The following is a 57,671-nucleotide window of genomic DNA, read 5'->3' on the forward strand; positions in this document are numbered from 1 at the left end:
CCCGTCTCCGGTCTCCGTGTCTCCCGTCTCCCTTTATGTTCTCCTCCGGCCTGCGTTGCTTCTCGCATCCTCAAAGGGCAGATATGGAATCTGCCCCTACGGTGGGGGCGTTTTCCGTCTCACCGTCTTTCCCCGTCTCCGGTCTCCGTGTCTCCCGTCTCCCGGTCTTTCCCTCTTATCTCTCGAAATACGTATACCCCCGCAACCCGTCCGCATAGGTTTTGACGATCCTGCCCCGCTCCTGGGGGGTGATCCGTTTGTCCCGCACGGCCTGTTCAGCGATTTTGCGGAAATCCTCGAGCATGTTCTTGGGCTCGTATTCCACGTAGGAGAGGACATCGGCCACGGAATCGCCTTCCACCTCACGGACAAAGGTGAAGTCCCCGTCCTCGGAAATGCGGATACTGACCACGTTGGTGTCGCCCAGCAAGTTGTGCAAATCGCCCAGGGTCTCCTGGTAGGCACCCACCAGAAAGGCGCCCAGATAGTATTCCTCGTCATCCTTGAGTTCGTGCAGGGGCAGGGTCCGTTTGACCCCGTGGATATCGATGAACCGGTCGATCTTGCCGTCGCAGTCGCAGGTGATATCCGCCAGGGTGGCCTGTTTCACAGGCATCTCGTTCAACCGATGGATGGGCATGATGGGGAAGAGATGATCGATGGCCCAGGCATCGGGCAGGGACTGGAACACGCTGAAATTGCAGTAGTAGATATCTGCCAGGGCATCTGGCAAATGTTTGAGATCCTTGGGGATGAACTTGAGATTCTTGAGCTCTTTGGCCACACGCAGAATGATGTGCCAGAAAATCTTTTCCGCCAGGGAACGCTGCCTGAGCGTGAGATGCCCGTGCTTGAAAAGCTGCCGGGCCTCGTCGCGGTAGTACATGGCGTCGTTGTAGCATTCCTGGAGATTCTTGAGGGAGAGGACGTCCCGGACCTCGAAAAGGCTGGCGATGATCTCGGGATCGTTTTCTACAGGCCCATCCGGAAGTTCCGGGACTTCGAAACGGCCCACGTCGAGGACATTGAACAAGAGAATGGAATAATAGGCCACCGTGGCCCGGCCCGATTCGGTGATGACCACGGGGTGGGGTATGGCATCATCGTCCAGGGTGGTCATGATCGTGTCGATGATGTCCGCGCAGTACTCGTCCAGAGAATAATTCCGGCTGTTGGTATAATTGGTGTGCGACCCATCATAATCCACGGCCAATCCGCCCCCGAGATCAAGATATCCCATGGGCGCGCCCTCGGCCACCAGACCGGCATAGACCCGGCACCCTTCGAGCACGGCGAACCTGAGATCCCGGATATTGGGGATCTGGGAGCCGAGATGGTAGTGCAAGAGCTGGAGGCAATCGAGCATACCCTGCTCCTTGAGGGTATCGACCACTTCGACCACCTGGGTTGACGAAAGCCCGAAGATGGACCGGTCCCCCCCGGAATCCGTCCAGTGCCCACCCGCCTGGGTGGAAAGTTTGATGCGCACGCCGATGAGGGGCTTGATCCCCAATACCCTGGATCGCTCGAGCACCAGGGACAATTCACTGGGCATCTCCAGGACGAAGAAACACTTGACCCCCATCTTGGTGGCGTACAGCCCGAGATCCACAAATTCCTCGTCCTTGTACCCGTTGCAGATGAGGCAGGCCTCACGGTCCTTCAAAAGGGACAGGGCAGCGATGAGCTCGGCCTTGCTCCCGGCCTCGAGCCCATGGTGGTATTGCTCGCCGAACCGAGCGATTTCCTCAACCACCTGCTGCTGTTGGTTGACCTTGATGGGAAAGACCCCCCTGAAACTCCCCTGGTACTCGAACTCCTCCATTTTAGCCCTGAATATTTCGTGCATGGAGCTGATCTGGGAATCGAGGATGTTCTCGATGCGCAGGAGCACGGGCATTTCATACCCCCTATCCCGTATGCCCGCGATGACCTCGGTCAGGTCGACGGATATTTCCTTGTTGCTCGGGAAAGGAGTGACGACGATATTTCCCTTGGGAGAAACATCAAAATACCCGATCCCCCAATTATGGATATTGTACAGATCCGCTGCATCCTGGACGGACCACCGTTCCAAGGCCTGTTTCTTGATCATTGAACTATCCTTGTCTTTTTAGTCTCATAACGGCATGCGAACGATAAAATGGAGCCAATACGTTCCGCTCTGGTCCAAACGGTCCCCGTCCCGATCCTGGGGATCAGCCAATAGAGGGGCCCGGATCGAGCGGATTGTCACTCTGTTTCTATGTTTTTAGGCCCATCGTGTAAACGTCAAAAAGGATCTTTTCTGTTATATACAAACCAGTGCGTTACGTTTTCTCAGCCGGGTTTGTATTTGTTCTCCAAACATCATTATGGTACCAATGGCTCCGGAACATAGACCAACCGATCAAATGCTCCCAGCCCCAGTCATCAACATGGACAAACAAAACATGACCGATCCGCTGAAAAAAATCTACGACGAATTCGCCTCGGCCTATGACCAGAACCGTGGATTGTTTGACATGACCAAGATCATTGATGTTTTTTCATCATTTTTGCCGGAAGGCCCGGATCGTTCGCTATGACATGCAGAGAGATCATCGAGGCCAGGGACATGCTCGGTCTTCCGGAAAAGGCGTCCTGGGAGGAGGTCAAAACCTGCTACAAGGGATTGATCAAAACATGGCACCCGGACCAATGCATCAACGCTGAGGAGCAGGCAAGGTGCAACCAGATGACCGCCAAAATCAACGCTGCCTACGCGGTCATCCGAACATACTGCAACAACTATCAGTTCTCATTTAGCGACCAGGAAATTCGCAAATACATGTCCACGGAAGAATGGTGGTTCGAGAGATTCGGCAACGATCCCCTATGGGGGCCCGCCAGAAAAGGGTAAGCCCCACCATTGCCAAGCCCACAGACAATGCGTATTGGGCGTGCTCCTTCATGGCGCGTTGCCCCAACAACACGCCGATCGACCAATGCCTTTCTTTGGGAGCACCTCCATTATGACCAATGAAATCCTCTGGACCGGATTCGCCCTACTGGACCTCATCGCCGTCCTTACGGTCTTCCGGTTCTTCGGCAAACCAGGCCTTCTGGCCATGATCGTCTTCAGCCTGCTGACCTGCAACATCCAGGTCATCAAGACGGTCCAGCTCTTCGGCATCACCACCACCCTGGGCAATGTCCTCTATGCCAGCGTCTTTCTGACCACGGACATCCTGAGCGAATTCTATGGCAAGAAGGCGGCCCGGCAGGGAGTCCTTCTGGGATTCACGGCCCTGGTTCTGGTGACCCTGTACATGCAGATCGCCCTGCTTTTCACCCCGGCGGCCGACGACTTTTCCCAACCCCATCTGCAGGCTATCTTCGGATTCATGCCCCGCATCGCCCTGGGGAGCATGGTCGCCTATCTCGTCTCCCAGTGGCACGATGTCTGGGCCTTCCACCTGCTCAAATCCTGGACCCGGGGCAAATACCTGTGGCTCAGGAACAACGGTTCCACCCTGATCAGCCAGGCACTCGACACCCTGGTCTTCTGCACCATCGCCTTCTGGGGGGTCTTTGAGACGTCAATATGGATCCAGATCGTCATGTCCACCTATCTCATGAAGACCATCATGGGGGTCATGGACACCCCGTTCATTTATTTGGCCCGGCGTATCCACAAAGGACACTCGGAACCCGGAACGCAGGCCACGGCCTGATCTTCTCTCTTCCGTACCATCCCAAAAATCCCGGCAGGATGATCATCCTGCCGGGATTTTTGGCGTTTGTAGACATACCTGCGCTCTATGGACGAATTGATCGGATTTTGGTCATATACGATGGCATCGTATACTTCTACCCACGCGTATCCGTTTCTCTGCGTCATGGATATGGTTCCCGCACGGTTACCCATCCCCTAGCGACAAGGCATGCCTTGTCGCTACTTCCCCACCTGCGCATGGATTCCCCGGCATCTCTACACGGTTCTCTATCGTGTGTTCTTTCTCCTCCCGTTGCCGCGCATGGCGAACCGCTGCCAGGGGGCGAACTGGTAGACTGCGAGCATGGCCAGGGACTGGATGGCCATAGAGATGAACATGGCTATCCAGATACCCTCGGCATCCTTGAAGAAAATATGGCCGAGGAACCAGGCCAGGGGGAGACGGATGAGCCAGGACGAGGTGCCGGTAACGCCCATCTGGTACATGGTCGCTCCTGCCCCGGACAGGGCGCCGCCCAGGACCATGGACACGACCACGAAAGGTAGGGCCGCCAGGTTGTAGTGGAGATAGCTGACCGCCACCGCGTTCACGGCCGGGTCCGGCGCCACGAACCGGGCGATATCCTCGATCCAGGTCCAGGCAAGGACCGTGATCACGGTAACCACGATCATGGCCAATCCCAGGATACGGTAGCCAAAGACCTTGGCCTCCCTGGGGTCACCGGCACCAAGATAGTGCCCCACCAGAATGGCTGCGGTGAAGTTGAAGGCAAACCCGGGGAGGAAAAACAGGGATTCCACCCTGAGCCCGGCGCTCATTCCGGCCAGGGCAACCACCTCCCCTGTCGGCAGGGACGCGGTGATGGAAAAAAGCAGCAGGTAGGCGGAGTGCCAGATGAGCTGCATCAGCCCTGCCGGCCAGGCCACCCTGAACAAATACGGTAGGGCGCGCCGGACCCATTTCCAGGGGGCAAAGCTCTTGCAGGCCAGGGCTCCCGTTCTTGCCAGGACCAGCAGGTTGAACAGGGTTCCCATGAGTACGGAAAAAAACGTGGCCCAGGCCAATCCCTTGTACCCCAGATCGGGGAGCCCGAAATATCCCAGCCCGAACCCGAGGTCGCCCAGGGTGTTCACCGTGGTCACCAGAACCATGGCGTACAGCGGACACATGACCTGTTTCCTGGCCCGGAAAACGGCGTTGCTGATGATGAATAGATAATAGGCGGGCAGGATAAACAGATAGACATTGAACAGATACCGGGCCACATCCTCAACACCTTCCGGTATCTGGAGAACCTGAAAGAGGAGGGGCCTGGCAGCCAGCCCTCCCAGAAAGAGAACCAGACCGAGAACCACTCCTCCCTCGAGTCCCAAGCCCACGTACCTCTGGACACGACGGAACAATCCGGCCCCGGCTGACTGGCTGATGGCGGCGACGCTTCCATTGGCAAATGCCATGGCAACGACCAGGAAGAAAAAAAGGGCCTGATTGATGATCCCCATGCAGGCCTGGACATTGCGTCCCAACCGTCCGGCAACCCAGACATCGACGAAGCCGATGGTGAAATGAAAAAACATCATGACAACTTGCGGCCATGAAAGTTTCCAGATGTTTTTATATGGCGATTCGAGCATAGCCCTATGCGGGGGTGGTATGTTCACAAAAGCTCCGTAAAAATCAGGTAAATGCACTACCGTCCGCAACTATCCAGATAATTTTCCAAGAATCAGCATTGCGAATTTTAAAAATTATAAATTTCAATGAGTTAAAAAATTTTAGAGATTTCTGGGATTTTAAAAACTTTATGGATTTTAGACAGTTATTATATATTTTAGATGGTTAAGACAAATGATATACCGGTCTCTCTTTTCTCCAATTTCTACAACCCTCCAATTTTTCGGATTTGTCGGTCACCACTCAGATTGAGCGTTCAATTGTACCATGTGTAGCACCAAAATTTCGACCTGCGTAGTTACAAGTATCCTACGGATGCGAAACCATTTTGACGAAAACGCAAAAAAAGTCTACTGATCATCAAACGATAGAAGTTTTTCATCCCACATACATACACATCGGATCCAACCAGGAACCCGCACTTACCAAGGAGGCAACCATGCTGATACGAGAATGGATGAGCCAGGACGTGATCACAGTGACCCCGGACACATCGATGATGAAGGCGTCCAAGATACTCAAGGAAAAGAATATCCGCAGACTCCCAGTGGTCGACGAGTCCGGCAAAATGGTCGGTATCGTCACGGACAGGGATATCAAGGAGGCATCGCCTTCCAAGGCGACCACGCTGGACGTCCATGAACTCTACTATCTATTGTCGGAGATCAAGATCAGGGACATCATGACCAAGAACCCCTTTTGCGTGGATGCAAACGGGACCGTTGAAAAAGCCGCCGTTGTCATGCGCGAGAAAAAGGTCGAAGGGCTTCCGGTGGTCGATGACGGGGATAAGGTCGTGGGGATCATCACGGAGACGGACATCTTCAATGTCATGATCGACATCACCGGTGTCTACCAGGGCGGCGTGCAGCTGGGATTCAAACTCCGCAACACTCCCGGATCGCTCAAGGACGTATTGAGTGATCTGCGTGCTTCCAAGGCCCGGATCATCAGTATCCTGACCTCCTACGACCAGGGCGGACCGGAAACAAGGCACGTGTACATCCGCATCGCCGACATGGACAAGTCAGAGGAAAACCAGCTCAAGAAATCCCTGGAAGAAAAATACAACCTCATGTTTTGGGTGAGGGATACGGTGCATCCCACGGCGTTGTAGAGACGCGCGGCGCCGGGCGCCGGGGACATAGGATATAAGGATATAGGATACAGGACAAAACCGGGGCGGGTTCTCTACTTGCCCCGGTTTTTGTACGTCTGGTCCTCTCTACTCTACAATCTCTCCTCTGTGTTGTAGGGGCGAACGGTGGCAAATAATACTTCCAGTATTGACCTCGAAAGAGCCACCTACCTTTGCGCGTTGGCTATAATTGGGAATGATTTTTTATCACCGTCCGCCTTAGAGGACAACGAACTTTTATCTTATATCCTATATCTTCATCCCCGAGAATGCCGGAAAAATGGTGCCGATGGGCAGATGCGGAATGACCACCCGTTCGAGATCCTCGCATCCCGGTCGCCAGATGGTGGCTGTGGGCTTGCGCCTCATCGTGTGCGTGGTCAGGGTCAGCCGGGTGATATTACCGGGATTGACCCAGCGGGTCATGCCCCTGGTCTCTGAGGGCTGGGGACGGTGGATGTGGCCGTTGACCATCCAGTGGACACCGGGGATCTCCTGAATAGGCACGGGCTTATCCCGGAAATCAGCAAACGCTACATTGTGGTGACCGATCCAGATGACGGTTTCTTGCTTGGGACCGGAAAACGACGACGGCAGGGGATAGCCGTCGGGCGAAGCGCCCAGGAGGACCGTTCCTCCCGGTGCCTGCAGCCGGAACACCGGACCTGGCCGCTGGATGATGCGGATCGCCTTGCGTTTCTCCAACCGCACCAGGGAGACATCGGGGGTGATGGCCCGTGAATCCAGATGCTTGTCATGGTTCCCCACCAGAACCCAGGGGTGATGGGGCTTGAACATTCTGTGGAGCTCTTCGAGCACCGGTTCGGAGTTATCCACGGGCCAATGGAACATATCTCCCAGAAAAACCGCTATCAGATCCAATTCAACGGCCGTCTGGAGACAGAACCGCAATTTGGCCAGCACCTGGTCACAATAGTCCCCCTGCCGCTCGAAAGGCGGTTCATCCGCCACATGGGGATCAGCCACGAACAAGATCCCTTTGCCGTGGACCATTGGCACGGAACCGTTTTGTCCATCCATCGGGTACATATGTTTTGTTTCCTTGCAGACGTTGGTGAATAGGGCATTCAACCCCAACAATTTGGGATACGAAATGTTGGAAACGGAAGCGATTTGCTCCCACGTATCGCCCCGGAACCCGACAACATAACGAACAAATGTAGGGGACGCACGCGCTCCAGGACTCTGGATCATGCTGCGGCCAATATTCTGTTTAGAAATTCCACACGTACAATTGGTCGTGGTCGGACAGATTGACGTCCGTACACGTCCGGGGTTGACAAATGGGTAAAGTTAGTTTTGGCTAACCACATTCCCTCCCCCTCCAACGACCTCTTCCGGTCCATCAAACCTAAAACCATGAGGAATCATATGCCATACAACAATTTCCAACGCTATCCTTCCACGGTCTGGCGATCGGCACAGAATTTTCTAAACCGCATGGGCATCCATCCGATTGCCGCACTCATCGGTATAATTCTGTTGATCATCTTCCCACGCTTCGTTATCTTTGGGGCAATCATTTATGTCGTTTACTGGTTGTACCGCAACGGGGTCTTCTCAAGCCGGGGCCGTAATTCCGGTCCGGGTTCCGGTCCTGGAGGACGGGGAAGACGAGGTGGCGGTGGAGGACGGGGACGACGGTAACCATTCCAACGGGGAACCATGAACCACGAACAAAAACATGCCCTGCTCACCGGCATTCTGGTCCTCGCCCTCCTGATCGGGGGCGGGCTCCTGCTCACCGTGTTCGAAGACCTGAAAAACCTGGTCTTGATCGGCCTACTCATCCTGGCAGGGATCGGCTGTCTGGTCCAGGGACGCTCAAAATCAAAGACGAGCAAACCGTCTAACCTACCTGACAAGTAACACAGACCCAAGGAGTCCTGATGGCATCCACTTCTCCGGAAGAAAAAAATAGCGCCAACGTTTTCGTGGCCCGCCAACCCATCTTCACGACACGGCGGGACATATGGGCCTATGAACTCCTGTTCAGGAACAGTAAAACATGCTCATCGGCCGAATTCCCGGATGCCAACCAGGCCACCTGGCAGGTCATCGCCGACGGTTATACACTGGCCCGAGCGGGTATCCGTCCGGAAACCAGGACGTTCATAAATTTTCCCGAGCAGTTACTCCGTGAGGAATCTGCCTTTGCCCTCCCCGCTGCAACCTCGGTCATCGAGGTCCTGGAGGATGTCGAGCCGGATCCGGAAATCCGGGACCGGCTGGCAACCCTGAAAAAACATGGGTACACCATCGCCCTTGATGATTATGTGGGAAGGGCCGGGTATGAATCGTTCATCGAACTGGCCGACATCGTCAAGGTAGACATCCTGGGGATGGAGACCCGCAAGATCAAGGAAATTGCCAACAGGCTCAAACCTTACGGATGCCGGCTCCTCGCTGAAAAAGTCGAAGACCGGGACATTTTCGAGGCCTGCCGGAGTATGGGATTCGAACTATTCCAAGGCTTCTTTTTCAGTCGACCGGAGATCATACCGGGACACAAACTCTCCTCCAGCCAGCTCAGCCGGCTCAAACTGCTCAAGGAACTGAGCAGTGAGGACTTCGAGCTGCCCCGTCTCTCGAAGATCGTCCAGTCGGATGTCTCCCTGTCCTACCGACTCCTGCAGTACATCAACTCCACCCACTTCAGCACCCGGATCAAGGTGGAATCCATCTCCCGAGCCCTGGGTCTTCTGGGACGCAGGAACATCCAACAATGGCTCCGGGTGACCATCATGGCCGATATGAACAACACGGACAGCGGCAAAGAACTCTTATGGCTCTCGGTCACCCGCGGACGGTTCCTGCAACTGCTCGCCGAATATCAGACCATGCCCTTTCCGCCCAAGTCCATGTTCGTGCTCGGGCTGTTTTCCCTGCTCGACGCATTGCTCGGCCAACCCATGCAAAAAATCCTCAAGGATATCCCGCTGGATACAAAGCTCAAGGCATGCATCATCGATCCCGAAAACAGGTCATGCCCCTGGTTGACCTTCCTGGCCTTGCAGGAAAGGGGGGAATGGATGGAAAGCAACGCCCTTCTCGACAAGGAAGGAATCTCCCCTGTCCTCGCGGCCGAACTCGGCCTCCAGGCCCAACAATGGGCCGTGGAAATGCTCAAGGGACAGGGGTGAAAATATCAATCCTCCCAAATACATCCCGTAGGGGCACCCCTTGCGGATGCCCGTTTGGCTCTAAAACCCACCCCAGACGTTGCCGAGATTGGTCACCCGCAAGGGGTGCCCCTACAGAAGATCTCGATCAGGCATAAATGATTACTTGAGAGTAAACCAAAATCCGTTTGGAATCAGAACCGCCCGGCAATCCATGTCGGGCGGTTCTTTCATTGTGTGATGCCGCGACGGACGAATCATTCCATATCCAAGACCAATGTCCCCCGGGCGTTTTCCACCAGAATGTCCTCTGCCCTGCGCAATTTTTGGTAATCAGCCGGAGAAACCACCATGGGCCTTGAAAGAGCGTGTACCTCGATTTCCAGGGCCTGGGGCGGCACATGTGCCAGGCTACCGGAACGGGAAGGCATTACCCTGCCGTGCACCCGCATGCTGCCGACCTCTCCAATGGGGATGGAGAAATCACCTACCGGATGGACAAGAATTTTTTCCGTGCCCCTGGGCAGGTCGATCCGGATACGGATGGTGGTTTCCTTGTCCAGATCCCGGAACAGGGGATTTATTCTGGTCCGGCTGTCAACTCCGGCCAGATCCTCGATCATTCCGGGAAGATCCAGATACAGATATTCCCCCTGGCGGGTTCCCAGCCTTTGGACACGGACCGCAATGGTCTCCTGACCGGGGTAAGCTTTGAAATCCTGGTCGTACGCGGTCAGCTCACCGTTCAGGCTTATCTGTCCGGTCTGCTCCTGACGATACCTGGCCGCCATCTCCGGAGACATCTCGGCCAGCATTCTGTGGTAGTCGTTGTACATGGTCCCCCGGAACGTCTGGGTCCTGGTGACCAGGGCGTCACCGTTATCCTGAAGACCAATGACATAGTCCGCGTCCACGCCGTCATGCTTCCCCTTCCCGGCCTCGATGATCGTCAGTCGGCCCCCGGGCAATTCCAACCCGGCCCGACCGTGCAGGGTCGTACTCCCGAGGACCGCGTATTCATCGGTATCGTTTAGATAGATGTCGCGCTCGTCGACCCGCACCCTGACCAGGACCTGATCCAGCCAGTCGCGGGACACGAACACGCGCATGAACTCCTGCAAGGCGGGCACCGAAGGCGCATTGCAGGCGACCACGAAAACCGGGTCCAGCCCAACGGCTTGGAGCATGGCATACAGAACAATGGCCCGATCCGCGGAACATCCGTACCCTGCCTGCAGAACCACATCAGCACCAAAAGCATGTTCCAGGGGATAGGTGTCGGTTCCCGGCCCTTTCAAGGCGATATTTCTGGCCACGTAATCCCGGATCAGCCGGACCTTCTCCAGGTCGCTGCCGGCTTCTTCCACCAACGTTCTGGCCGTGGCGGCCGTTTTCTCACTCTGCCCGGCAGCCCCGTCGAAGCGTTCGGCCAGCCCCCCGGCCAGCTCGGACCATGTTCCGGATGTCAGCGCCACAACGGGCTGGAAGGCATAGGCTGGGGGCAGATCATTCTCCTGGACGACCGGAGCAACCCTGCGGGCCGCAAAAAAGTAGGTCACGAACCCGTCCTGCTCCCGCCTGGTCCGCTCGATGACGTGCCCTGGTTCCCTGACCCACTTCCCGGCCAGCCCCCATCCCTGATCGGCGGCAACGACACGGACCATCAGGCTTTTGGGGATGCGGACACGTACGGTCTTCCGGACAACCGGATACTCGCCGGACAGGATCTCCCGCACGGCAAACAGCTCCCGCTTCTCCACGACCCGTTCCAGGGTGTAGTCAATGACCGATCCCTGCTCCACGCCGGGCAGCCCCGCCACCAGGGTCTTGGCGGCAGGATACATGGGGGCTTCTCCCACCCAGGGGGCATCCATGCGGTTGATCTCCTGGGGTTCGATGGACTTTACGGTCCCGTCTTTGCCCGTGACCGTGGCCTCCACGATACGCACCCGTTCATAGGCCGGGGTGTAGTCGACCCGGATCTCGCTGTTCTTCTTCTTGCCCGCATAGGTAAGGATCTGCTGGCGGATGTGATCCCGGCGCACCCAGGTATGTTCGTCCTGCACCCGAACATCCACCCCGTGGCTCAGGACAACGGCATCGGGGTTGAACGATCCATACCAGGCGGGGATACTCACGGACTTCCTGGTGGCCGCGAACAGACACCCGGACCGGTCCTCGACCTGTTGCCCGGCCAGGTTCTTTTTCAGTCCGAGGTACTCGGCCGGAGAGTATTCCGGAAGGTTCAGGGAAAACAGGTGCCGGGCAACAAGGGTTCCGTCTTTGATGCTGAAGGAACGGGTGAAATCCGTTTCCTTGGAATGTGTGGTCATGGACTCCGGGGCACTGAGTAACGCGCCCATACCCTCCCCGAGCTCGATACGCAGGGTTTCATCCACCCCGCAGGCATACTTGGTGAACAGGGGATAACGCCGCTTTTCAAGCCCCATCTTGTCGATGAGCATCCTGGCCACCCCCACATGACGGCCCAGGGGCGGCAGAGGAAGCATGCGGACGCCCTCCTTGCCCACGGTGAGCTCTGGGACCCGAAAACCGAGCCGGACGGTCAAGGTCCCGGTGGTATCCATGATATTCTCGGGCGCTACGTCCATGGAGAGGAGTTCGGCACCGGGATATCCCTTCTTGAGCACGGTTTCGAAATAGGTACGCTGCTTTTCCCGGGGAGCACGGGCAAAAAAGCCCCGGTAGGCACTGTCGTTGATCCCGTTGAATGTCAGCATGGTTTCGGCATCAAGGGATCCGGACGTGTCAAGCGTTCCCCTGGTCCCGATGGTCAGCATATTGTCCGCGGCCGGAATGACCGGACTGGTCCGCAAATGATCACCCTCGGGCATGGCAACGAGATAGCTGCAGTTGTTCAGATAGGGCGGGAAAAGATCCCTGGTGTGTTCGTCCGTGGAATCCATGAGCACGATGGTTCCCTCCCCATCATCCAACCGCACACAGCTGATAGCGTGGTTGAAAAACGGCTGGGGGACCTCGGGATCCTTTTTGGGCCCGGACATGATGAGCACCGGATAGGCATCGAACCCGGCCAGCCGGAGCATGGCCACAAGCAGAGCGGCCTTGTCCCGGCACACCCCGGCACGGCGGTCAAAGGTCATGTCCACGGGATGGGGTTCGTAGCCTGGGGCGTTCTTTTCCAGGGTCAGCCCGAGATAGCGGACCTTCTGGGATACCCAGGTAAAGATCGACCTGATCCGCGCCATGGGATCATCCTTGCCGTCAAGCAGTTCCCGCACCTTGGTCCGCATGGGCTCGTTGACCCTGTCCAGATGGGGCTTGGACAGGTCCCAATACCACCGGGAAATCCATTCCCAGTCCGGAATGGTGCTCACCAGGACCCGCTGCGCCACCGTATGGAACGAGGGCATGTCCGGCTCTGGGAAGGCCTGGGGAATGTCCCGCCCCTCCCAGACATGGACGATCTGGTCGCCGACTCGGTGTTCGGTATGGGTCAGGGTATCGCCCACCCTGTCCCGAATGGCCACGCCGGCCAGGGGCAGGGACGCGGGACCTATGAGGGTGTGGGTCTTGTGGACAATGGGTGAGGTATTTTCAAAGGGGATCAGCTCGCTGAAACTGCCGGGAGTGCGCACCTTGGAAAAGGTATCCTCGATGGTGTAGTGTATGAGATCCCCGACCTTGAGCTCGGGCAGGTTGAGCATGAGGATCTTGTCGTTGGGATTGTAGATGTTCGAATCCATCTGGCTGCGGTCGATCATCACCCGGGAATTGGCCGCTATGTCCACGGAAACGACCGTCCCGTCGGGACGGATGACCTCCACCCCGTGGAACCGGGTGGTGTTGTAGGGGATGGTGAACCAGGAAGACAGGGATCGGAGGGACTCCACCCCTTCCTGCGTCAAAACCTTGTGATAGGTCTCGTCCCGCTGCACGTAAGTCCCGTCTTTCTGGTACATGACCCAGGTGTGGCTATCCACAACAACGGTATCCGCGTCGGGATAGGCCCCGGGTGTGACGACCGCGGCCACGGCCAGAGCGTTTGCCCGGTCGATGAGAATGGTGGGTTTGTCCACCGCGCCCTGGGCAAGGCCAGATGTACAGAAGAATGTCCAGACCAACGTCAGGGAAAAAAGAATATGCAAAGGCAACGGTCTTGTTTGCATCACGAATACACCTCCTGATCCACGATGAGAGTACCAAACGGTTTGTCGTTTATCATCCCGAAAAAAAATCATTTTCCTGCATTGCAGGCCAAGAACGGACAGAACGCCAATGCCTCCGGCGTGATACGATTCCTGTCCTTCCCTGTGGCGTACAAGAACAGCGGGGGTTCCATGACCATCCCCTGCCCCCCATTTTTGCGGCCTTCCACCAGAACGAGCCTTGCCGGATCACCGATCCGCCCATGAACCGGCAGAACGCGTTTGGGCACGACACCATTTGCAAGCATGGCAGTGAACAACAGGTCCAGACCCTCGGCCAGAAATACGAAATAGATCCGTCCACGGTTCTTGAGCACGTGCGCCCCCCCGGCCACAAAATCCTCCAGACCGGCGGCAACCAGAAAACGGGCCCGATTGCGTGATTCTTCGGGACACGTCCTGCCCCGGCCGGTCTTACGATATGGTGGATTGCACACCACCACGTCGGCCCGTTGGGGACGGAGCATCCGGGCAGCATCACATACATCGCCCTGGACGATCCCCATGTGTTCCCCAAATCCCATGGCAGTCACATTGGTACGTGCCGACCGGACCATGTTCGGGTCTCTGTCCAGACCGACACTACGAATATTCAGGGATCCATGGCGCAGCAACAGTCCCAGGCCGATCACCCCACACCCGGTTCCCAGATCCAGGACGTGTTCGTTCTTTTTGAGTGTTACGAAGCAGGACAGGAGCAAGGCATCCACGGAAAAGCGGAACCCATGCCCGGGCTGCATGAGGCCACGGGGAAAAAGATCTCTTGCCCCTTCGATGGAAATGGTCATGACTCAACCGGTATACGTGGCAGATGGTTTATCCAGGGAAGACGGCCGCAGCGGACACAGATGGCCTGGAAAATACTTGAAACACAGAAGACAATGGGAGAACATGTAAACTTACAGCGCTATCTCTTTTTTCTGCGCAGGGCACCGAGCAGCAAGGAAGCCTCGGGTATGCCCCACATGGTGGCCAGCCCCATGAAGACGAATACCCAGACAGGGATGAGCGCAAAGGCCAGAATCGCATGGCTGGCCGTGGCCATGGTTCCTGCCAGGACGCAGCCGCTCAAAAACGACACTTTGCCAAGGGCCGGGGAACAACGCAGACGGCCCAGGTCCTGTTTCCGAGCGACACACCAGGCCAGCAAACCGACATTGGCCCAGGAGGAAAGGGACGTGGCGGCGGCCAGTCCCACATGATCGTAGAACTGCATCAGCACCAGGCCCAGGGAAATATTGAGCACCAAGCAGACCACAGCGATCCACACCGGTGTCTTGGTGTCCTCTAGGGCGTAGAACGCTGAAACCAATGGCCTGACACAGGAAAATGCTGGCAAACCCAGGGAATAGGCCTGTAGGGCCATGGCCGTCTGGACCACGGCGTTACCCGTAAAGGCACCCCGTTCGAAAAGCAGGCCCACAATGGGTTCGGCCAGACCGACCAGACCGGCAGCGGCCGGAAGACTGATGAACAACGTTAGATCAAGGGCAGAGGACAGACCGCTCCCAAACCCCTTCCAGTCCTTGTCCCCGGCCAGGCCGGACAGGGACGGGAGCGCCGCTGTGCCGATGGCCACGCCAAAAATCCCCAAGGGGAACTGGACCAGCCGGTCCGCATAATAAAGATAGGAGATGCTCCCCAGTGGGAGAAAGGACGCGAGCATGGTCCCCAAAAGGATGTTGATCTGATAGACGGCCGAACCAAAGACCGATGGGCCCATGAGGGTGCCGATCCGTTTGACGCCCGGATCACGCAGGCGGACCTGCCCCAACCAGGAAAACCCCTTTTTCTGCAGAACCGGCTGCTGGACCAGCCACTGGGCCGCTCCGGCCGCGAGCACACCCCAGGACAGGGCGTAGGGTACGCAGATCCCCATACCCACTGCCGTCAGGGCAGCGGTGATGAGCACGATGTTCAGCATGCACGGGGCCAGGGCCGGTGCCAGAAAATGGTCCATGGCATTGAGCACGCCCATGCATAAAGCCACGGCCGAGATAAACAGAATATAGGGGAAACAGATCCTGACCAGGGTGGCGGTGGTGGACAGGAGTTCGGGAGACCGGGAAAACCCCGGGGCGACCAGCAGGGTGAGGGGTTCGGCAAAGAGCATGGCCGTGCAAACAATGCCCCCGAGAATGATCAGCAGCCACACCTGGACCGAGCGTGCCAGGACAAAGGCGGCCCGGTCCCCCTCTGCCTGTCGGGTCCGGGTGAACACGGGCACGAAGGCCATGGTCAGGGACCCTTCGGCAAAGAGACGCCGGAGAAGATTGGGCAGTCTGAAGGCCACGAAAAAGGCATCGGCCAGGGGCCCGGCACCCAGGGCAAAGGCCACGATAAGATCCCGGGCAAATCCCAGAATACGGCTGAGCAGGGTCGCCCCCGCCACCACCGTGGCGTTGCGGGTTATTCGCCGGGCATGTTCGGACATGGAAACACAGTCTCCTCAATCGAGCGTGTTATGACAGGTGGACTTTCCAACCAAAATATTGGTTGTAGCATACGACAACGATCCCGGGGAAAAATGCCCTTGGGTTGCGAAAACTTGCTGTCTCAAACCAGGCGTAATGGTTTACCCCCGGCCACGCAGAACCCGTCATAAAAAAAGCCGACAAGTATGTCGGCAAGGGAGAACCGGGCGGCTCGTTTTACGCCGCCCGGCCAATCGTTGTTTACAAAGCGGACAGGACGCGGCCCATCACTGGGGCTGGACCCGGGCATCGTCCTGGAACAGGGTCGAGGCGAGAGGAACAATGTGTCCCTTACCGCAAAAAAGTGTCTCTGCGGATGTGTCCACCAATGCCCGACAGAGTACGTCATCCAGGTGCTCCACACAGGTGATCTCGATATCCTTCAATATGGCCTCGGGGACCTCCTTGAGATCGGCCTCGTTGTCCGCGGGGATGATCACGTTCTTCATGCCCCCCCGGTGTGCGGCCAAAAGCTTTTCTCTGAGTCCACCGATGGGCAAAACCCGCCCGCGGAGGGTGATCTCTCCGGTCATAGCCACATCGTTACGCACGGGAATGTGGAGCAATGCGGATACCAGACTGGTAGCCAGCGTGATCCCGGCCGAGGGACCATCCTTTGGTGTCGCTCCTTCAGGAACATGCACATGGATATCGATTTCCTTGTAGAAATCCGAGCGTAACCCGAACATTTCCCCCCGGGAACGGATATAACTCAGCGCGGCACGGGTGCTCTCCTGCATGACATCCCCGAGCTTTCCGGTGATCTCGATCTTTCCCGAACCGGGCATCAATGCCACCTCGACCAAAAGGAGCTCGCCCCCGACCCGGGTCCAGGCCAGGCCAGTACATATCCCGACCAGGGGACGGTCTTCGCCTTCTCCGTGCCGGACCTTTGGTACCCCTAAATAGGAGTGGACATTCGTCTTGGTCACGGAAAGGGTCTTTTCCCTACGTGAGGGGTCCTCGACAATCTTGCGGGCGATTTTACGGCAGACCGAAGCGATCTCCCGCTCCAGGTTTCTGACCCCGGCTTCACGGGTGTACCGTTGAATGATCTCCTGAACCGCCCCCTTGGACATGTTCACGGCAATATCGGCAAGGCCGTTTGCCCCGAGCTGTTTGGCCAGCAGAAAATCCATGGCGATACAGGTCTTTTCCGTCTCAAGATAGCCGGGGATCTCGATGATCTCCATGCGATCCTGGAGCGGCTCCGGAATGGCGGACAGGCTGTTGGCCGTGGTGATGAAGAATATTTTAGAAAGGTCGTAGTCCAAATCAAGATAATGGTCGTTGAAGGCGCTGTTCTGTTCCGGATCGAGGACTTCGAGCAGAGCGGCCGAAGGATCTCCCCTAAAATCGGTACTCATCTTGTCCACCTCATCGAGACAGAACACCGGATTGTTGCTGTCCACACGTTTCAAGGACTGGATGATCTTTCCGGGCAGTGCCCCAACATAGGTTCTGCGGTGCCCACGGATCTCTGCCTCGTCCCGGACTCCTCCGAGCGACAACCGTACAAACTCCCGGCCCATGGCCCGGGCAATGGACTTGGACAGGGACGTCTTGCCAACCCCAGGAGGGCCAACCAGACAAAGTATCGGCCCCTTTAACCGGTCCATCAGGGACTGCACAGCCAGATACTCAAGGATCCTTTCCTTGGCCTTCTTGAGCCCGTAGTGGTCCTCATCGAGAATCTTTTGGGCCTCGTGGATATCGATGTTCTCTTCCTTGATATGGTTCCATGGAAGGCCCAGAATCCAGTCCACATAATTGCGGATGACGCCGTGTTCGGCCGAGGAAGGAGGAATGCGCCGTAGCTTCTTGATCTCGTCCCTTCCCCGTTCCCGGGCATCATCGGGCATATCCAGGGCTTCGAGCTTTTCCTCCAGTTCCTTGAGTTCGGATTGGGGATCGCTGTCCTGTCCCATCTCCTTGTGGATAGCCTTGAGCTGCTCCCCCAGATAATACTCTTTCTGGTTGCGCTCCATCTGCTTCTTGACCCGGGTCTTGATTTTCTTTTCCAGGCCGTAGACCTCTATTTCCTCCTGGAGGTGGGCATAGACTTTCTCCAGCCGCTCCAACGGATGCAGCTCCTCGAGGACACTCTGCTTCTTCTGGAAGTCCAAACGGAGATGGGGCATCACGGAATCGGCCAGCCGCCCTGGGTAGTTGAGCGTGGATATGGCCAGCACGCTCTCCTTGGCCAATTTCTGGTTGATCCGGGCATACTCTTTGATAGCGTCCTGGGTCGCACGCACAAGAGCCTCTGACTCGGGTGTCCGCGAATCCACCTCGGGCAGAGCGGACACCTCGGCCAACGGGACGGCGAGTTCCATGTCTTGGACACCATCGAGCTGAGCCCTGTACAACCCCTCAAAAAGGACCTTGATCGTCCCGTCGGGGAGCTTGAGCATTTGCAATATTTTGCTCACCGTGCCGACATTATACAGATCGTCCCGGCTGGGATCCTCGATATTGGCATCCCTCTGCGTAACCAAAAAAATCTCTTTGTCGTGTTCCGCCAAGGCTGTTTCTATTGCTTGGATGGAAGCCTTGCGACCGACAAAAAGGGGTATGATGGCCCGGGGAAACATGACGACTTCCCGCAGGGACATGAGGGGAAAATCCAGGATGGAGTCACCATCGTCCGGCCGTGAGGGGGGGGGTATAGTTGACATAGGCCTCTTGGGGTGGGGAGTGTTCAAATTGTAGGTTTTATGTTTTAGGTGGTAGGTAATTAGGTGGCAGAGCAATCATTTGCGAGATAACCTGCCGACAAAACAACACTTTTCCCAAACATACGGCCTCAAACCTGCAAACGAAAACCGTAGTTATGCAGACTGGGCCTGTTTTTCATACAGGATAATCGGTTCGACTCCATTTTCGACAACGGATTTGTTGATCACGCATTCCTTGGCGCCATCCAATGAGGGGATGGAGTACATAACACCGAGCATGATCGACTCGAGAACATTGCGCAGTCCTCGCGCCCCTGTCTTGCGCACGATGGATTTTGCGGCAATCGCCCGCAGTGCGTTGCTCGTGAATGTCAACTTGACGCCGTCGAGTTCGAGCATCTTCTGGTACTGCTTGACCAGGGCGTTTTTTGGTTCCTGCAGGATTCTGACAAGATCCTTTTCGTCAAGCTCCTCGAGCGAGGATATAATGGGAATACGGCCGACAAATTCGGGAATGATCCCAAACTTGATCAGATCATCGGGATGGACATCCTTGAGCAATTCGGCCGCTTTCTTCTTCATGCCGACCCCTTCGGCCCCAAACCCCATGACGCTGCCCTGCTGACGTTGCTGGACAATATTTTCCAGACTCACGAATGCCCCGCCCAGAACGAACAGGATATTGCTCGTGTCCAAACGTATGAATTCCTGCTGCGGATGCTTGCGTCCCCCTTTGGGGGGAATGTTGGCCACCGTCCCCTCGATAATCTTGAGAAGTGCCTGCTGGACGCCTTCACCGGAAACATCTCGAGTGATGGATGTGCTCTCGGATTTCCTGGCGATCTTGTCGATCTCATCCACATAGATAATTCCACGGGAGGCCGCCTCGAGATCGTAATCCGCATTCTGGACCAGCTGGACCAAGATGTTTTCCACATCCTCACCCACATACCCGGCCTCGGTCAACGTGGTCGCATCGGCTATGGCAAAGGGGACATTGAGAATCCTGGCCAATGTCTGGGCCATCAACGTCTTGCCGCTCCCCGTGGGTCCGATAAGCAGAATGTTACTCTTGTCCAATTCCACGTCATCGGCGTTTGCCCCAAGATAGTTGACCCGCTTGTAATGGTTGTACACGGCGACGGAAAGAATCCTCTTGGCCTCTTCCTGCCCGATGACATAGTCATTCAGGTCCTCATGGATCTGATCGGGACGGGGGATCTCTCCTGTAGCGAATTCGTCGTCCTTCCCGTTGTCCTGCATGATGATTTCTTGACACAGGGCCACGCACTCGTTGCAGATATACACATCAGGACCTGCAATGAGACGGGCGACATCCGCTTGGATCTTGCCGCAGAAGGAGCAGCAAAGGTCACTAGTATTATTGGTCTTTTTCGCCATAAATCGTTTTACTCCTCGACATTCATTTCACTTCTGCTCGCAAGGACTTCATCGATGACGCCATAGTCGGCCGCCTCTTTGGAGCTCATGAAATAATCTCTGTCAGTATCGTTTTCTATCTTGCTCAGCTCCGCACCCGAATGCTTGGCAAGTATTTGATTCAGGGTGGCCTTCAAACGAATAATTTCTTTGGCCTGGATGTCAATGTCCGTAGCCTGTCCCTGGAACCCCCCCATGGGCTGGTGGATAAGTATCCTGCTATGGGGTAAAGCATAACGCATGCCAGCCTGTCCCGCCGCCAGAAGGACCGCTCCCATGCTCGCCGCTTGCCCCATACACAAGGTGGCCACCGGGGCGGAAATGTACTGCATGGTGTCATAGATGGCCAAACCCGCGGTAACCGAACCACCGGGCGAATTGATGTACATGTTGATCTGTTTTTCCGAATTTTCCGATTCCAGAAACAGAAGCTGGGCACAGATAAGATTGGCAATATTGTCATCTATGGCAGTACCGACAAGAATAATCCTGTCCTTGAGCAGACGGGAATAAATATCATAGGCCCTTTCTCCACGGCCCGAGGTCTCGATAACGACCGGAATATTGTTGGTGACCATGCGTTCCTCCCTTGGTTTGGATGTGGTCGATAGTTTCGGTAGGACTTTTGGTTTCCCCGTCGGTGGCCGAAGAATGACCAGGGGATAGGGGATGGCTCCCTGTCCAAAAACATTTGTTGGATGCCCTCGCCCGTCATATCAGGGGGATCTGCGTACATCCACAGAAATTCGGCGTGGGTGGAAAGAAAACTTTATAGGAAAGAGCCCAGGAGGACAAGAACCGGACAGGCCATGAAAAAAGCAAAGACCGGAGGGATGTTTCTCTCCCCCCGGTCTACACACTGCATGACAATATGGGATCTAGGAGTCGCTTCCAGCAGGGGCCCCGTTTTCATCGGTTTCGGCAGCCGGAACAAGGGTCACTTGGGCATTTTCATAGATCAGATCCATGGCCTTGTCCTGGAGCACTCGGTCGCGCAACGGGACCATGAGATTGTTCTGCTCGTAGTAATCCTTGAGGGCATTGAAATCCTGACCGCTCTGCATGGCCATTTTCTGGAGCATGAGATCGACTTCCTGGGGCTGTACATCGAGCTCCTCCTCTTCGGCCACGGCCATGAGGAAAATTTCGGATTTGACGATATCCTCGCTCTCTTGACGGAATTGCTCACGCATTTCCTCGGGAGATTTCCCCAGGGACTCCAGGCTCTTTCCCTGCTGTTCGGTTTTTTGACGCATGTTCTCGATCTTCTGGTCGATGTGCGACTCCACAAGAACAGGGGGGAGATCAAATTCCACCTGCGCCTTGAGTTCGTCCAAAAGTTTCTTCTGGGCCGCGCTCTTGTGCAAATCCTTGCGGGAAGATTCATAGGACTTGGAGATCATCTCCCTCAACTCTTCCAGGGTTGAGAATCCACCAAGTGTGCTCGCAAAGGCATCGTCGAGCTCGGGGAGTTCTTTTTTCTTGATGGCGTGCAGGGTGACCCGCATCTCGACTTCCTGTCCAGCCAACTCCTCGTTCAGGAAGTCCTCGGGAAAGACGACACTGCCCGATCCTGCTCCGCCCGCCTTGAGTCCCTTGACGATCGACTCGAAGCTTTCAAGGGCACTCCCTTCACCGAGCCGGAGTTCGAAACTTTCCGCCTTGACCGTATCAATAGGCTCCCCGTCCTTGTATCCCTGGAAATCGATCATAGCGACATCGCCATCCTGGGCGTTACGGGGCTCCTCCACACGGACCAGCGTGGCGGAATTCTCACGCATCCGTTCCAGAACCTGGTCGATCTCTGCGGGCTTGATGGCCACCTCTTCCTCGTCAACGGCCAACCCTTTGTAATCGGGAAGATCGAGCTCGGGAAGAACCTCAAAGGAGAAGGAGTACTCATACGACGTCCCCTTCTCGAGAAGTTCCGACCCCTTGGGGTTCATATCCAGACGCCCCAGGGGAGTGACTTCCATCTCGCCCAGGATAGTGTTGATATGGTAGTTGATCAGATCCTGCGTGGCTTCACTATAGATTTTCTGGCCATAGCGGCCTTCTATAAGACTCGAGGGAACCTTGCCCTTCCTGAAACCTTTGACCTCTACATCCCGGCGGTACAGTGCAATGGTGGCCTGTATGGAGGCATTGACCTCATCCTCGGGCACTACCACATTGACAGTTCTCTTGACCGGGCTGATCTCTTCGACAGTGTATTCCATGTAAAATTATTCCTCCTTTATATGCAACGACCAGGACCGTGCCATGGCCTACGGGGTGTTCGTATGGTGCGAGAGGAGAGACTCGAACTCTCACGGTCGCCCGCTGGCTCCTAAGGCCAGTGCGTCTACCAATTCCGCCACTCTCGCAAATTACAAAGACGGCTTTGTAAGCATGGACCCGGAAGGTGTCAATATGTGAAATGTGACGCGAACGGGGCCAGATGGTTGGTGGGGCCATCCCCCTTGCCCAGGTCGAATCCCGCTTCCAGGGCCGAAACCAGATATTTCTGCGCCAGTCTGACCGCCCGGGGAAGACCGTACCCCCGTCCGAGATACGCGGCAATGGCTGCGGAAAGAGTGCATCCGGTTCCATGGGCGTTGTGGGTGTCGGTCTTCCTGTGCTCGAGAGGCACCAACGGAGCGCCGGGCATGCCCAACCAGTCCACCATGACATCTCCCTGAAAATGCCCCCCCTTGAGCAGGACCGCGCCCGCGCCCATATCCAGAAGTCTTTTGGTGGCCTCGGCAATATCTTCGGGAGAGGAGATAGACATACCGGTCAGGGTCTCGGCCTCGGGACGATTGGGGGTGAGCAGGCCGGACAGGGGGAGGATGTGCTTCTTCAGGGCGCCGATGGCGTCTTCTTCGAGCAGGGTATGCCCACTCTGGCTCACGCAGACGGGATCAACCACCAGGGGGAAATCCACGGCCGCAAGCACCGGGGCAAGAGCCTCGATGATCGGGGCCGAAAAAAGCATCCCCGTCTTGGCCGCCTTGATGGGAAAATCATCGAGCACCACAGCGAGCTGTTGGGCCACGAATCCCGGAGAAGCGGGCTCGATCCCGTACACCCCGGTGGTGTTTTGGGCGGTCAGGGCGGTGACCACTGAAAGCCCATAGGTCCCAAGTACGGTCATGGTTTTCAGATCCGCCTGGATACCTGCCCCGCCACCGGAATCAGACCCGGCGATGGTCAGGACGCAGGGGGGGGTATAGATCGGGGGTGGGTGGGGCATGGGAATCTCCTGGGACAACGATATAGGATATAAGATAATACCACCAAAGCAATGGCACAGCATCATTGCCTACGTCGGGGCGATCCGTGGATCGCCCCGACACACTGTGTGTGGTACGGGCCAAAAATTGAGCAACACCACAATCTCTAGAATTTCAACATCATATCGCCGCATCAAGCAACATATTATCCCTATGTATCGTCTCGGGATACGACGCATGCCCGAGAATGGCCTCGATCTCCGAGGAGTTCCGTCCCTTGATGCGTGTGAGCTCTTCGGCCGTGTAGTTGGTCACTCCGACCCCGATGGAATGCCCGGAAGGATCCTCTATCCGGACCATGTCACCCATTCCAAAATCACCGTGGACCCCGCTTATGCCTGCGGGAAGCAGGCTTTTACCATGGTCCGTCAGGGCACGCACGGCTCCGGGATCGATAATGATGGTTCCTGCAGGATCAAGGTTGTAGGCCATCCAAAATTTCTTGCGGGAGATACACCGGTCCTCGGGCACCACCCAGGTCCCCAGTTCCTCGCCGGCAAAGACCTTTTCCAGCCCGAAACGGGTTTTGCCCGAAAGGATCAAGGTCGGCACTCCGAGCTGGGCCGCGCGCCGGGCCGAAAGGAGTTTGCTGTACATCCCGCCGGTTCCGCTCCCGGTCTTGCCCCGGCAGATCTCTTCCAAGGGCATGGAGGCGATATCCTCTATATAGGGGAGAAACGAAGCCTCGGGATTCTCCAGCGGGTTGTCCGTGAACACCCCGTCGGCCGAGGTCAGGTTGATGAGCAGGTCCGCCTCCACCGCATTGAGGATGAGGGCGGCCAGGGCGTCGTTGTCCCCGAACTTGAGTTCCTGAACAGCCACGGTATCGTTCTCATTGATAATGGGAACGACCCGCCACCCCAGGAGCATGGACAGGGTATTGCGGGCATTGAGGAACCGCTCCCTGTCCCGGAGATCGGCCCGGGTGAGCAGAACCTGGGCGGTCACGGCATCGTACCGGGCAAAGGCCTCGTCATAGAAGTGCATGAGCCGACTCTGGCCGATGGCCGAGGTGGCCTGCTTGTAGGCCAAATCCCGGCGCACATGACAGGACCCCATGACCCGGCACCCTGCGGCCACTGCTCCCGAGGAGACCAGAACGAGATCGATGCCCCGGTCGTGCAAAGCGGCCATCTGATCGGCCAACCTGTTGACCACCCGAAGATCGAGGCCGTTCTTGCCGGTCAAAACCGCACTGCCCACCTTGACCACCACCCGCCGAGCATGGGCCAGGACATCCCGGCGCGCCTTCCGGCAGTCACTCATTCCCCCGGATCGTTCTGACAGCCCCATATCCGCTACCCTTCCATGGTTTCCAATTCCCGCCACATGGCGGCCAACAGGGCATCCACCCCCTTCTCATACAGGGCGGCAATGAAAAAAACATCCCTGCCCGCATCCCTTGCGGCCTCTTTGAGGGCCAGGAGATGCTCTTCGCTCAGCAGATCGATCTTATTGATCACGAGCAGCTGCTTTTTGGTCCGCAATGACGTCTTGTACTGGGCGAGCTCTTCGTCGATCAGATCGAACCCGGCCCAGGGATCTTCCATAGAAATATCTTCGGCGCTCAAAATATGGACCAGAAACCGGGACCGTTCCACATGCTTTAAAAAAGTATGCCCAAGTCCCTGTCCGGCATGGGCCCCCTGGATCAGGCCGGGAATATCGGCCACGACCAAGCGCCGCCCGTCGTCACCCACCACGACCCCGAGATTGGGGTTCAAGGTGGTGAAGGGATAGGGAGCCACTTTGGGACGGGCCGCAGAAATGGTTGAGATAAAAGTCGATTTTCCGGCATTGGGCAGTCCGAGCAATCCCACGTCGGCCAAAAACTTGAGCTCGAGTCGAATGCGTATCTCTTGGGCCGGCTCGCCGGGCTGGGCAAAGCGGGGGGCCCGCATGGTCGAGGACTTGAAATGGGTATTTCCCTTGCCGCCGCGGCCCCCTTCCACCAGGACCACTTCCTGGCCCTCGTCCACCAGATCGGCGATCAGGGTTTCCCCGCCGTCCTCCTCCAGTCGATAGATCAGGGTTCCCGCGGGCACGTCCACGACCATATCCTGACCGGCCCGTCCGTAACACATCCGCCCCTGACCGGGACGACCGTTCTCCGCCCCGTAAACCCGCTTATGCCGAAAATCGTACAGGCTGAGCAGTTTTTCCCGACCCCGGAAGATCACGTCACCGCCCTTGCCCCCGTCGCCACCGTCCGGACCGCCCTTGGGAATATACTTTTCCCGACGGAAGGACACACATCCTGCACCGCCTTTTCCCGAGCGAACGAGAATTTCGGCTTCATCCACAAATCTCATGGTATTTCAATCCTATAATATCCCATTACCATTACAGTCACTGCAATAGTCCCAACCCTCGAAGAAACAATGCTCGCAACAGCCCAACGCCGTAGGGACCATTCGAGCTACCCGTTTTCCCACGCCCCGGAAGGTGATGGAAAACAAGCAATCCCTGGACAACACGGGGCAGCAATACATCGCTGACACCCCCGTAGGGGCTGTCCACCGCAGCGAGAACAAGGTTCTCCGTCTGGATGATATGCATCTGGGCAGACACACAGGTCTGCCCCTACACGAACATCCATGAACCAAAAAAGACCGCTCAAAGGGAAAGCCCTCGGAGCGGTCTCGGAACAATCGACGAAAATTGAATGCTAGGCCGATGCGGGCACGATATGCACCCTGTTCTTGACCTTTTTCTTGCGACGGTACTTTTCGTACTCAACCTCACCGTCACACAGAGCGAACAAGGTGTAATCCTTGCCCATGCCGACGTTCTTGCCTGGGTGAACCTTGGTTCCCAGCTGACGGACCAGAATATTGCCTGCCAGAACCTGCTGTCCGCCAAACTTTTTGACGCCCCGTCTCTGACCGGCACTATCGCGACCGTTACGGGAGCTACCGCCTGCTTTCTTATGTGCCATGGTGCCGCCCTCCTAGGCCTGGATCGCCGTCACTTTGAGAGTTGTAAAATCCTGACGATGGCCCTGTTTTTTTCTGTAATCCTTACGCCGTTTCTTCTTGAAAACGATGATCTTCTTGTCCCTGCCGTGGTCAACCACTTCACAGGTCACCTTGGCACCATCGACATACGGAGTGCCAACCTTGAGATCTTCGCCTTCACCGGCCATCAATACCTTATCCAAAGAGAGCTCGGAACCGGCCTCGGCATCCAGCTTGGCTACCTTGACGGTGAGTCCCTCTTGTACTCGAAACTGTTTTCCACCTGTCTCAACTATAGCGAACATTTTTTCGTTACCTCCAAAGAATGAAACGTGGGTACTAGTCCTTTTTTCCGCTCCCCGTCAAGGACTTTTTCGTGCCAATTGCAAACCCAATCGCGCCCCTGCTTTCCACGGTTCGGGCCTATGCCCGAGCGACCACCAGGACATCCACCCTCTCGGCCCCGCCCGCTCGCAGGGTCCGGGCACAGGCCGTGATCGTCGATCCCGTGGTCATAACATCGTCCACAAGCAGAACGCGTTTTCCTTTGAATCTCTGGCCCCTGACGACAAAGGCGTCCTGGAGATTGCTGCGCCGGGCCTTCTTGTCCAGTCCCCGCTGGGCCCTGGTGTTGCGGACCCGGACAAGGGACCGTGCATCCACTACCGGCGCGAGGTCCGGGACGAGCCTTCGGGCCATCTCCAGGCTTTGATTGAATCCGCGGGCTTGCAGCCGATGGGGGTGCAGGGGAACAGGAACGACCACGTCAGCGGGTTCCATACCATGTATAAGGAATCCCTGCTCGAGCATCTTTCCAAGGAGGGTGACCAACGGCAATCGTCCATTGAACTTGAAATCCGTAACCACCGTCCTGGCCAACCCTGCATATAAACTAAAAAATCCTAAAGAAGACCAAGGTCTTGGGGAACGTCTGCACTCCGCGCACAGATAGACGTCGTCCCTGTCCGATACATAACAGACCCCGCATGACGGGCAATATCCCCCGGTTCTGGGCCGGATCTCCGCCAGGCAGGCCGGACACAGCTCCGGAAAGACGGGATCGCGCTCCATGACCCGCCGTCCACAGATCAGGCACCTGCGGCCCGCTGCCAGAGCGATGCGTCGGCAAACGTCCTGCAAACGCTCCCAAAATCCCCCCATCTTCTTTTCAGCGATCTCCATGCGTCTGTTTCCAAGCGGCCCGGCCAAGGGAGCGCACCCGGCTCACGGCGTCCCTGTCCCCACCAAAATCCTCGGGGCCGTCCATGGAACGTAGCAGAACAGGATCGTGCGCGGAAAACCGGAACACATCCAAAAAATATTTCAGGGTCAACAAACTCCCCTCGAACAGCCTTTCCCCCCGGGGACGTCCGGCGCACAGGGCAATATAGGCACGGCGCGCTGGGAGTGTCGTCATGGATGGTTCCCCGTTTTTGGAACGGACATAATAACTCTGGGACCGGTCGATAAATCCCTTGAACAGGGCCGGGAGATGATAAAAATAAATGGGTGCCGCAAACATGACAAAGGGCGCAGTGAGCAAATCGGCGAACAAGCTCTCAGCATCATCCCGCTCTGCAAAAATGCATCTCCCTGAGGGGTCACAGGCCGAACATCCCTCACAGGGCAGAATGGTCCGGTCCCGCAGGTACACGGTCCTGCCGGCCCCTCCAGCCTCCTCGATACCGGCGGCAAAAACACGAGCGAGCGTATCCGAATTCCCCCCGGGCCGGGGGCTGCAGGCAAAAATGACCGGCGGTCCCGTTATGGCCGCATCGGATCGTTTTTTAGACGCATCCATCCGTACAGTCCTCTTCCTTAAAAAACCGGGCCCGAATATACCCCCCCTCATCAAGGGTGTGCATCCCCCAATCCCCAAGACGGGACAGTACGTTACGCAGCTGTGAAACAGCCTTTTCCTGTACCAGGACCTCCACGGCCTGGCCCTGATTGAACTGGAGGTACAGACCCACCTCCTGACCGATCCCTCAGCACTTATCGCGAAAATCCAGGACAATCTTTCTGGACATGGTACCCCCGTATTTCTCTATGTCATTTGAAAATCTGTAAAAAATGGATTGTTCTTTTGGGCGTCGCGCACATCGGTTTCCGGCCCGTGGCCCGGATAGATAACCGTCTCCTGGGGAAGAACGAGTATTTTGGAATAGGCCGAGTCCTTGAGCACACGTTCATCCCCCCCGGGGAAATCCGTCCTGCCCACGGACCTATAAAAAATGAGGTCGCCGCAAAAGACCGCACCCAGGGAGGGAAAATAGAAAGAGAGGCTGCCCGGGCTGTGCCCCGGCGTGGCCAAGACATGACAGGTTCCACCCAGAAAGGTGTGTTTTCCCGGGACCAGCGGGGTGAACGAAAAAGACGGTGTTCTGGGAAACCCCATAAATCCTCCGCCGCCGAGCTCGCTTTCCAGCAGATGCCCGTCCGGCTCTCCGGCAAATATCTCGGCACCTGTGGCATCCGCAAGCGCGGCATTGCCCCCGATATGGTCGAAATGGAGATGCGTATTCAGAATGCGTGTCAGTTCGAGACCCTGCACGTCCATAAAAGCGAGCACTCCGGCGGGATCCCCCCCGGGATCAATAACCAGGGCCCGCTTGGCATCGTTGTACACAAGATAGCAATTGGTCTCCAAAGGACCCAGCTGAAAAACTTTTACGTAGAGCACATGACCTCACAGAAATTGGAACATGGGTACAAAGATCTGTCACCCATCATCGGGCTCCAGACGACAATCAGTATCCCTACCCGATATCCGGCCGGGAGAAAAGGGGGGAAGGACCGCCCCCACAACCGCCCGAAAAACCGCCAGGACTGGACAAACCCCCTCCCCTGGGGCAGAAACGGCAGTCTGGTTGCCGCATGGCTCCGGGAGTTCTCTGTCTGACCCGATTCCCGGTTTTCCGTCGAGGCCTGAAAAACACTTGCCACTTTTCGAACCGAAATTTTCCGCGATTCCCCTCATCCCGGCGCAGGCCGGGATCTTGATGTCCATACAACGCGCAAGGCCGCAAAGAGAGCTCAAGAGCTGGGAAATCCCGGGTCAAGTCCGTGGATGACGTATGTGGTCTTGTCGGGTCCTGACACCGACCGCGGACCCCCGAGTTCAGTCCCGGTGTCGAGTCCTCTGTCATCTATAATCCGCCCTTCTCTATCATGCATCTTCCCTCCATTTCCTTCCCACGGGATCGATCTTCCCTGACCGGAAAAGATCTCATCGTATACGAACCCCAGCTTGCAGCATGCTTCAAGCAATGTTTCGCCTTCAGGACCCATGCGCTCCGTTTTCCCACGTCCATTCCGGGCTCCATGCTCCCCCAGGACGAGGGCACGGATCTACGGGCATTCATGGAGGACGACCGGGTGCACATCCCCCTACAGTCGGGGGACAAGCTCCTGGGCATTTTCGTGGCCGGCGGTATTGACGAACAAACGTTGGGCCCGATTTTAACGACCCTCCCGAATATCGCCTCCATGGCTCTGGAAACAGTTTCTCTCTACCAGGCGGCCATTACCGATCCGTTGACCGGCCTACACAACCATTTTTTCCTCCAGACCCTTCTGGAAACCGAGATCGCCGATGTTCTCTCGTCCATTCTGCCGGGTCCCGATTCCACAGCCGACACGGAATACCGGAGCTGCTTCGGCCTCATCCACCTGGACATGGACCGGTTCACCCGGATCAACTCCCGGTTCGGGCATTGCTTCGGGGATTCCCTCATGGTCGACGCCGGCACAACCATCAAGGCCCATTGCCCCAGCCAGGCACATGTCTGCCGGACCGCGGGCGCGGCCTTTATCGTGTTCTGGCCACAGGGAACACCGACCAGATGTTCTGATCTGGCCCGCAAACTGACCGAATCCATCGCCGCTCTTCCCGTGGAAACCCCCATCGCCAGGGAGCCGATCACCCTGACCGCCAGTGCGGGCTACGCCAACTACCCGGCAGACATGCTCGGGAACCAATTCAGGCGTTCCCCCGAGGAACAGGCCAGGATCATCCTCGAAAAAACCCACAAGGCGGCCCTCTCGGCCAAAACCACGGGCGGGGATGCGGTCTTTTCGTACAAGGATATCCTCAAACAGGGAGCGACAATTCTCGAGACCCTTCCTCTGCATCGGGTCCTGATCAGCGCGGGGAGAAATCTCGACCTCACCGAAGGAACACAGTTTCTCATCTGGCCGGGAAGGGGGGGGGACCAATCACCCACAATCGATCAGGGCATACCCTATCCGGATATGTACAAGGGAGAGATCCTCGTCCAGGAAGTCAGGGACCAGACCAGCGTGGGAGAGATCCTGTTCTTGAACGATCCGTCATGGTCTCCCTGTCCCGGGGACAGGCTTTCACTGGCCGAACACCAGGAGCCCTCGGCCCTTTCCAGCGAACCCTCCGGAGAAGAACAGGAAGAACACGACAAAGGATCCGTCCTCGGTCTCAGGGAATTCATTCTGGCCTGGACCCGGATGCGCACGTCCTCTCCACGTTTTGCACTCGCCCTTTGCCGCATGGCCCCCACGGACACTCCATCGGGCAGAAGGGATTGCGGATCTGTCCAACACTTCGAAAACCTGCACACAACCATCCGCGAAACATTCCCCGACCAAAGTTTGGTCGGCCGCTACAGTGCCAACACCCTGATCTGCTTTTTTTCGGATCCCGACCCGAAAACCGCCCTGGCACGGGGAGACCAACTGTCCACCGAGTACGGAGAAAAAACCGGAATCGACCTACGTATCGGCATGGCCGGGTATCCTTTTTTCAATTACTCCAAATCAGAGATACTGGACAACACCCGCAAGGCCCTGGAGCATGCCCTGTTGCTCTCCGGACCGGGAGCGGTCCTGTTCGACTCCATTTCACTGACCATCAGCGCGGACCGAATGTTCACCAAGGGGGATTTCTACGCGGCCCTGGAAGAATACCAGCGAGCCCTGGTGATCGACCCGGACAATCTGCTCGCACGCAACTCCCTGGGAATATGCTATGCAAGACTTGGGCGGATGGAAGAAGCCAAGAACCATTTCCAGACGGTGGTCGAACAGGGGGACAAAGACCTCATGCCCCTGTACAATTACGGTTGTGCCTGCTTCAGGACCGATGACCCCCAATCGGCCCACCAGGCCTTTACTGAGTGCCTGGCCATTGACCCCACCCATGTCTACAGTCTGATCCGATTGGGACGTTTGGCTGAACAGGACGGAGACCTGCAAAAGGCTGAAGAACGTTACCAGCAAGCGGGCAACACCGAACAGGGCAAGGGCATGGCCGCCCGCCATCTTGCCAAACTGTCCCTGGACAGAGAAGAGCGGGACAAGGCCCGGGAATTCCTGCATCAGGCACTGGTTTTCGACCCCAACGACGCCTTTGCTCTGAACATGCTGGCCAAGCTCTATCTGGACAGGGGCGAGGACCCGGAAATCGCCGAAAACCTGGCCAGACAGAGCGTGCACCTGCGGCCGGACATCCCGTCCCTGTGGATCGAGGTAGCCCGCGCCCTGGAAACCCGCGGCAAAACAGCCGAGGCCAGGACCGCACATCTGCGCAGCCGGTCGGGACGATGATGCCGGGATACGCAACTTTTCATAAAAAACGATTGACTTCTTTTTTCGGTTTCCATAGAAGCATTCGCACTGGGCGTTGTTCCAGCATGTTCCCCGGTGGCTCAATCGGCAGAGCGAGTGGCTGTTAACCACTAGGTTGGCGGTTCAAGTCCGTCCCGGGGAGCCAGACGAATAAGCCCCCATGCAACTATGCATGGGGGCTTTTTTTGTTCTCGCGCAACGACGCAGAAAAAGACTTTTTTTGAACTCTTCGGGTTCAAAGGAGGGGTGTTGTCGCCGCGGTTCAGAACAGTGCCGGTGTCCCTTCTTCATGTCCCATATTTCTTCATCTTATTGTGCAAGGTTGCCCGGGTGATCCCGAGCTGCCTGGCGGCCTCGCTCTTATTCCCTCCGGTTGCCTCGAGGGTGGCCGTGATGGCCTGGCGTTCGACCTCTTCAAGGGACCGCCCGGCCAGATCGACCCCGCTTTCCGATTGGTCTCCCTGGTCTGTCGATGTGCCCGCAGACAAAAGCGGCATGTCCCTCTCGGTGATAAACTCACCCGCATTCATGATCACGGCCCGCTCCACCGCGTTCTCCAATTCTCTGACATTGCCCGGCCAATCGTACTTGACCATCTGGTCCATGATTCCGGGTGCGAATCCACGGATATGTTTGCGGTTCTTCTCCATGAACTTTTCCAGAAAAAACTGGGCCAGCAGGGGGATGTCTCCGGGACGCTCACGCAGTGCAGGCACGCTCAGGGATATGACATTGAGGCGGTAATAGAGATCTTCTCTGAACCGCCTGGCTCTAACGTCCTCAAGAAGATCCCGGTTCGTGGCCGCAATGACCCGGACATCGACCATGACGGGCTTGTCGCTGCCCACCCTCTGGATCTCCCCTTCCTGCAGCGCACGCAGCAGCTTGGCCTGAACCCCGGAAGCCACCTCTCCGATCTCGTCCAGAAAGAGGGTTCCCTTGTGGGCCTGGACAAACCGTCCATCACGGCGCTTATCAGCACCGGTGAACGCACCCCGTTCATGGCCAAAGAGTTCCGATTCAAGCAGAGATTCGGTCAAGGCCGCGCAATTGACCGTGACCAGGGGGGTGGCCTTTCTGCGGCTGTTCTGATGGATGGCCCGGGCCACAAGCTCCTTGCCGGTACCGCTCTCCCCCCCGATGAGGATGGTTGCCTCGCTTGGAGCCACAGTGGCAATGGTTTCAAGAAGTTCCTTCACGGGACCGCTCGATCCCACGATGCCCGTTCCCTTGTCCGGGAGCATCCTGCGCAGTTCCCTGTTTTCGGAAGCCAGGCGGGTATGATCCATGGCCCGTTCCAAGGTGAGTTTCAGCTCGTCGAAATCAAGTGGTTTGGTCAGATAGTCGTAGGCCCCGGACTTGAGGGCCTCCACCGCGGTCTCAACGGAGGAATACGCGGTCATGATGAGTACGGGAATGGCCGGATTGTATTTCATGATCTCCTTCAAGGCCTCGATCCCTCCCACATGGGCCATCCGCACATCCATGAGCACCCCGTCATAAGGACGGCCGGTTACCTTGTCGATAGCCCCCCTCCCGTCATCGGCCTCATCCACATCATACCCCCACCCCTTGAGCATGGCGCGCAGCATGGTGAGGTGGGCGGAATCATCATCAACGATCAAAATGGTCGGATTCATGGTGTATTTCCACAATGGGTTTGTTTGTCCAAAAGAGATAAAATCCTACATAGCTGTTCAGCTCGACATGAGGCGTTCCCTGGAGAGGCTGTCTCCAGTCCAGAGTCTTCCGGCTCCCCGCCTCCAAAAAACCTAAAACGTAAAACCGCCCCTGCCACGCCTCCTTCAATCCCCACGACCTTCCTCCTTCTCCGGGAAAAGAAGGGTAAACACCGTCCCCTCCCCCTCTCCCGAGACAACATCGATTTCTCCCCCATGCGCCTCAACGATCTTCAACACCATGGCAAGCCCCAAACCGGTTCCCTGATTCTTGGTCGTGTAGTAGGGATCAAATATCTTGGACAGATCATTCGCCGGGATACCCTTGCCGGTATCACGTATGCGCAGTCCGAAACGTTCGTCAGCAGTCCGGAAGCCCTCAACACGCAACGTCCCGCCTTCGGGCATGGCCTGTACGGCATTGAGATACATGTTCAAAAGACATTGCTGCATTTTGTCCGGATCGAGCACCACCTCTGAGAGATTGTCGGGAATATCCGTCTCCACCCGCACACCGGCCGTGTGCACATCGTGCCTGATGAGGGAGAGGGAGTGGGCGATCATTTCCTGAAGATCCGTTTTCCGGACAGCGATCCGTGAGGGCCGGGCGTACTCGATGAGCTCGGTGACGACCCGGTTCAGCCGGTCCACCTCGTGGACCATGATCTCTGCGGCACCGTATTCGTCGCTTTCCGGCTCAAACCGGGTCCTAAACAGGGTGGCGAACCCCTTGATGGAGCTCAAAGGATTGCGGATCTCATGGGCAACACCGGCAGCAAGACTGCCAATGGCAGCCAGCTTTTCCTTGCGCTTGACCTCCTGCTGCAGCCGCCTGACCTCGCGCAGATCACGCAGGATGACGATCTTGCCGAGAAAACGGCCGTCTTCGGTGGTGATCCTGGCACCGCTCACCCCCAGGGGGATTTCCCGGTCACCGTCGGGTTTGCACACGATTTCCTGTTCGGTGACCACCCGTGCCGTCTCCAATTGCTCGATGACGGGACGGATTTCGTCAGGCATCTCCGGAGGCACCGAGCCCTCCTTTTTACCGTCCTCCCGGCAAGCGCACAGCGCTATGGCGGATCCGTTCCTGAAGGAAACCTCTCCACCAGGTCCCACAAGAATCAACCCTTCGGGAAGGTTGGCAACCACCTCCGAGGCAAAGGCCCTTGAATCGCTCAAAAGTCTCTGGGATACACGCAGATTCTGGGCCCAGAAAAGAGATACGAATCCCGCAAGGCCCACAAACAGGACGATACAGGACATGACGATGGAATGGGCGAGATCGTTTTTCTGGGCATCTTCAAGGGTTTTCGCCTCCAGACCGAGATAGATGAACAACTTTTCCGGAGGAACAAGCGGTTTATGCATATCACCTGGCGGGGGTTGGACCGGACAAAAATCCAAGAACCGCTCCCGCATTTTTTGGGCGTGTTCCCTGAACCGATGCTTCATCAGGGGCTTGAATTCGCTGTACACGACAAACTGGGAGTTTTTGTCCTCTGCCTTGTCCATGAACCACCGGGGATGTCCCAGGGGAACACGCCCCCTGCCCTTAAGCCAGGGGCTGAACGTCCCCCCGATTCTGTCAAAATCATTACTCGCAATGATCCCGCCCTTTGCGTCCGTGACCACAATGAACTCCACCCCCGGAAGCTTGGCCGTTTCCTCGAGCAGATGGCTCAAACGAATGCCCTGAGCGAACCGGCCCCGCATCCCGATCCGTGACCCCGCTTCCAACGCCCGAATGAGCACCTGCCCCTTTTCCACCAGAACCTTGGTCGTGGCAGCGCGTTGCCGGTTGATGTTCATGACCGTAAGTACGGCGATGATCACAAATAGGATCAACGAGGCCCCGATCACCACCCAGGGAGAAAAGATCCTTGGCAAGTCACTGTCCCTTTTCTTTACAAACATATATAGTGTCCCCCGTAGTCGACTGAAGATGCCCGGTGGGTAGAATGTGAACAGTCGTTCGATTTTTATACACCCGGGGTTCCAAGCATGATCAATTTTTATACACCAGATTCTCGCTGTGGCCAACTCTAAAATCCAGGCAAGAAGATGCCGCTTTTTATCCTTTTTATATCAACAAGTTAAAAATAAATTCCAAACTTGGCATTGCCATTGCTTTATCCAGACCACAACTAGCAAAAACCAATCCGCAAAGGAGGACTGGCATGAAAAAGAAGGTAACGATCATCACTCTGGCAATGGTGGCCCTGGTAAGCATGGCATCTCTCGGATCCGCCGGTCCCGGCAGACAGGGAGGATTCGGCAACGGCTCCGGCGACTGCATTGGGTCTGGGGGCTGTAATCGGGGGCAGGGCTACAAGGCTCATCAGATCGCCCAGCTGACCCCGGAAAAGCAGGAAGCCTACCGAACGATCATGAACGAATTCCGTGGCACGATGGCCCCGATCCGCGAAGCCATGTGGGAGAAACGGATGGAGCTTGGGGCCCTTTCCCCCAATCCCAACACCCAGCCTGCCGAAATCAAGGCCCTGGTCAAGGAAATCGGCGCCCTGCACACCCAGATGCGCACCGAGCATGAAACCCTTCGGAACCGCCTTGAAAAGGAAATCGGCCTCAAGCTCGGCAGGGGCGGATTCCACCACCCCCGACAGGGCAAGGGGATGCGCGGCAACAAGGGCCAAAAGGATCACGGCCGGCGCATGATGGACGGATCAGGTCCCGGCTGCCCCAACGCCCAGTAACAAACCCTGCCCCCCCCCCAAACCTGCCCATACACGGACGGCCCGGAAGAAACCTCTTCCGGGCCGTCTGTGTATTTTGTGGGCATAAAATCGCCGTCCCCCCCCTCTCGACCCCCACGTGGCCTTTTCCAAAACAACAGTACCGGGCCGCGTCATCCCCAGGGCCTGGAGCCCGCCAGTCCGGTACAGACACGCCCCAAAAACCGCGGAAAGGGCCTGCAGGAGATTACCGGAATTATTGAACGGGAAGGTCCAATCCGTTTTCTTCAGGACCGGAGGTGTTTCCAGGGATCGTCATCTGCTGGCTGTTTACTCGGGGGAACCTGCCAGAAAGGGGTCGTGCGTTTGCCCGAGAGATAACAATCCCGACAACGGGTCTTGTCCTCAAAGAACCGCAAGAGAAAAATCCCGGCCACGAATCCGCCCACATGGGCCCACCAGGCAACGCCTCCGGTCCCGGCGGCAGAGGCGGCCCCATTGAAGAACTGCAGCAGGAACCAGATACCCAAAAAAAGCACGGCAGGTAGGTCGATGAACCAGGGGAAGAAAAAAATGGGGACCAACGTGACCACCTTGGCATGGGGATAGAGGATGAGATACGCGCCCATGACCCCGGCGATGGCCCCAGAGGCCCCAACGACCGGAATGGGTGAGGCGGAATTGAACACCAGGTGGGTCGCCAGGGCGGCAAACCCGCAGCACAGATAAAAGATCAAGAATTTCAGGGGGCCCATCACATCTTCGATATTGTCCCCAAAGATCCACAGGGTCCACATGTTCCCGATGATGTGCATCCATGAGCTGTGCAGAAACATGTGCGAGAACAGGGAAACGAGAATCCCCCCCGGATACCCGTGGGCCGTTGCCCACATAGGATCGGTCAGTCGGAGCGGGACCACCCCGAAGACATGAAAGATATACGCCTTGCCCTGGGGGGAGAATAGAAGGCCAACGAGAAACACCGCCACATTGATGACCACGATGGTGGTCACCATGACCGGCTTGTGCACATTGGGGGTGTTGTCTTTGAGTGGGAACATGGACTGCCTCCGGGGAAGAAACAGAGAAAGGGAGGCTCACCCCTTCATCCCTTCATCCCTATTTCCCAAAAATCATAGAAGCGATATTCTCACGAAACGGGGGATATACGACCCCCTTTTCCGTAACGATCCCGGCGATGAGTTCATTCGGGGTGATGTCAAAGGCGAAATTGAATACCCCCACCCCGTCGGGAGTGATCTGGACATCGCCCACATGGGTGACCTCTCTTGGCGTTCTGTCCTCAACCGGAATCCCGCTGCCATCCGGCATATCGGGATCAAACGTCGACGAGGGGGCGGCCACGTAAAAGGGGACCCCATAGTGTTTGGCCAAAATGGCGACCCCGGATGTGCCTATCTTGTTGGCCACGTCACCGTTGGCCGCGATCCGGTCCGCGCCCACGACCACCTTGTCCACCACGTTGCGCCCCATGAGCAGGGAACAGGCGTTGTCGCAGGCCACCCGCACCGGGATATTGTCCTTGTGCAGTTCATAGGCGGTCAGCCGGGCGCCCTGAAAAAAGGGCCGGGTCTCGTTGGCAATGACCTCGATCTGTTTGCCCATGTCCACCGCCCCCCTGATGACACCCAGGGCTGTGCCGTATCCGGCGGTTGCCAGGGCGCCGGCGTTGCAATGGGTCATCACCGTGTCCCCGTCGCCCAGCAGTTCCCCGCCGAACCGTCCGATGGCCCTGCACATGGCAATGTCCTCGGCCTGAATCTCCCGGGCAAGGGAGAGCCAGAAATCAGCGAGTTCCTCGAGACGTACAAGAGAAGCATTGTCCTTCCAGGCGGCTCGCATCCGGTTGACCGCCCATTTCAGATTGACCGCTGTGGGACGGGCAAGGGCGAGTTCATCCAGCTTTTTCTCCACCGCGTCTGCCCAGCCTGGATCATTCGCATCCACCTCCCGGGTTGCCAGATAGCACCCAAAGGCCGCTGTCACGCCGATGGCGGGCGCGCCCCTGACGACCATGGTCTGCAGGGCGTCGATGATATCCTTGACCGTGGTGCAGACAAAATCATCCTCCCTGGTCGGCAGGTAGCGCTGGTCCAGAAGGATGAGTGCGTCTTTTTCAGGAGAAAAACGGATATGGTCTTGCATGGATGTTCCTTTTTCGATGGCGGGTCGCCCGAAGAATGATTGGTGGTTACGGGGGTGATTGGATGCCCCCCACAGGGATGAACACAAAAAAATACCTCTCTCTGCGTCCCTGCGCCTTGGCGGGAGAAACAACTCACCCGATTTTCTTGGCCAGAAGCTGGTTGACCAGCTTGGGGTTGGCCTTACCCTTGGATTTCTTCATCACCTGCCCGACAAAAAAGCCGGTCAGTTTCTTTTCTCCGCCCTTGAACCGGGCCACTCCGTCGGGGTTTTCGGCAATGACCTCATCCACATACCCTTCAATGGCCGCGCTGTCGGAAATCTGGGCCATGCCCTGGGCTTTGACATATTCTTCCGGGTCACCCCCCTCTCCAAAAAGGGCCCCAAAGACCTTTTTGGCGATCTTGCCGCTTATGAGTCCATCATCGATAAGTTTGACCAGTTTGGCCAAATGGCCGGGCGCGACGGCGCAATCACCAATGTCCTGACCGGCATCGTTGAGCTCCTTGAGCATCTCGGTCATCATCCAATTGCTGATTTTTTTGGGCCGGTTGTATGCCTTGACCGCCGTCTCGAAATATTCGGCCAGTCTCTTGTCCGCGGTCAGGGTTTCGGCATCGTACCCGGGCAGGGCATATTCTTCCATGAACCGTTCTTTCTTGGCCCTGGGCAGCTCGGGCAATTCCGTGCGCCAGATTTCGAGCTGGGCGTCCTCGAACACCAAAGGGACCAGATCAGGATCAGGAAAATACCTATAATCATTGGCTTCTTCCTTGCCACGCATGGATCTGGTCACGCCCTTGGCCGTATCAAAAAGGCGGGTCTGCTGGACGACTTCTTCTCCATCATCGAGAATGTCCCGCTGCCGTTCGATTTCATAATTCAGGGCCCGTTCCACGTTCCGGAACGAATTCATGTTTTTGAGTTCTGTGCGGGTTCCGAGTTCCTTCTGACCCACGGGCCGGAGCGATACATTGGCGTCGCAGCGGAAACTCCCCTCTTCCATGTTTCCGTCACAGATCTCCAGATAGACAAGGATGGCCCGCAATGCCTTGAGATAGGCCACTGCCTCCTCGGGGCTGCGCATGTCCGGTTCGCTGACGATCTCGATCAAGGGAACCCCGGCGCGGTTCAGATCGACAAAACTGACGTTCTCCGTGTCCGAATGGATATTCTTGCCGGCATCGTTTTCCATGTGGATGCGGGTGATACCGACGGTCTTCTCCCCCTTGGGGGCAGAGATAACCACATGGCCGTGCTCGGCCACGGGGAGCTCGAATTGGGAAATCTGGTATCCCATGGGCAGATCGGGATAGAAATAATTCTTGCGGGCAAAGACCGATCTTTTATTGATGGTACAATCCACGGCCAAGGACATCTTTACTGCGTATTTAACGGCACGCTTGTTCAACACGGGCAGGGTTCCCGGCATTCCGGTGCATACCGGGCAGGTGTTGGCGTTGGGTTCCGCCCCGAACTGCGTGGAACAGGAACACCATATCTTGGATTTGGTCTTCAACTGGGCATGGACCTCCAGCCCGATGACGGTCTCGTAAGCGCTCATTCTCTTCTCCTTGGAGACATTGGCGTAGCAAAAAAATGACAACCGGCGAACCGGCTGTCCAAGAAAAATGGTTTAACGGATCACCCGGCACACGGGACCATGTCAGCCGCGTACCGTTCTTACTGCGACCAACAACAAGCCCCTCTCCCGGCGCAGGAAAGGGGCTTTAGGGTGCCCCTGAAAAACGCGGTTCATGCACATCGCACACGGGGGGAATCCGGAACAGTGGCCCCTTCCATGCCGGAATATGCGGACCGATCCATGCTCATCCTTCCTGCCCGTAGAGCTGTGGATTGAGATTGGGATCATTGTACATCTTGTACTGGAAATAAACCTTGGGGCGCTTCACGCCGCGGGCATAATCGTCGATCAGTTCCAGCCCACTGGTGGACAGATCCCGGTGCTGCTCCTGCAGGGTGGCCAATTTGTTCCGACAGCTCTGGATGTGGTCGTTGTCCACATCCCCCCGCTCGGTCTGTTCCTGCATGTGGAATATCTTCAGACTCAGGATGGACAGCCGGTCGAGTACGCTGCCCAGGGTCTCGGTATTGTATCTATGGGCCGCGTCAGGGGGGAGAAAGGAGCCCACACGGGTGATGATCTCCTCGTCGATCCGCTCGATAAGATCGTTGCGTTTCTGGTTCAGACCGTCGATCTCCCTCTTGCACTCGGCGATAACCCCACCGTCGACATCCTTGATCCGGGCCCGGTCCTCGACGTGCCACAGTCTAAAATTGCACAGGTGCTGGGCAAGGACCAAACCGGTCAATCCAGACAATCCGATGGATTCCGGCACCCCGTGGTGCCATAGGGCGACAGTCTCCAACTGGGCGGCCCAACATGCTCCAAGATCATTTTTGAGCTTTTGTACTTCAGACAGAGTATCCATATGTATCCGCGCCGGAACCGTGTATTCCGGCCTTGGTTATTGGTGAGCGAGTTTGCCCGAGCTGATCAGGATGCACACGTCGGCCCTTTCCTGCATGTGGCCGGCGAGAAATGCGGCCATCTCCCCGGCCCCACAAAAAAGATCCACATGGTCCCCATTGATGGCCCCGCCCCGGTCCTGGGCCAAGCCCAAAAGAACCATTCCGGCTGGATCCTGGCGCATTCCAGGCAAACGGACCTGCTGTAAAAGGACCGACCCGAGGGGCACCCGGGCAGGGTCGGAGGCCACACTGACAAGCGGGGTCAAGGTCGCCCCCATGGCCCCATAGGGCCCATCATCGGCAAGACGGAAAAAAACATAACTCGGGTTGGTGTTCAGAAGATCCTCGACCATGCCCGGTCTGTTCTTCAAAAAGGTCCTGATCCCCTGCATACTCATCTGCTCGGGACTCATGTATCCCTTTTGGATGAGCACCCTGCCCAGGGAAACATACCTGTGCCCGTTCTTTCCTGCGTAGAGGACATGGCGGACGGAACCGTCGGGAAAGACCAGTCGGCCCGATCCCTGGATCTGGAGGAAAAAGATGTCCACGAGATCCCGCACCCAGGCAAGTTCCACCCCTTGGTCCTCCAGGGCCCTGTCCGAATCGATGGCCTCTCTGCTATGATAGGGTTTGATCCGACCGTCCGTTATCCGGTAGACCAACTTCTGGCCATTCCAGCGGGGATGGAACGATCCGAGATCCGCGATCTTGAGATCCTTGGGGATCCCGTACAGGGGAAAGGGATATTCAGGACACGGGACAGGACTGGCATGGATAAGGGGCTCGTAATACCCGGTCATGAGGGTCGGGGGGGCCAAACGGTACCAATCGAATCGGTCCTTGAGATAGGCCGGGTGTTCATCGAGTTCGGGCAACAGACGGATCAACTCCGCGACGGTCTCCTGCAGATCCTTCCACGTACAGGTCAAGCTGTCGGCCCCAAAGGCGATGGCCTGGTCCGGTTTGTTCCGCAGGTAGGCAAGACTCCTGGCAAGCGCTGGACGCAGTTCTTGCCAGGACCCGAGCTTTTGCCGGGCGAGGGACAAACGGGCAAGCATGTCTTCCTTCTCCCGCAAGGTGAGGCGGACATATCCCGGGGGGGACTCCTTTTCAGCCGATCCGGCAACCGCTTCCGCAGATTTTTCTCCTCCGGTCGCATCTGCGGTCCCATTGCCCGTATCCTTGACGAGGACGGGAGGCCGGGGAGGAGCCGGCTTGCCACACCCCGCAGCCATGAGCGCGGCCAATGCGGCCAAGCCAACCATGGCCAGAAAAAGCAGACGCTTCCCATTCATTGCCGTTCCTCCTTTCATCCGCTCGGCACCCCTTGTCGACGGAAACAATGGGTTCCCCGTTCTTTGAACGCCCCATCCGCGTTCACGTCCTGTCCAGGGAGGTATCAAAGTATTTGCCGATCCCATAGTCCCTGCGACGGAAAAATTTCTCCGGGCTCGGACCGATTATCTGCAATTCAGGATGTTTCTTCTGGACATCCAGGGCAATATGCATCTCCTTGGTGCACCCGGTGGAAAAAGTGGCGTCCTTGCCCATCCACACGGAAGGAACTTTTTCTCCCATGAGTTCGAAACTCTTCTCGATGTCGGTGACCGTCTGGAACCGCCACACGTCAATGAGCCCACTACGCTGCACCTTTTCCCACATGTACATGAGATCATCCCCGTCCATGCCCTGCTCGAAATGCTCTGCGGGGTTGATGATCAAGGCCCCGCCGAGTTTGCTCCGCAGATACCCCACAAAGGTGTTCAGGACCCGTTTGGCGGTCTTGAGCTGGCCGGGAACGCTGCCGATTATGGCACTGTAGAACATGACCAGCTCCCCCTCGGACCGTTTCCTGCGCATGGCACTCATGATCTTTTCCGCCTTGCTCAGGATCTGTTTTTCCGTAATCTTGACCACCCGAGGGGAACGTTTCTTGAGATAGAACCCCAATCGTCCATCGGGATGGCGGAAGTAGGAGATGATATTCCTGGTAAAGGAATGGGTATTGAGGATCAAGCGACGGTAGTTGCGCGATCCCTTGGCGATGACCAGATCGGACTCTTTCCACGACCGGGCAAAGGTCACGCTCGTCCGGTACAGATTGAGCCGTTCCCGCGTGCCGTCGGAGATGACCACAAAAGAATTTTCCCGCAGGGTCTTCAGGAGTTTGTTCTTGGAAACCTCGTTGTCCGAAAGAAAAACCGCCTCACTAAGTCCCATGGCGAAAAAAGGATCGGATTCCTTGTCCCAGAAGGTCGGGCTTTCGAAATAGAATCCTTCCTTCAGGGCCAGTACAACCCGGTGCCCCTGCCTGAGCAGGGATTTGATGATCAATAGATCGAACATGATCCCCCCACTGGTATCCGGCATGAAAAGAATGCGCAGAGGATGCAGGGCCTGGGGACCGATCAGGGGGCGGAACACCGCATCGAACTTTGTGTCGAACCCATTGGTCTCATCACAGAACCGACGGGCGTCTAAGGCATCGATATCCTTTTCCCAGATCATGTTGCAGGTCGAGAGACTAAAAAGGCGCTTGAGTTCCAGAATATCCAATTCCCAGCGCAAGTCCTGAATACGTTGGCACCCCAGGGTCGAGGAAGGGCAGGCGCTCAGATAACCGGTAAAGGCCTGGCTATAAATAAAATCATTGGCCCGCTTGTTCATTAGCCGCTTCCGGTCCCGCATGGGGTCGTCCATCCCGCACTGGCTAAGAAAGATGGTCACCAGGTGTTTGAGCAACCGTGAGGGGATAAGAAAGGTCGATCCGAGGGCATCCCTGAACTTGTGACGGGACAGAGAGAGGATCTTTCTGCGCGTATACTTGTCCTTGATATTTTCATGCACCAGCCTCACGAGCAACCGCCATTCGTAACGGTACTCCTCCCGAAGGGGGGTGGTCAGCTCCGTGCCCAAGAGGTTCTTGAGCATCCAATCCGAACAAGGCGCAAAAACTTGGTTGGATTGGATATCGACCATGAACCGGATCTGCTCGGGAGAGGCGTTCAGGTCGGGTTTGACCGCATACTCGATATTGTTTTCGGTGAAGAAATAGAGCAGCCAAGCGTCGAGATGGGGATCGGTACCATAAAAAAGTTCCGTGGTTGAAGAAAAATAGGGCAGGCTACTCATGGGCGCTCCCTGACAAACCCTTTTGATTGCAATTTGGCGATGTACGAAGAGGTTGGGGCGTGGATGAGCTTGACGCCTGTCTGCGCCCGGCCGATTTCCACCCGGTCTCCGGTTTGCAGGCAAACCCCTTGCTGTCCATCCAGTGTGAGATATGTCTCGGCATTGTTCGGGTTGACCGTGATGGACACCGGGCTATCGAACGGGAGTACCAATGGGGCGAAGGTGTTCAAGAAGGGACAGATGGGCGTGAGGATGAAAGCATCCAGCTCCGGATAGACCAGAGGCCCCCCTGCTGAGACGCAATATCCCGTGGATCCCGTTGGGGTGGATACGATCAGCCCATCGGCCCGGACATGACCCAGACACTCCGTCCCGAAACAGACCGCCAGATTGACCAGTCTCGCCAGGGACCCTCTGTTGACCACAAGATCGTTGAACACCTTGCCCGAACAAAAAGGTTCGTCATCCCTGTATAACGTATACCGCAAAACAGCCCTGGAGGAGACGGCCACTTTGCCGGACAAAAGGTTGACGAGCATCTGCTCCCACGTCTTTGAACACGCCTCGGTCAGGAACCCGACATTACCGAGATTTACACCGAGCAGGGGGATGTTGTGGCCGTTGACCTTCCTGGCTACGGACAACATGGTCCCATCCCCTCCAAGGACGATGACACAGTCCGGCCTTCTCTGGCCACCCCCAAGAAGGTCGCAGTTTTCCTTGTTCACCACCACGTGGGTACTTATATCGCGTGCACGTATCCAGGCCTGGATTTCCAGGGCCAGTGCGCGGGCTTTTTCGTGTCCGGACTTGATAACCAGGATAATATGACGGATCGTTGCGTTCATGCCCGTCTATCTAGCCAACTATGGGCCAGGATTCAAGGAAAGATAGGCCCGCCCGTCCCAGGCTTGCTCATCGTCAGTCTCGTTCCATACCCAGCGTACAGCTACGGACGTAGCCTTCCATCCATGTGCACACGAAAAAATGTAAAAAACGACAAAACGACCAAGAGTTTCCAACCGGACAAAAAAAAGCTAAAGGTAATCCCGGGTCTGGCCGATAATGGATATGAGAGGATATCTAATATAGGGACGCCATGATCACCCACGCCTACATGCTCAAAAATATGATGCGCAGCTATGACCGACAGATCGGCAACGGTCAGCGGATCGAGCGCATCAAAAAATACATCTCCCCCCTTACCGGGGAGGAGAGGGGTGGTGGTGCTTCCGACCAGTCCAGAAGGAGCCGGCTGGTCCAGCAGATATCCAAGGAAATCTTGGACAATCTTCTTGGTTCAGGGAGTACCAACCCCATCGTGCAGGAAATCAAGACCGAGTTGGACAGGGAATTCCCCATCGAACTCATTTTTTCCTTTGGTCCGCAGGACAAGGAAGTGCAGATCATACGCCGCCTCAAGGAAGGCACGGTCACCCTGTCCGACGAGGAAAAAGCATTAGTGCTGGCACGTGCCCAAGAAATCATACAAGAAAAGGTCGGAAGGACTATGATCTGTCCCTAGAATGGGGACAGCAATCCTCCCTTCACCACCAGGGGGTCATACCATGGATATACAGAGCATAACCGCCCAGATTGATCGCTACACCAACACTTCGGTGGCTGAAACAAAGAACGCCAAGAAGGGTGGAACGGCCAGCAAGACCCCGGAAAACCATCCGGATACCGTTTCCCTCTCAAACAGGGCCAAACTTCTCCAGACCGCAGGGGAAAACGCATCTTCCGCGCCATCAACCCGTCCGGAAAAAATCCAGGGACTCAAGGAACGTATTGATTCTGGCGACTACTCCCCGGATCCGGAAAAGATCGCCGCCCAGATAGTCAAGGAAGACCTGGATATCTGGGGATAACACCGGTACAATGTACAAGCCCCCCCAAACCAGAGGCCGCCAGGTAGATACCACCTGGCGGCCTCTGGTTTGGGGGGGGACGTATGGTTCCGGCCCGGACCCCCTATAGGTCCTTGAGCAGGATCGGCTGGCACATTCCCGGATCGAGTTGTGGGGCCTGGATGCCCACTCTGGCGGGATTGTTGATAAGGATGGGGCCGCACAGATTGAGACTGGTCTTGTCCGGCCGGCCCGGGGGAATGTTCACCGTGACGATAACCGAAAGTTCATTGACATTTGAGGTTCCCAAAAGGGCGGCGTCGCAGTCCTCAACCTTGAGTGCATAGTCCGGGAGGAATTCAAAGGGATCGGTGACGATCAAACCGATAGCACTGTCATCCACATCCTGAAGCAGGAAAAAAGGTGAGTCTTCACGGATCTTGAAAAGGATGAATCGCCGACTGGTTTCAAACCCGAGGATTCCCCTGGGAAAAGAGATGATTTTGTCAAGATCGATCCGTCTTTCCCCGAGCCGGGAAACGATTACTTGTTCTGTTTTGGTTTCCATAGTTTGGTCACGGCAAGAAGGTCGTCCTGCAGGGTCTGGGCGGCCATTCTGTTTTGCTCCTGGATTTTTTCGTATATCTCCTCACGGTACACCGGCATTCCGTCCGGGACCTCGATCCCGAGCTTGATGCGCTGTCCCTTGATGGACAGGACCGTGATCTTGATATCATCTCCCAGGTGGAGGCTCTCACCCGGACGTCTGGAAAGAATGAGCATGGGTTGTGTGGTTAGATGTAATCGAGAAGACTCATCTTCATGATCCTTGAGGAAGATGTCAACACCGCCTGATAAACAATCTCCTGTTTGTTCAGATCGGTCATCAACTCGGCGATATCCACGTCCTCGATATTGGACAATCTCTCCTCCTGATTGAGCTGGAGGCCGGAAAGAATCTTCTTGGTCATGCTGAGTCTATTCTCCCTGGAGCCCACGTCAGCGGCCTGGTTCATCAACCGGTTCTGGGCAACGGACAGGTCCTCCAGAGATTCGGCGATGCCCGACTGGTCGTTGTTTTCAAGAGACGCGATGAGCCTCCCCATGGTCACGAACAGATTGGAGCCGTCTTCCTGCAGGGAATGGTAGTCCCCGGTTCCGTATTCCAGCGACCCTCCAAAGATATCCGAACCGACATTGTTCATGGCCAACCGGTTGTCCGCAGAAATATCCACGGCCAGATCCGCGATCTTGGGCTGGATGACGAATTGGTCCCCCTGGGCAAGATCGTTGTTCCCGCCTTTCGCTGCGAGTTTGAGACTCCCGCCGGGCACAAGGAGCTCAGCAGGCGCTTGGTCATTGTCCGCCTCCTTGCCCGTGACCCAGGAACGCCCGCCATCAAGGCTGTAGGAATACTCGATACTGTCTCCTGCCGTCTCAAAGGCAGCCGGATCGTTATCGATGCGTACCATGATCGGCCGATCGAACCCGCCTTCAGCGTACGCATTGACATCGCTCCCCATCTGCATGACCGGCACGGTCCCGGCGTGGACGTCCAGTCCGAGCCCGGAAACATCCCCGCTGCCATCGATCGTGAGCTCGCCGCCCGGGAGCTCGATCACACTCTTTCCGACCGACGTCTCCTTGGCCGTGAAGGTATCGGTCCATGGACTCCCGTCGTCATACCTATAGCGATAGGTCACGTCTGTAGGTGTGGTCAGATCTCCGGATACGATCTCAACGGTCACATCACGCTCGAAGGCCCCCCGGGAACCGGCACTAAAATCTTCTGAAGACGACGTCACTGCTGCCTGGTCGTCATTGCCGCCCGTATATACGGCCGTAGGAGCAACCGTCAGCCAGGTCCCATCGCTTACACCATACCCGTCCCGCAGGGTCACGGACATTCCATCGACCAATTCGAGCTTGTTGTCAGAGCTGTCGAGCTCCCCTACGACCCAGGTCTTCCCCCCATCCTGGGTGTACTTGTAGTCGATATTGTCCGTACCCGTTTCGCCCCCTTCCAAAAACTGCACCTTGACGGAACGGTCACTTGTCCCGGTGATCGTCTCCACATAAGGGTCCACAGAACCGTCCCCGTCATAGACCGTCAATCCGGGCTCATAGGCGTCCCCACCCACATCCTGCCCCGCAAAGATGCTCTTGCCCCCGAAACTGGTATTGGCCAGGCTGATCATCTGATCGAATACTTGGCGCATGTCATAGGACAGGATATCCCTGTTGTCCGCATTCAGGGTTCCGGTGGCCGCCTGCTCGGCGATCTCCTTGGCCCGGGTGACCAGGTCACTCGCCTGGACCAGGGTTTCATCGGCCAGATTCAGCCATCCCGTGGCCGTGTCGATATTTTCCAAATACTGGTCAAAACTGGACAGGGAATCCCTATAGGCCAGGATCCGGGCCGTTCCCAGGGGATCGTCCGAAGGCTTGTTCACATCCTTCTGACTCGAGGCCTTATTGTTCAACTCGATCAGTTCCGATGTGGACTGATTCATGTTGGTCAAAAAATTGGCATACATGGAACGGTGGCTCACCCGCATGGGTATTCTCCTTAATTCTTCATGGACAACAAGGTGTCGAACATCTGGTTCGCCGTGGTGATAAGCTTGGCCGCGGCCGAATAGGACTGCTGGAACTTGATCAGATTGCTCATCTCCTCATCCAGGTTGACCGCTGAAATGGAATCCTGACGCGACCTGAGATCGTCGGCAAGGCTCTGTTGGTAATTAAGATTGAAATCGGACCGGGCCGTGTCCGCACCGACACCACTGACCAGGGCGGCATAATAATCCTGTAGGGTCTGGTTGCTCGTTTCACTTGAAAAGGTGGAAAAAGAGGCCCCTGTGTACTGCAAGGCCGCGACATCCTGGGCAACGACGTTGCTCCCCGAATCCATCCTGCCCGAGGCATCGAGTTGCCCCGCATTGATATAATCCAGATTTCCAGCCACAACAGAATTGACCGCCAGAGACGAGGCGTCCCCCCCTTCCAGATAGGTGTTGATCCCCAGTGCGGCCAGCAACCCTGTGGAATCCTGACCAAAAGAGAAGGTTTTCCCGGAATCGGCCTGGAGATAGAGTTTGTTGTTCTGGATTGTCGCGCTCAGGCCATCGATAGTATCAAAGGCATCCCGAACATCTTCGAGTGAGTGGCTTTGCGGATCAAAATTACCCCCACTAAAGTCGAGCACATTGACACCGCTCTCCCCTGAAGTCGTGTCGTGTATGCTGATGGACAGATTCCCGGCCTGGAGCTTGTCCTCAAAGGTGAGTCCCGACCCGGGCGTCCCGAGTTCCTCGCCCGTATTGGTCACGGTATAGGTCCCGGCCACATCAGTGAACGGCTGGAGACCGCTTCCCTGGCTGTGGATGGCGTTGACCTCCCAGACCAGTCCCCCGGCCAGGGCGTCGAGACGCTCCCGGTATCCGCCCACGTAATCGTCCCTAAAGGCCAGATAGCCGCCCAGACTCCCTCCGGTGATCCGGGAGGAGTTGGCCTCGCCGTTGACATATATCTGGGTAGTGACGTTCGTGGACATGGTCTCACCACCGTGCCAGTAAACGCCGTCCTTGGGGACAATGTTGAACATGTCCCCCTGTTCGAGATCATTGGTTGGAACCCCACCCATATCATCCTGGGTGCCGAACCAGACCTCCAGCTCTCCGCCCGGCAGGCTGATCCGGTTGTCATAGGTCGTGGCCTCGAATTCCCGAGCAGTGCCGTCATCCTCCTTGAGCCATGTCCGTCCGCCGTCAAGGGAGACGTTGAAAGTGGCCCCACCGTCGACCGCGCCCGTGGTTACCGCCTTGAGCGTATATTCGTAACTCGATGACCCTGAGAAATAGATCTGGCCGTCGGTGTCGAAACTCGAACCGTCGGTCAAATGGGCGGTCGCCTTGGGCTCCTGCGTCCCGAGGAGAAAATAGGAACTCCCATCCACCAGGGTCTGACCGCCCCCGGTGGTGATGGTCAGGTTCCCGCCGCCATTGTCGATACAATTTATATCCAGCTTTTCCGAAAGTTCACGGATCTTGAGGGCCCGCTCGTCCCGGGAGACGTTAGCGTTGATCCCGGGCTGTTCACTGACCTGGATCTGGTTGTTCAATTCCGCGACCTGCTGGACGATATTATTGATATCCTCGACCTCCTGGGCGATATATCCATCCATGCGGTCCTCGAGATCCTGCAGGTCCTCGGCCAGCAAGCCCATAGTCTCGAGAAGACTCTGGGTGTTGCCCAGCAGGGCGCTACGCACATTGGCGTCGTCAGGACGCAGGGAGACGTCCTGCCAGTCTTTGAAAAACTGGGCCATGACATCGTTCAGCCGCCCTTCCTGGTTTTCATTGAAGAGCATCTCCACGCTCTTCAGGTTGGTATTCAGGGCGCTCCACTTTTCTTGCTCGGAAAGCTTTTCCGTATACTGGTTTTCAACAAATTCATCAAAAATACGAACGACTTCCGTTCCATTGACCCCTGTACCGATCTGGCCCGGCGAGGTGCTGATGGGACGGTTTTCTTCGACGTTGACCTTGCGCCGGCTGTACCCGGGGGTATCCGCATTGGCGATATTGTTGCCGGTCACCTCGATCTGGGTCTGGGACAGATTGAGGGCCTGCCGGGCAATGTCCATGGTCCCGAGAATACCGCCCATTAGAGTCTCCCACTTATAAGGGTCGCCGTCCGGGTCTGGGATGCCCAGGTCCCGTGGTTGGAATAGGTATGCTGCTGCTTGGGGGTGACCTGCTTACGGAAAAAAGAGAGCAATGAAGTGGACTGGTCCCTCAGGGCGAGGGCGATTTCCGCATTCATGGAGGCATTGCGGGCACACCCCTGCTGGAGACGGTCCACCTCGGCTATGAGTTGGGGGAGTATCTCCTGCTCTTCCTCCCCAAAGGTTCCCGTGATCGCCGAAAGCCTGTCCGCCCCGGGATCGATCCCGTGGATACACCGACGGACAAGGGAACGTTCCGCAGCTATCTGCCGGAGAAGGTCCTGGATGGAAAATTCCAGCCCGGCGACGGATTGCGGAGAATCCTCCTTGAGCAATTGCAGCTCCCGCTTGAGGAGTGTCGTCAAGAGGACGAGTCCCTTGACCTGACGAGAAAGGCTTTGGATGATATATGCGTGCATACCCGGTTTCCTTGGAAGTTCACCAACAGGTTATGTATTGAAGATCCCATCGCACGCCGGGAAAAAGAATCCGGCATTAAAAAATATGCAATTTTGTCTCCAACAATATAAACATACAATATTTCAATAATTTTTCATCAATCAGGGGCAAACATTGCCCCTGGACCGGGCCACAACACGGCAAGAAGGGGGCTCCCCGCCCTGCATACGACATTTTTTTGACCAACCCATGGTACCCCGGTCCGGGAACCTCCAAGAAGGGATCCTGCCGCCCAGGACGGCCCCCAGCCACCGGCAAAACCGCCGCTGCCCGGTGTGTCGTCCGGTATCCACGCGTCAGCCATGACCGGCCGGTCTCTTTCCAAAAACGGGCAACCAATAGAAGATCCCCTTTTCCATCCCGTCCCGTATGGGCCAAGGAAAAAGGGGATCCATGGAAAGACTGCGGAACCGCACTGCCAAGAACATGCTTCCCGCACCACCCGCCTACATGGGGATGGGCCCGGCTATCCATCCCGAAACGCGGGGCTACACATCCTGGGTCAACTTTGCTCCGGGATCCGTTGGCCCATGCTCCTGCTCGATCTTTTGGATGAGCTGTTCGAGTTCCCGCATGGTCCCCTGATCGTTGGCCGGATGGACCCGGGGCCTCGGGGGGTCTTCGGGGCCGGCATTACGGACGGGCAAAGGGTTCAACGGGGTCGATCGGGCCCCCAGAGGCTCCAGGGGCACGGACTTCTGGCTCGCCTCGGAAAGATTGTTCTTCAAACTGTCATAGAGCATCTTGCCAAGCCCCACGCCCCCCGCGTCAGCCATCTTCTGGGAAAGCTCACGGTCGAACATGGACAGATAAAAATCCTCTTCCTTACTATGCAGGTAATCGTCCTTGGGGACCGTGGCCCGCATACGCTCCCACATCTTGGCCATGAAAATGGACTCGAACCCCTGGGTGGCCTCTTTGAGCTTCTTTTCCTTGTCAGCTCCCTGCCCGAGCTCTTCCCTGAGCCTTCTTAGCTTGGCCTGGTCCTGCAGGGAGGCAAGATCCTGTGCCTGGATTGATGACGTATTGGTGATACCCATATTCCACCTCGTTACGTGCGATCACGTTGTTTGTCTGGAGACACTCTTCTGGTCCATACCGGCGTCATATGCTTTCAAGTTCCGCATGCAACGCCCCGGCCGCCTTGAGGGCACGCAGAATGGACATGATATCCCTGGGCGTGGCCCCGATGGCGTTCAGCCCGTTGACCAGTTCCTGGATATTGGCCCCTTCAACGAGAACGAGCCGTTTGGTCTGTTCACGGACCTTGACCTGTGTGTCCGGAGTGATGGCCGTTTGTCCCTGACCAAAGGGGTTGGGCTGGGAGACCTTGGGCGTTTCCTTGACCACCACATTGAGATTGCCGTGGGTCACCGCGACCTGGGACAGGGTTACATTACTGCCCAGGACCACCGTCCCGGTCCGTTCATCGATGACCACCTTGGCCTTGGTGTCCGGCGAACATTCGATATTTTCCAGGGAGGCCATCAAAGGGACGAGATTTCCCTGGAACCTTTCCGGTATATCCAGCCGGATGGAAGAAATGTCCTCGGCACGGGCATACGTGCCGCCCAGAACGGCATTGAGCCGTCCAACGACCTGCTGGGTGGTGGAGAAATCCCTGCCATTGAGATGGATGAGCATGGACGATTGTTTGTTGAACCGGAAGGGTACGCCCCGTTCCACCGATGCCCCGCCCGGGATCTGTCCGACCGTGGCCGTATTTTTGGACGCCTGGGCCGCATCCCCACCGGCGGAATACCCCCCCAGCACCAGGGAACCTTGGGCCAGGGCATAGACCTTCCCGTCTATCCCTTTGAGCGGAGTCATCAAGAGAACCCCTCCGTACAGGCTGGAGGCATCCCCCACCGAGGATACCAGAACGTCCAGTTTGGCCCCGGGCCTGGCGGACACGGGCATTTTGGCCGTGACCATGACGGCGGCCACGTTCTTGACCTTCAGGCTGTCCCGGTCCACACGGACCCCCATCTTCTCAAGCATATTGACCATGGATTGGATGGTGAATTGGGTGCCGGATTTGTCTCCCGTGCCCGAGAGACCGACAACCAGGCCGTATCCGACCAGCTGATTGGTCCTGACCCCGCTGAAGGAGGCCATGTCCTTGAGCCGAACAGCATGGGAACCGGAAGGTCCCCCCAGGACGGTGATCGCCACGGCCACAAGGGACAAGACTATCCTGCAAAGAGGATACGGGACTGTAACAAATGTTTCTCGCATGGAACATCCACCTGTATTCATAGTCTAAAAGGGCCACACGTTATCAAGAATCCTGGTCAGCCAGCCGGGTTTCTGTTTGTCCGCCAGAACCCCCTTTCCATACAGTTCTATCCGTGCATCCGCCATGGCTGTCGAGAGAATGGAGTTATCCGGTCCGATATCCCGGGAACGGATGATCCCCCGGACGACCACGATCTGTGTCTCGTCGTTGATCCTGACCTCACGCCCGCCCTCGACCTCGAGGACCCCGTTGGCCAGGACACGCACGACACGGACCGACACGGTCGTGGTCAGATAATTTTCTCGTTTGGTTTCGCCGTCACCGGAAAAATTGCTCGATGATCCAGCCTTGATCGCCGGTGTCGTTCCCACAGGGATCCCCTTGAGGTAGCCATCTCCCATAAAATTCTGGACACCGAGATCGAGAGAGGACTCCTTGTTCGCGTCCGTGGAGGCCTTGTTCTTGGATACGGTATTCTCGACGATATTGATGGTCACGATATCACCGACCCTGCGGGCACGGCTGTCGGCAAAAAGATAGTCCGCCTGACCGGGATCGAAGAGGGACCCCGGATTTTCCCCTTTGGGGAGGGATTCCTCGGCCGGAGTATACACGGGCTCCGGCAGGGCATGTTTTTGCGAGGGTGCGCACCCGATGGAACCCAGGAGCAAACCGAGTCCGCAAAGGAGGAACACGGTTGTAAGAGAGACCCCTTTACGTTCCAATCGGTGTGGTACATGCGACAGATAGACATCATTCATGGGACAATTCCTTTGGCAGCGGTTGGTGCGTACCCCTATATAGACGGCTTCAATTGACGACGACGGTGTTCTTGTCTTTGACACGGGCAAGAACCTGTTTGTTACTTTGCAAATTACGGACCGTGACTGTCCTGCCGACCCGTCCGTCCTCCATGACCTCGGCAGGGACCTCCAAACGGATGGTCTCGCCGTCATAGACAAGGGAGACCCTGGCCCCCTGGATGACATCCGGCAGCAATTCGATATTTTTTTCGTACACGACCTCCCCGGTCCCCATAGGCCGGACAACACGCCACGGGCCGCCACGGCCGTTCCATACCCCGCTCCTGAGATAAGCCAGATTCTTGCGCTCGAAACGCACCTCTCCCGGACCAATCCGCCGATCCCTGGCCAACGGCCGGTTGGCACAGGGAACAGTCACCCAGACATCCACGAACACACTGGCGGAAATACGCCTGGCAATAGTTCCATGCGCACCCACGACATTGATCCGGAAGGAAACACGGCCCGGGTCGACCCCGCGGGGACATTCCATGCCGAGCTCGCCTTCGGGGTCATCCATGAAAATGTGGTCCGGGATACGGTATTCGCGGACCACGGTTTCACCCTTCAATGGGGCCAGGGCATTCGTCAAAAATTTGTCGACCCGCTGTTTGATCTCCCTTCCGCCGGCCACTCGGCCACCACGCTGGACCTGGATCTGATAGGGTAATTCGCACGCCCCCGGGACCGGTGCCGCCTTTTCCAGGGCCTGCCGGATCATGGCTCCGGTGACAATGACACGGTGTCCCGGCCGGGACGGGGCCGGGGCAACGGACACAGAACCAAAATGATCCATATACACGGAAGATTCCGGCCCATTGGCAACGGCCAGGTCGCCCAGGGTGATGTTCTCCCCCGGGACACAGACGAACTCGTGGAACACGATCCGATCCACGTCCTGTCCAACCGCGGCGTTCGTGCCGGCAGGAATGACGGCTCCCCACGTAAGGAGCCCGATCATGCACAGAAAAAGACAACGCAGGCACATTTTCCTATCCATCGCTCCACCTTTATTATCGCTTCATCTGATTGGCCGTCTGCAACATCTTGTCCGATGTGGAGATGGCCTTGGAATTGGTCTCATAGGCCCGCTGGGCAACGATCATGTTGACCATCTCTTCCACGAGGTCGACATTGGAAGATTCAACGAACCCCTGGGCCAGTGTACCGACATTGTTCTCCCCCGGTGTCCCCTCGACCGGGTCACCGGACCCCTCGGTAGCCACATAGAGGTTGCGCCCTTTGGCGCTCAACCCCGCGGGATTGATGAAGGTATACAACGGGATGTCCCCTTCCTGCAGCGACTCGCCGTTCTTGTCCAAGGCGGAAATATGCCCATCCTCGGTAATGACGACATTCTGTGTCTCCACGGGAACGGTGAAGTTGGGCTGGAGCCTATACCCGCCGGAGGTGACCAGTTCCCCGTCCGTGTTCAGTTTGAACGAACCCACCCGGGTGTAGGCGTCATCGCCGTTGGCATCCTCGACCTTGAAAAAGCCGTCCCCTTCGATGGCCACATCGAGCTGATTTCCGGTATTGCTCAGGTCTCCCTCGGTGAATATCTTGTGTACATCCACCGCCCTGACCCCCATGCCTATCTGGATGCCCGTGGGAAGACGATCGCCCGAGACATTCTGGGCCCCGGAGATCTTCAGATTCTGGTACATGAGATCCTCGAACTCCGCCCTGCTCTTCTTGAACCCGGTGGTGCTCACGTTGGACAGATTGTTCGAAATCACGTCGATATTCCTCTGCATGGCTACCATTCCCGAAGCCGCAGTCCACAATGATCGCATCATAGCGCATTTCTCCTCGTATTATACATTATCGTCATACTCCTGCCCACCCACAGATTCTCGCAGGACGCAGGTTCGGGGTCGCCATCACACCTTGCCCACGGTATCGATGACCTTTTTGTCCATCCCCGAAGAGGTGGTCATGATCTTTTGTTCCGCCCCGAAATTACGAGAGACCCCTATCATTCGGACCATCTCCTGGACGACATTGACATTCGAGGCCTCCAAAAACCCCTGGCAGACCTGAGCATCTGTCGCCTCCAGTTCCTTGAGGGGCGCACCGTCCGGCCTCCGGAAGAGATGCTGACCGATCCGTTCGAGTCCCTGTAGATCATCAAAGGTCACCACATCGATCCGGCCCATCGGCGCTCCGTCTACCAGGATCTGACCGGCACCATTGACCACGAGGTCGGCTCCCCGGGGGACCCGTAATTCTCCGTTCTGCCCCTGCAGGGGGTTGCCATGGGGATCAACGATGGTCCCGTCGGGATCAAGCCTGAAAATACCGTTGCGTGTATACTGTATCCCCTCGGGCGTACGGACCTTGAAAAAGCCTTCGCCATCCAGGCCGAAATCGAGAGGATTGTCCGTTTTCCGCAGCCCCCCCTGACTCATATCGATGTCCACGGCCCCGATCCGCGTCTTAGACACCTCGACGTCTCCGCCCATGGCTTGCTGTTCGAACACATTGCAAAAAGACAATGCATCCTTCTTGTATCCGGTCGTATTAACATTCGCCAAATTATTGGCGATCAGATCGAGGCTCTTTGCCTGGGTCGTGCCCCCGAAAACCGCGCTATACACTGCTGACTGCATCTTCTATATCCTCCGTTGTCCTTCCTTCAAGCAATATACCTGCCAACCGGAAAAGTCCCCATCTCTCCGTCCACCTATCCGCGGGCAGCGGGCCGTGGGGGCATTTTTTTCCGACCTCCCCCTCCAGGCGACAACCCACGGGCCAAAAATAGGACCCCGAACGGAAAAGAGGTTGACAAAGAAACAAAAATCGACAAAAGGAAATTGTTTTTCGGGCGGATGTAGCTCAGCTGGTAGAGTACAAGCTTCCCAAGCTTGGTGTCGCGGGTTCGAACCCCGTCATCCGCTCCACTCCTAATCGCTGTAACATAACCGATGTGGTAGGGTTATCGGGGGTGGACCAATGCGGTCCACTTTTTTTTTGTAAGCAAATGCAAATAGATATATTAAAAAAACAGCTAGCAGACCTGCTGCTCCCCCTGTGCCGAGAACAGGGGGTGGACCTCTGGGGGATAGAACCCGCCCTGGCCTCGCCCAAACACAAGGTTGTGCGTATTTTCATCGATGCCCCGGAGGGTGTGGATGTCGACCAATGCGCAACC

The 57,671-nt window shown here is 56.7% G+C and carries 52 protein-coding genes and 3 tRNA genes (1 of these 55 running past the window's edge); 15 read left to right on the plus strand and 40 right to left on the minus strand.

Annotated elements, in window-relative coordinates:
- Window positions 1–175: 175 nt before the first annotated feature.
- Window positions 176–2,095, minus strand: a complete 1,920-nt coding sequence (speA, locus tag ACY692_RS00715; protein ID WP_462323411.1) for a biosynthetic arginine decarboxylase — start codon at window positions 2,093–2,095, stop codon at window positions 176–178.
- A gap of 298 nt (window positions 2,096–2,393) precedes the next feature.
- On the opposite strand from speA, the gene ACY692_RS00720 reads away from it, so the two are divergent.
- The 3 genes from ACY692_RS00720 (at window position 2,394) to ACY692_RS00730 (ending at window position 3,695) form a co-directional block, all read left to right on the plus strand.
- Window positions 2,394–2,567 (plus strand): hypothetical protein, encoded by a 174-nt coding sequence (locus tag ACY692_RS00720; RefSeq protein WP_462323412.1) that lies wholly within the window; start codon window positions 2,394–2,396, stop codon window positions 2,565–2,567.
- A complete protein-coding gene (locus ACY692_RS00725) occupies window positions 2,564–2,881 on the plus strand; it encodes a J domain-containing protein (RefSeq protein ID WP_462323413.1) in 318 nt (105 codons plus the stop codon). Before ACY692_RS00720 ends, ACY692_RS00725 begins: the two co-directional genes overlap by 4 nt.
- Window positions 2,882–2,993: 112 nt before the next feature.
- Window positions 2,994–3,695, plus strand: coding sequence for a queuosine precursor transporter (locus ACY692_RS00730; protein ID WP_462323414.1), 702 nt, complete (start codon window positions 2,994–2,996; stop codon window positions 3,693–3,695).
- Window positions 3,696–3,964: 269 nt separating this feature from the next.
- Here ACY692_RS00730 and ACY692_RS00735 read toward each other — a convergent pair whose 3' ends face one another.
- Window positions 3,965–5,278, minus strand: coding sequence for an MATE family efflux transporter (locus tag ACY692_RS00735; RefSeq protein ID WP_462323415.1), 1,314 nt, complete (start codon window positions 5,276–5,278; stop codon window positions 3,965–3,967).
- Window positions 5,279–5,811: 533 nt separating this feature from the next.
- Here ACY692_RS00735 and ACY692_RS00740 point away from each other — a divergent pair.
- The gene (locus ACY692_RS00740) at window positions 5,812–6,489 is read left to right on the plus strand and encodes a CBS and ACT domain-containing protein (protein WP_462323416.1); all 678 of its coding nucleotides are present in this window, start codon (window positions 5,812–5,814) and stop codon (window positions 6,487–6,489) included.
- Between the two features lie 270 nt (window positions 6,490–6,759).
- On the opposite strand, the gene ACY692_RS00745 is transcribed toward ACY692_RS00740, so the two are convergent.
- Entirely contained in the window at window positions 6,760–7,560 is an 801-nt protein-coding gene (locus tag ACY692_RS00745; protein ID WP_462323417.1) for a metallophosphoesterase, read from the minus strand.
- Window positions 7,561–8,196: 636 nt separating this feature from the next.
- Between ACY692_RS00745 and ACY692_RS00750 the strand changes: the two genes are divergently transcribed.
- Window positions 8,197–8,400: a hypothetical protein gene (locus ACY692_RS00750; RefSeq protein WP_462323418.1), complete on the plus strand. Its 204-nt coding sequence runs from the start codon at window positions 8,197–8,199 to the stop codon at window positions 8,398–8,400.
- Between the two features lie 20 nt (window positions 8,401–8,420).
- Window positions 8,421–9,674 carry an EAL and HDOD domain-containing protein gene (locus tag ACY692_RS00755; RefSeq protein WP_462323419.1) on the plus strand — a complete coding sequence of 418 codons (1,254 nt, stop codon included), beginning with the start codon at window positions 8,421–8,423 and terminating at the stop codon, window positions 9,672–9,674.
- A 236-nt stretch (window positions 9,675–9,910) separates the two neighbouring features.
- Here ACY692_RS00755 and ACY692_RS00760 read toward each other — a convergent pair whose 3' ends face one another.
- The 11 genes from ACY692_RS00760 to obgE all read right to left on the minus strand — a co-directional run bounded on the left by ACY692_RS00760 (window position 9,911) and on the right by obgE (window position 26,022).
- A complete protein-coding gene (locus ACY692_RS00760) occupies window positions 9,911–13,804 on the minus strand; it encodes a DUF3857 domain-containing protein (protein WP_462323506.1) in 3,894 nt (1,297 codons plus the stop codon).
- Window positions 13,805–13,872: 68 nt separating this feature from the next.
- The gene (locus ACY692_RS00765; protein ID WP_462323420.1) at window positions 13,873–14,631 is read right to left on the minus strand and encodes a tRNA1(Val) (adenine(37)-N6)-methyltransferase; all 759 of its coding nucleotides are present in this window, start codon (window positions 14,629–14,631) and stop codon (window positions 13,873–13,875) included.
- Between the two features lie 119 nt (window positions 14,632–14,750).
- Window positions 14,751–16,277: a murein biosynthesis integral membrane protein MurJ gene (murJ, locus tag ACY692_RS00770; protein ID WP_462323421.1), complete on the minus strand. Its 1,527-nt coding sequence runs from the start codon at window positions 16,275–16,277 to the stop codon at window positions 14,751–14,753.
- Window positions 16,278–16,544: 267 nt separating this feature from the next.
- Window positions 16,545–18,995, minus strand: a complete 2,451-nt coding sequence (gene lon / locus ACY692_RS00775; RefSeq protein ID WP_462323422.1) for an endopeptidase La — start codon at window positions 18,993–18,995, stop codon at window positions 16,545–16,547.
- A 153-nt stretch (window positions 18,996–19,148) separates the two neighbouring features.
- Window positions 19,149–20,396 (minus strand): ATP-dependent Clp protease ATP-binding subunit ClpX, encoded by a 1,248-nt coding sequence (gene clpX, locus ACY692_RS00780; protein WP_462323423.1) that lies wholly within the window; start codon window positions 20,394–20,396, stop codon window positions 19,149–19,151.
- Between the two features lie 8 nt (window positions 20,397–20,404).
- A complete protein-coding gene (gene clpP / locus ACY692_RS00785) occupies window positions 20,405–21,013 on the minus strand; it encodes an ATP-dependent Clp endopeptidase proteolytic subunit ClpP (RefSeq protein WP_462323424.1) in 609 nt (202 codons plus the stop codon).
- 300 nt (window positions 21,014–21,313) lie between these two features.
- Window positions 21,314–22,654: a trigger factor gene (tig, locus tag ACY692_RS00790; RefSeq protein WP_462323425.1), complete on the minus strand. Its 1,341-nt coding sequence runs from the start codon at window positions 22,652–22,654 to the stop codon at window positions 21,314–21,316.
- A 64-nt stretch (window positions 22,655–22,718) separates the two neighbouring features.
- Window positions 22,719–22,801: transfer RNA gene (locus ACY692_RS00795), tRNA-Leu, on the minus strand.
- 41 nt (window positions 22,802–22,842) lie between these two features.
- A complete protein-coding gene (gene thiD, locus ACY692_RS00800) occupies window positions 22,843–23,670 on the minus strand; it encodes a bifunctional hydroxymethylpyrimidine kinase/phosphomethylpyrimidine kinase (protein ID WP_462323426.1) in 828 nt (275 codons plus the stop codon).
- A 160-nt stretch (window positions 23,671–23,830) separates the two neighbouring features.
- Window positions 23,831–25,003 carry a glutamate 5-kinase gene (gene proB / locus ACY692_RS00805; RefSeq protein WP_462323427.1) on the minus strand — a complete coding sequence of 391 codons (1,173 nt, stop codon included), beginning with the start codon at window positions 25,001–25,003 and terminating at the stop codon, window positions 23,831–23,833.
- A gap of 5 nt (window positions 25,004–25,008) precedes the next feature.
- Complete coding sequence (gene obgE / locus ACY692_RS00810) at window positions 25,009–26,022, minus strand: GTPase ObgE (RefSeq protein WP_462323428.1); 1,014 nt, start codon at window positions 26,020–26,022, stop codon at window positions 25,009–25,011.
- Between the two features lie 136 nt (window positions 26,023–26,158).
- Between obgE and ACY692_RS00815 the strand changes: the two genes are divergently transcribed.
- Window positions 26,159–26,311: a hypothetical protein gene (locus tag ACY692_RS00815; protein WP_462323429.1), complete on the plus strand. Its 153-nt coding sequence runs from the start codon at window positions 26,159–26,161 to the stop codon at window positions 26,309–26,311.
- Window positions 26,312–26,378: 67 nt separating this feature from the next.
- Here ACY692_RS00815 and rpmA read toward each other — a convergent pair whose 3' ends face one another.
- The 6 genes from rpmA to ACY692_RS00845 all read right to left on the minus strand — a co-directional run bounded on the left by rpmA (window position 26,379) and on the right by ACY692_RS00845 (window position 29,350).
- Entirely contained in the window at window positions 26,379–26,648 is a 270-nt protein-coding gene (rpmA, locus tag ACY692_RS00820) for a 50S ribosomal protein L27 (RefSeq protein ID WP_462323430.1), read from the minus strand.
- A 12-nt stretch (window positions 26,649–26,660) separates the two neighbouring features.
- The gene (gene rplU / locus ACY692_RS00825) at window positions 26,661–26,972 is read right to left on the minus strand and encodes a 50S ribosomal protein L21 (protein ID WP_462323431.1); all 312 of its coding nucleotides are present in this window, start codon (window positions 26,970–26,972) and stop codon (window positions 26,661–26,663) included.
- A gap of 118 nt (window positions 26,973–27,090) precedes the next feature.
- On the minus strand, window positions 27,091–27,849 hold the full coding sequence (locus tag ACY692_RS00830) for a phosphoribosyltransferase family protein (protein ID WP_462323432.1): 759 nt from the start codon (window positions 27,847–27,849) through the stop codon (window positions 27,091–27,093).
- Window positions 27,836–28,468, minus strand: coding sequence for a flavodoxin family protein (locus ACY692_RS00835; RefSeq protein WP_462323433.1), 633 nt, complete (start codon window positions 28,466–28,468; stop codon window positions 27,836–27,838). The genes ACY692_RS00830 and ACY692_RS00835 overlap by 14 nt, the downstream gene beginning before the upstream one ends.
- Window positions 28,455–28,640 (minus strand): hypothetical protein, encoded by a 186-nt coding sequence (locus ACY692_RS00840; protein ID WP_462323434.1) that lies wholly within the window; start codon window positions 28,638–28,640, stop codon window positions 28,455–28,457. The genes ACY692_RS00835 and ACY692_RS00840 overlap by 14 nt, the downstream gene beginning before the upstream one ends.
- Before the next feature lie 74 nt (window positions 28,641–28,714).
- Entirely contained in the window at window positions 28,715–29,350 is a 636-nt protein-coding gene (locus ACY692_RS00845) for an MBL fold metallo-hydrolase (protein WP_462323435.1), read from the minus strand.
- Between ACY692_RS00845 and ACY692_RS00850 the strand changes: the two genes are divergently transcribed.
- From ACY692_RS00850 to ACY692_RS00860, 3 genes are all read left to right on the plus strand, one after another.
- Window positions 29,351–29,569, plus strand: a complete 219-nt coding sequence (locus ACY692_RS00850) for a hypothetical protein (RefSeq protein WP_462323436.1) — start codon at window positions 29,351–29,353, stop codon at window positions 29,567–29,569.
- A gap of 269 nt (window positions 29,570–29,838) precedes the next feature.
- Window positions 29,839–32,247, plus strand: coding sequence for a tetratricopeptide repeat-containing diguanylate cyclase (locus ACY692_RS00855; protein WP_462323437.1), 2,409 nt, complete (start codon window positions 29,839–29,841; stop codon window positions 32,245–32,247).
- Window positions 32,248–32,337: 90 nt separating this feature from the next.
- Window positions 32,338–32,413, plus strand: a tRNA-Asn gene (locus ACY692_RS00860).
- A 142-nt stretch (window positions 32,414–32,555) separates the two neighbouring features.
- Here the strand turns inward: ACY692_RS00860 and ACY692_RS00865 are convergent.
- Together ACY692_RS00865 and ACY692_RS00870 are read right to left on the minus strand one after the other, a co-directional pair.
- Window positions 32,556–33,908 carry a sigma-54-dependent transcriptional regulator gene (locus tag ACY692_RS00865; protein ID WP_462323438.1) on the minus strand — a complete coding sequence of 451 codons (1,353 nt, stop codon included), beginning with the start codon at window positions 33,906–33,908 and terminating at the stop codon, window positions 32,556–32,558.
- A gap of 165 nt (window positions 33,909–34,073) precedes the next feature.
- Window positions 34,074–35,864, minus strand: a complete 1,791-nt coding sequence (locus ACY692_RS00870) for an ATP-binding protein (protein ID WP_462323439.1) — start codon at window positions 35,862–35,864, stop codon at window positions 34,074–34,076.
- Between the two features lie 263 nt (window positions 35,865–36,127).
- Between ACY692_RS00870 and ACY692_RS00875 the strand changes: the two genes are divergently transcribed.
- Window positions 36,128–36,664, plus strand: coding sequence for a Spy/CpxP family protein refolding chaperone (locus tag ACY692_RS00875; RefSeq protein WP_462323440.1), 537 nt, complete (start codon window positions 36,128–36,130; stop codon window positions 36,662–36,664).
- Between the two features lie 266 nt (window positions 36,665–36,930).
- On the opposite strand, the gene ACY692_RS00880 is transcribed toward ACY692_RS00875, so the two are convergent.
- The 7 genes from ACY692_RS00880 to ACY692_RS00910 all read right to left on the minus strand — a co-directional run bounded on the left by ACY692_RS00880 (window position 36,931) and on the right by ACY692_RS00910 (window position 45,285).
- Window positions 36,931–37,704 carry a rhomboid family intramembrane serine protease gene (locus tag ACY692_RS00880; protein WP_462323441.1) on the minus strand — a complete coding sequence of 258 codons (774 nt, stop codon included), beginning with the start codon at window positions 37,702–37,704 and terminating at the stop codon, window positions 36,931–36,933.
- Between the two features lie 58 nt (window positions 37,705–37,762).
- Window positions 37,763–38,809, minus strand: coding sequence for an S-methyl-5-thioribose-1-phosphate isomerase (gene mtnA, locus ACY692_RS00885; protein ID WP_462323442.1), 1,047 nt, complete (start codon window positions 38,807–38,809; stop codon window positions 37,763–37,765).
- Between the two features lie 133 nt (window positions 38,810–38,942).
- Entirely contained in the window at window positions 38,943–40,373 is a 1,431-nt protein-coding gene (gatB, locus tag ACY692_RS00890) for an Asp-tRNA(Asn)/Glu-tRNA(Gln) amidotransferase subunit GatB (RefSeq protein ID WP_462323443.1), read from the minus strand.
- 265 nt (window positions 40,374–40,638) lie between these two features.
- The gene (locus tag ACY692_RS00895; protein ID WP_462323444.1) at window positions 40,639–41,262 is read right to left on the minus strand and encodes a DUF4254 domain-containing protein; all 624 of its coding nucleotides are present in this window, start codon (window positions 41,260–41,262) and stop codon (window positions 40,639–40,641) included.
- A gap of 36 nt (window positions 41,263–41,298) precedes the next feature.
- Window positions 41,299–42,600: a murein transglycosylase A gene (mltA, locus tag ACY692_RS00900; protein WP_462323445.1), complete on the minus strand. Its 1,302-nt coding sequence runs from the start codon at window positions 42,598–42,600 to the stop codon at window positions 41,299–41,301.
- An 82-nt stretch (window positions 42,601–42,682) separates the two neighbouring features.
- Window positions 42,683–44,437 (minus strand): ARMT1-like domain-containing protein, encoded by a 1,755-nt coding sequence (locus ACY692_RS00905; RefSeq protein WP_462323446.1) that lies wholly within the window; start codon window positions 44,435–44,437, stop codon window positions 42,683–42,685.
- Window positions 44,434–45,285 carry an NAD(+)/NADH kinase gene (locus tag ACY692_RS00910; protein ID WP_462323447.1) on the minus strand — a complete coding sequence of 284 codons (852 nt, stop codon included), beginning with the start codon at window positions 45,283–45,285 and terminating at the stop codon, window positions 44,434–44,436. Before ACY692_RS00910 ends, ACY692_RS00905 begins: the two co-directional genes overlap by 4 nt.
- 251 nt (window positions 45,286–45,536) lie before the next feature.
- Here ACY692_RS00910 and ACY692_RS00915 point away from each other — a divergent pair, with 251 nt between their 5' ends.
- Window positions 45,537–45,962 (plus strand): DVU0524 family FlgM-associated protein, encoded by a 426-nt coding sequence (locus tag ACY692_RS00915; RefSeq protein WP_462323448.1) that lies wholly within the window; start codon window positions 45,537–45,539, stop codon window positions 45,960–45,962.
- A 43-nt stretch (window positions 45,963–46,005) separates the two neighbouring features.
- Window positions 46,006–46,308 carry a flagellar biosynthesis anti-sigma factor FlgM gene (flgM, locus tag ACY692_RS00920; protein WP_462323449.1) on the plus strand — a complete coding sequence of 101 codons (303 nt, stop codon included), beginning with the start codon at window positions 46,006–46,008 and terminating at the stop codon, window positions 46,306–46,308.
- 103 nt (window positions 46,309–46,411) lie between these two features.
- On the opposite strand, the gene ACY692_RS00925 is transcribed toward flgM, so the two are convergent.
- From ACY692_RS00925 to flgF, 11 genes are all read right to left on the minus strand, one after another.
- A complete protein-coding gene (locus tag ACY692_RS00925) occupies window positions 46,412–46,855 on the minus strand; it encodes a flagellar assembly protein FliW (protein ID WP_462323450.1) in 444 nt (147 codons plus the stop codon).
- A complete protein-coding gene (csrA, locus tag ACY692_RS00930; RefSeq protein ID WP_462323451.1) occupies window positions 46,831–47,070 on the minus strand; it encodes a carbon storage regulator CsrA in 240 nt (79 codons plus the stop codon). The genes ACY692_RS00925 and csrA overlap by 25 nt, the downstream gene beginning before the upstream one ends.
- Before the next feature lie 11 nt (window positions 47,071–47,081).
- Window positions 47,082–48,845 (minus strand): flagellar hook-associated protein FlgL, encoded by a 1,764-nt coding sequence (gene flgL, locus ACY692_RS00935; protein ID WP_462323452.1) that lies wholly within the window; start codon window positions 48,843–48,845, stop codon window positions 47,082–47,084.
- An 11-nt stretch (window positions 48,846–48,856) separates the two neighbouring features.
- Entirely contained in the window at window positions 48,857–50,956 is a 2,100-nt protein-coding gene (flgK, locus tag ACY692_RS00940; RefSeq protein WP_462323453.1) for a flagellar hook-associated protein FlgK, read from the minus strand.
- Entirely contained in the window at window positions 50,956–51,435 is a 480-nt protein-coding gene (gene flgN, locus ACY692_RS00945; RefSeq protein ID WP_462323454.1) for a flagellar export chaperone FlgN, read from the minus strand. Before flgN ends, flgK begins: the two co-directional genes overlap by 1 nt.
- A 528-nt stretch (window positions 51,436–51,963) precedes the next feature.
- Complete coding sequence (locus ACY692_RS00950; protein ID WP_462323455.1) at window positions 51,964–52,515, minus strand: rod-binding protein; 552 nt, start codon at window positions 52,513–52,515, stop codon at window positions 51,964–51,966.
- Between the two features lie 64 nt (window positions 52,516–52,579).
- Window positions 52,580–53,713: a flagellar basal body P-ring protein FlgI gene (locus ACY692_RS00955; RefSeq protein ID WP_462323456.1), complete on the minus strand. Its 1,134-nt coding sequence runs from the start codon at window positions 53,711–53,713 to the stop codon at window positions 52,580–52,582.
- 24 nt (window positions 53,714–53,737) lie between these two features.
- The gene (locus ACY692_RS00960) at window positions 53,738–54,475 is read right to left on the minus strand and encodes a flagellar basal body L-ring protein FlgH (RefSeq protein WP_462323457.1); all 738 of its coding nucleotides are present in this window, start codon (window positions 54,473–54,475) and stop codon (window positions 53,738–53,740) included.
- A 49-nt stretch (window positions 54,476–54,524) separates the two neighbouring features.
- Complete coding sequence (gene flgA / locus ACY692_RS00965) at window positions 54,525–55,517, minus strand: flagellar basal body P-ring formation chaperone FlgA (RefSeq protein ID WP_462323458.1); 993 nt, start codon at window positions 55,515–55,517, stop codon at window positions 54,525–54,527.
- A gap of 13 nt (window positions 55,518–55,530) precedes the next feature.
- Complete coding sequence (flgG, locus tag ACY692_RS00970) at window positions 55,531–56,316, minus strand: flagellar basal-body rod protein FlgG (protein WP_462323459.1); 786 nt, start codon at window positions 56,314–56,316, stop codon at window positions 55,531–55,533.
- An 84-nt stretch (window positions 56,317–56,400) separates the two neighbouring features.
- Window positions 56,401–57,129 carry a flagellar basal-body rod protein FlgF gene (gene flgF / locus ACY692_RS00975; RefSeq protein WP_462323460.1) on the minus strand — a complete coding sequence of 243 codons (729 nt, stop codon included), beginning with the start codon at window positions 57,127–57,129 and terminating at the stop codon, window positions 56,401–56,403.
- Between the two features lie 215 nt (window positions 57,130–57,344).
- Between flgF and ACY692_RS00980 the strand changes: the two genes are divergently transcribed.
- Window positions 57,345–57,420, plus strand: a tRNA-Gly gene (locus tag ACY692_RS00980).
- Window positions 57,421–57,500: 80 nt separating this feature from the next.
- Window positions 57,501–57,671, plus strand: partial view of a ribosome maturation factor RimP gene (locus tag ACY692_RS00985; RefSeq protein WP_462323461.1) — the 5' portion only. 297 nt of this gene lie beyond the right edge of the window; 171 of the gene's 468 nt are visible here — the first part of the coding sequence; its start codon is at window positions 57,501–57,503; its stop codon lies off the right edge, out of view.

Source organism: Desulfoplanes sp. (assembly GCF_054921335.1).

Excerpts from the sequence above, each read along its gene's own strand:
- speA (WP_462323411.1), bottom strand. The coding sequence starts at position 2,095 with ATGATCAAGAAACAGGCCTTGGAACGGTGGTCCGTCCAGGATGCAGCG.
- ACY692_RS00720 (WP_462323412.1), top strand. The coding sequence starts at position 2,394 with ATGCTCCCAGCCCCAGTCATCAACATGGACAAACAAAACATGACCGAT.
- ACY692_RS00725 (WP_462323413.1), top strand. The coding sequence starts at position 2,564 with ATGACATGCAGAGAGATCATCGAGGCCAGGGACATGCTCGGTCTTCCG.
- ACY692_RS00730 (WP_462323414.1), top strand. The coding sequence starts at position 2,994 with ATGACCAATGAAATCCTCTGGACCGGATTCGCCCTACTGGACCTCATC.
- ACY692_RS00735 (WP_462323415.1), bottom strand. The coding sequence starts at position 5,278 with ATGATGTTTTTTCATTTCACCATCGGCTTCGTCGATGTCTGGGTTGCC.
- ACY692_RS00740 (WP_462323416.1), top strand. The coding sequence starts at position 5,812 with ATGCTGATACGAGAATGGATGAGCCAGGACGTGATCACAGTGACCCCG.
- ACY692_RS00745 (WP_462323417.1), bottom strand. The coding sequence starts at position 7,560 with ATGTACCCGATGGATGGACAAAACGGTTCCGTGCCAATGGTCCACGGC.
- ACY692_RS00750 (WP_462323418.1), top strand. The coding sequence starts at position 8,197 with ATGAACCACGAACAAAAACATGCCCTGCTCACCGGCATTCTGGTCCTC.
- ACY692_RS00755 (WP_462323419.1), top strand. The coding sequence starts at position 8,421 with ATGGCATCCACTTCTCCGGAAGAAAAAAATAGCGCCAACGTTTTCGTG.
- ACY692_RS00760 (WP_462323506.1), bottom strand. The coding sequence starts at position 13,804 with ATGCAAACAAGACCGTTGCCTTTGCATATTCTTTTTTCCCTGACGTTG.
- ACY692_RS00765 (WP_462323420.1), bottom strand. The coding sequence starts at position 14,631 with ATGACCATTTCCATCGAAGGGGCAAGAGATCTTTTTCCCCGTGGCCTC.
- murJ (WP_462323421.1), bottom strand. The coding sequence starts at position 16,277 with ATGTCCGAACATGCCCGGCGAATAACCCGCAACGCCACGGTGGTGGCG.
- lon (WP_462323422.1), bottom strand. The coding sequence starts at position 18,995 with ATGTCAACTATACCCCCCCCCTCACGGCCGGACGATGGTGACTCCATC.
- clpX (WP_462323423.1), bottom strand. The coding sequence starts at position 20,396 with ATGGCGAAAAAGACCAATAATACTAGTGACCTTTGCTGCTCCTTCTGC.
- clpP (WP_462323424.1), bottom strand. The coding sequence starts at position 21,013 with ATGGTCACCAACAATATTCCGGTCGTTATCGAGACCTCGGGCCGTGGA.
- tig (WP_462323425.1), bottom strand. The coding sequence starts at position 22,654 with ATGGAATACACTGTCGAAGAGATCAGCCCGGTCAAGAGAACTGTCAAT.
- thiD (WP_462323426.1), bottom strand. The coding sequence starts at position 23,670 with ATGCCCCACCCACCCCCGATCTATACCCCCCCCTGCGTCCTGACCATC.
- proB (WP_462323427.1), bottom strand. The coding sequence starts at position 25,003 with ATGGGGCTGTCAGAACGATCCGGGGGAATGAGTGACTGCCGGAAGGCG.
- obgE (WP_462323428.1), bottom strand. The coding sequence starts at position 26,022 with ATGAGATTTGTGGATGAAGCCGAAATTCTCGTTCGCTCGGGAAAAGGC.
- ACY692_RS00815 (WP_462323429.1), top strand. The coding sequence starts at position 26,159 with ATGGAAAACAAGCAATCCCTGGACAACACGGGGCAGCAATACATCGCT.
- rpmA (WP_462323430.1), bottom strand. The coding sequence starts at position 26,648 with ATGGCACATAAGAAAGCAGGCGGTAGCTCCCGTAACGGTCGCGATAGT.
- rplU (WP_462323431.1), bottom strand. The coding sequence starts at position 26,972 with ATGTTCGCTATAGTTGAGACAGGTGGAAAACAGTTTCGAGTACAAGAG.
- ACY692_RS00830 (WP_462323432.1), bottom strand. The coding sequence starts at position 27,849 with ATGGAGATCGCTGAAAAGAAGATGGGGGGATTTTGGGAGCGTTTGCAG.
- ACY692_RS00835 (WP_462323433.1), bottom strand. The coding sequence starts at position 28,468 with ATGGATGCGTCTAAAAAACGATCCGATGCGGCCATAACGGGACCGCCG.
- ACY692_RS00850 (WP_462323436.1), top strand. The coding sequence starts at position 29,351 with ATGACCTCACAGAAATTGGAACATGGGTACAAAGATCTGTCACCCATC.
- ACY692_RS00855 (WP_462323437.1), top strand. The coding sequence starts at position 29,839 with ATGCATCTTCCCTCCATTTCCTTCCCACGGGATCGATCTTCCCTGACC.
- ACY692_RS00865 (WP_462323438.1), bottom strand. The coding sequence starts at position 33,908 with ATGAATCCGACCATTTTGATCGTTGATGATGATTCCGCCCACCTCACC.
- ACY692_RS00870 (WP_462323439.1), bottom strand. The coding sequence starts at position 35,864 with ATGTTTGTAAAGAAAAGGGACAGTGACTTGCCAAGGATCTTTTCTCCC.
- ACY692_RS00875 (WP_462323440.1), top strand. The coding sequence starts at position 36,128 with ATGAAAAAGAAGGTAACGATCATCACTCTGGCAATGGTGGCCCTGGTA.
- ACY692_RS00880 (WP_462323441.1), bottom strand. The coding sequence starts at position 37,704 with ATGTTCCCACTCAAAGACAACACCCCCAATGTGCACAAGCCGGTCATG.
- mtnA (WP_462323442.1), bottom strand. The coding sequence starts at position 38,809 with ATGCAAGACCATATCCGTTTTTCTCCTGAAAAAGACGCACTCATCCTT.
- gatB (WP_462323443.1), bottom strand. The coding sequence starts at position 40,373 with ATGAGCGCTTACGAGACCGTCATCGGGCTGGAGGTCCATGCCCAGTTG.
- ACY692_RS00895 (WP_462323444.1), bottom strand. The coding sequence starts at position 41,262 with ATGGATACTCTGTCTGAAGTACAAAAGCTCAAAAATGATCTTGGAGCA.
- mltA (WP_462323445.1), bottom strand. The coding sequence starts at position 42,600 with ATGAATGGGAAGCGTCTGCTTTTTCTGGCCATGGTTGGCTTGGCCGCA.
- ACY692_RS00905 (WP_462323446.1), bottom strand. The coding sequence starts at position 44,437 with ATGAGTAGCCTGCCCTATTTTTCTTCAACCACGGAACTTTTTTATGGT.
- ACY692_RS00910 (WP_462323447.1), bottom strand. The coding sequence starts at position 45,285 with ATGAACGCAACGATCCGTCATATTATCCTGGTTATCAAGTCCGGACAC.
- ACY692_RS00915 (WP_462323448.1), top strand. The coding sequence starts at position 45,537 with ATGATCACCCACGCCTACATGCTCAAAAATATGATGCGCAGCTATGAC.
- flgM (WP_462323449.1), top strand. The coding sequence starts at position 46,006 with ATGGATATACAGAGCATAACCGCCCAGATTGATCGCTACACCAACACT.
- ACY692_RS00925 (WP_462323450.1), bottom strand. The coding sequence starts at position 46,855 with ATGGAAACCAAAACAGAACAAGTAATCGTTTCCCGGCTCGGGGAAAGA.
- csrA (WP_462323451.1), bottom strand. The coding sequence starts at position 47,070 with ATGCTCATTCTTTCCAGACGTCCGGGTGAGAGCCTCCACCTGGGAGAT.
- flgL (WP_462323452.1), bottom strand. The coding sequence starts at position 48,845 with ATGCGGGTGAGCCACCGTTCCATGTATGCCAATTTTTTGACCAACATG.
- flgK (WP_462323453.1), bottom strand. The coding sequence starts at position 50,956 with ATGGGCGGTATTCTCGGGACCATGGACATTGCCCGGCAGGCCCTCAAT.
- flgN (WP_462323454.1), bottom strand. The coding sequence starts at position 51,435 with ATGCACGCATATATCATCCAAAGCCTTTCTCGTCAGGTCAAGGGACTC.
- ACY692_RS00950 (WP_462323455.1), bottom strand. The coding sequence starts at position 52,515 with ATGGGTATCACCAATACGTCATCAATCCAGGCACAGGATCTTGCCTCC.
- ACY692_RS00955 (WP_462323456.1), bottom strand. The coding sequence starts at position 53,713 with ATGCGAGAAACATTTGTTACAGTCCCGTATCCTCTTTGCAGGATAGTC.
- ACY692_RS00960 (WP_462323457.1), bottom strand. The coding sequence starts at position 54,475 with ATGAATGATGTCTATCTGTCGCATGTACCACACCGATTGGAACGTAAA.
- flgA (WP_462323458.1), bottom strand. The coding sequence starts at position 55,517 with ATGGATAGGAAAATGTGCCTGCGTTGTCTTTTTCTGTGCATGATCGGG.
- flgG (WP_462323459.1), bottom strand. The coding sequence starts at position 56,316 with ATGATGCGATCATTGTGGACTGCGGCTTCGGGAATGGTAGCCATGCAG.
- flgF (WP_462323460.1), bottom strand. The coding sequence starts at position 57,129 with ATGCAGTCAGCAGTGTATAGCGCGGTTTTCGGGGGCACGACCCAGGCA.